This window comes from Symbiobacterium sp. (assembly GCF_040797425.1).
GTDB lineage: Bacteria > Bacillota > Sulfobacillia > Symbiobacteriales > Symbiobacteriaceae > Symbiobacterium.
This window is the reverse complement of record NZ_JBFNEH010000020.1, coordinates 1-55,064: the sequence shown is the minus strand read 5'-3', so window position 1 is coordinate 55,064 and position 55,064 is coordinate 1. Positions and strand designations below refer to the sequence as shown.

54 protein-coding genes are annotated in these 55,064 nt (G+C 68.9%); 13 read left to right on the top strand and 41 right to left on the bottom strand.

The features are described from left to right. A partial coding sequence (istA, locus tag AB2385_RS08265) for an IS21 family transposase (RefSeq protein ID WP_367654483.1) occupies window positions 1-1,876 on the bottom strand: 1,876 nt, incomplete at its 3' end. A 254-nt stretch (window positions 1,877-2,130) separates the two neighbouring features. On the opposite strand from istA, the gene AB2385_RS08260 reads away from it, so the two are divergent. The 3 genes from AB2385_RS08260 to AB2385_RS08250 all read left to right on the top strand — a co-directional run bounded on the left by AB2385_RS08260 (window position 2,131) and on the right by AB2385_RS08250 (window position 4,085). Beyond that, window positions 2,131-2,730 (top strand): hypothetical protein, encoded by a 600-nt coding sequence (locus tag AB2385_RS08260; RefSeq protein WP_367654482.1) that lies wholly within the window; start codon window positions 2,131-2,133, stop codon window positions 2,728-2,730. Further along, entirely contained in the window at window positions 2,727-3,014 is a 288-nt protein-coding gene (locus AB2385_RS08255; RefSeq protein WP_367654481.1) for a hypothetical protein, read from the top strand. The genes AB2385_RS08260 and AB2385_RS08255 overlap by 4 nt, the downstream gene beginning before the upstream one ends. Window positions 3,015-3,146: 132 nt before the next feature. Then, window positions 3,147-4,085, top strand: coding sequence for a ribose-phosphate diphosphokinase (locus AB2385_RS08250; RefSeq protein ID WP_367654480.1), 939 nt, complete (start codon window positions 3,147-3,149; stop codon window positions 4,083-4,085). A gap of 64 nt (window positions 4,086-4,149) precedes the next feature. On the opposite strand, the gene spoIVA is transcribed toward AB2385_RS08250, so the two are convergent. The 6 genes from spoIVA to AB2385_RS08220 form a co-directional block, all read right to left on the bottom strand. Next, on the bottom strand, window positions 4,150-5,631 hold the full coding sequence (gene spoIVA, locus AB2385_RS08245; RefSeq protein WP_367654479.1) for a stage IV sporulation protein A: 1,482 nt from the start codon (window positions 5,629-5,631) through the stop codon (window positions 4,150-4,152). Between the two features lie 140 nt (window positions 5,632-5,771). Continuing rightward, on the bottom strand, window positions 5,772-6,413 hold the full coding sequence (gene ytaF, locus AB2385_RS08240) for a sporulation membrane protein YtaF (protein ID WP_367654478.1): 642 nt from the start codon (window positions 6,411-6,413) through the stop codon (window positions 5,772-5,774). A gap of 76 nt (window positions 6,414-6,489) precedes the next feature. After that, complete coding sequence (locus tag AB2385_RS08235) at window positions 6,490-7,503, bottom strand: NAD(P)H-dependent glycerol-3-phosphate dehydrogenase (protein WP_367654487.1); 1,014 nt, start codon at window positions 7,501-7,503, stop codon at window positions 6,490-6,492. Window positions 7,504-7,550: 47 nt separating this feature from the next. Further along, the gene (plsY, locus tag AB2385_RS08230; RefSeq protein ID WP_367654477.1) at window positions 7,551-8,150 is read right to left on the bottom strand and encodes a glycerol-3-phosphate 1-O-acyltransferase PlsY; all 600 of its coding nucleotides are present in this window, start codon (window positions 8,148-8,150) and stop codon (window positions 7,551-7,553) included. Window positions 8,151-8,264: 114 nt separating this feature from the next. Then, the gene (der, locus tag AB2385_RS08225; protein ID WP_367654476.1) at window positions 8,265-9,680 is read right to left on the bottom strand and encodes a ribosome biogenesis GTPase Der; all 1,416 of its coding nucleotides are present in this window, start codon (window positions 9,678-9,680) and stop codon (window positions 8,265-8,267) included. Window positions 9,681-9,772: 92 nt separating this feature from the next. Further along, window positions 9,773-10,408 carry a hypothetical protein gene (locus AB2385_RS08220; protein WP_367654475.1) on the bottom strand — a complete coding sequence of 212 codons (636 nt, stop codon included), beginning with the start codon at window positions 10,406-10,408 and terminating at the stop codon, window positions 9,773-9,775. 204 nt (window positions 10,409-10,612) lie between these two features. Here AB2385_RS08220 and AB2385_RS08215 point away from each other — a divergent pair, with 204 nt between their 5' ends. Beyond that, window positions 10,613-12,598 carry a glycosyltransferase family 2 protein gene (locus tag AB2385_RS08215; protein ID WP_367654474.1) on the top strand — a complete coding sequence of 662 codons (1,986 nt, stop codon included), beginning with the start codon at window positions 10,613-10,615 and terminating at the stop codon, window positions 12,596-12,598. Between the two features lie 5 nt (window positions 12,599-12,603). Then, a complete protein-coding gene (locus AB2385_RS08210; RefSeq protein WP_367654473.1) occupies window positions 12,604-13,005 on the top strand; it encodes a hypothetical protein in 402 nt (133 codons plus the stop codon). Here the strand turns inward: AB2385_RS08210 and AB2385_RS08205 are convergent. From AB2385_RS08205 to thpR, 11 genes are all read right to left on the bottom strand, one after another. Continuing rightward, entirely contained in the window at window positions 13,002-13,655 is a 654-nt protein-coding gene (locus tag AB2385_RS08205) for a prolyl oligopeptidase family serine peptidase (RefSeq protein ID WP_367654472.1), read from the bottom strand. The two genes, AB2385_RS08210 and AB2385_RS08205, sit on opposite strands and share 4 nt — an antisense overlap. Before the next feature lie 5 nt (window positions 13,656-13,660). Beyond that, window positions 13,661-13,858, bottom strand: coding sequence for a hypothetical protein (locus AB2385_RS08200; protein WP_367654471.1), 198 nt, complete (start codon window positions 13,856-13,858; stop codon window positions 13,661-13,663). A gap of 200 nt (window positions 13,859-14,058) precedes the next feature. Beyond that, complete coding sequence (gene fni, locus AB2385_RS08195; protein WP_367654470.1) at window positions 14,059-15,150, bottom strand: type 2 isopentenyl-diphosphate Delta-isomerase; 1,092 nt, start codon at window positions 15,148-15,150, stop codon at window positions 14,059-14,061. Window positions 15,151-15,290: 140 nt separating this feature from the next. After that, window positions 15,291-17,519 carry a DNA topoisomerase 3 gene (locus AB2385_RS08190; RefSeq protein ID WP_367654469.1) on the bottom strand — a complete coding sequence of 743 codons (2,229 nt, stop codon included), beginning with the start codon at window positions 17,517-17,519 and terminating at the stop codon, window positions 15,291-15,293. 160 nt (window positions 17,520-17,679) lie between these two features. After that, window positions 17,680-18,909, bottom strand: coding sequence for a 30S ribosomal protein S1 (gene rpsA, locus AB2385_RS08185; protein ID WP_367654468.1), 1,230 nt, complete (start codon window positions 18,907-18,909; stop codon window positions 17,680-17,682). Between the two features lie 141 nt (window positions 18,910-19,050). Beyond that, window positions 19,051-19,674, bottom strand: coding sequence for a lysophospholipid acyltransferase family protein (locus AB2385_RS08180; RefSeq protein WP_367654467.1), 624 nt, complete (start codon window positions 19,672-19,674; stop codon window positions 19,051-19,053). A gap of 2 nt (window positions 19,675-19,676) precedes the next feature. Further along, window positions 19,677-20,363 (bottom strand): (d)CMP kinase, encoded by a 687-nt coding sequence (cmk, locus tag AB2385_RS08175; protein ID WP_367654466.1) that lies wholly within the window; start codon window positions 20,361-20,363, stop codon window positions 19,677-19,679. A gap of 200 nt (window positions 20,364-20,563) precedes the next feature. Beyond that, window positions 20,564-20,815, bottom strand: a complete 252-nt coding sequence (locus AB2385_RS08170; protein ID WP_367654465.1) for a hypothetical protein — start codon at window positions 20,813-20,815, stop codon at window positions 20,564-20,566. 57 nt (window positions 20,816-20,872) lie between these two features. Continuing rightward, on the bottom strand, window positions 20,873-21,658 hold the full coding sequence (locus tag AB2385_RS08165; RefSeq protein ID WP_367654464.1) for a regulatory protein RecX: 786 nt from the start codon (window positions 21,656-21,658) through the stop codon (window positions 20,873-20,875). Next, window positions 21,651-22,703 (bottom strand): recombinase RecA, encoded by a 1,053-nt coding sequence (recA, locus tag AB2385_RS08160; protein ID WP_367654463.1) that lies wholly within the window; start codon window positions 22,701-22,703, stop codon window positions 21,651-21,653. Before recA ends, AB2385_RS08165 begins: the two co-directional genes overlap by 8 nt. A 79-nt stretch (window positions 22,704-22,782) precedes the next feature. Further along, window positions 22,783-23,370 carry an RNA 2',3'-cyclic phosphodiesterase gene (gene thpR, locus AB2385_RS08155; RefSeq protein ID WP_367654462.1) on the bottom strand — a complete coding sequence of 196 codons (588 nt, stop codon included), beginning with the start codon at window positions 23,368-23,370 and terminating at the stop codon, window positions 22,783-22,785. Window positions 23,371-23,702: 332 nt separating this feature from the next. Between thpR and AB2385_RS08150 the strand changes: the two genes are divergently transcribed. Together AB2385_RS08150 and AB2385_RS08145 are read left to right on the top strand one after the other, a co-directional pair. After that, the gene (locus AB2385_RS08150; RefSeq protein ID WP_367654461.1) at window positions 23,703-24,137 is read left to right on the top strand and encodes a hypothetical protein; all 435 of its coding nucleotides are present in this window, start codon (window positions 23,703-23,705) and stop codon (window positions 24,135-24,137) included. Continuing rightward, a complete protein-coding gene (locus AB2385_RS08145; protein ID WP_367654460.1) occupies window positions 24,137-24,589 on the top strand; it encodes a hypothetical protein in 453 nt (150 codons plus the stop codon). Before AB2385_RS08150 ends, AB2385_RS08145 begins: the two co-directional genes overlap by 1 nt. A gap of 60 nt (window positions 24,590-24,649) precedes the next feature. Here AB2385_RS08145 and mnhG read toward each other — a convergent pair whose 3' ends face one another. From mnhG to AB2385_RS08055, 18 genes are all read right to left on the bottom strand, one after another. After that, on the bottom strand, window positions 24,650-25,000 hold the full coding sequence (gene mnhG / locus AB2385_RS08140) for a monovalent cation/H(+) antiporter subunit G (RefSeq protein WP_367654459.1): 351 nt from the start codon (window positions 24,998-25,000) through the stop codon (window positions 24,650-24,652). Beyond that, on the bottom strand, window positions 24,978-25,262 hold the full coding sequence (locus AB2385_RS08135; protein ID WP_367654486.1) for a monovalent cation/H+ antiporter complex subunit F: 285 nt from the start codon (window positions 25,260-25,262) through the stop codon (window positions 24,978-24,980). Before AB2385_RS08135 ends, mnhG begins: the two co-directional genes overlap by 23 nt. Further along, on the bottom strand, window positions 25,262-25,768 hold the full coding sequence (locus tag AB2385_RS08130) for a Na+/H+ antiporter subunit E (protein WP_367654458.1): 507 nt from the start codon (window positions 25,766-25,768) through the stop codon (window positions 25,262-25,264). The genes AB2385_RS08135 and AB2385_RS08130 overlap by 1 nt, the downstream gene beginning before the upstream one ends. A 5-nt stretch (window positions 25,769-25,773) precedes the next feature. Beyond that, on the bottom strand, window positions 25,774-27,258 hold the full coding sequence (locus AB2385_RS08125) for a proton-conducting transporter membrane subunit (protein ID WP_367654457.1): 1,485 nt from the start codon (window positions 27,256-27,258) through the stop codon (window positions 25,774-25,776). After that, the gene (locus AB2385_RS08120; protein WP_367654456.1) at window positions 27,251-27,634 is read right to left on the bottom strand and encodes a sodium:proton antiporter; all 384 of its coding nucleotides are present in this window, start codon (window positions 27,632-27,634) and stop codon (window positions 27,251-27,253) included. Before AB2385_RS08120 ends, AB2385_RS08125 begins: the two co-directional genes overlap by 8 nt. 3 nt (window positions 27,635-27,637) lie before the next feature. Next, window positions 27,638-28,132 (bottom strand): MnhB domain-containing protein, encoded by a 495-nt coding sequence (locus tag AB2385_RS08115; RefSeq protein ID WP_367654455.1) that lies wholly within the window; start codon window positions 28,130-28,132, stop codon window positions 27,638-27,640. Continuing rightward, entirely contained in the window at window positions 28,132-30,438 is a 2,307-nt protein-coding gene (mbhE, locus tag AB2385_RS08110; RefSeq protein ID WP_367654454.1) for a hydrogen gas-evolving membrane-bound hydrogenase subunit E, read from the bottom strand. Before mbhE ends, AB2385_RS08115 begins: the two co-directional genes overlap by 1 nt. 521 nt (window positions 30,439-30,959) lie before the next feature. Further along, window positions 30,960-32,087 carry an ABC transporter substrate-binding protein gene (locus AB2385_RS08105; protein WP_367654485.1) on the bottom strand — a complete coding sequence of 376 codons (1,128 nt, stop codon included), beginning with the start codon at window positions 32,085-32,087 and terminating at the stop codon, window positions 30,960-30,962. 16 nt (window positions 32,088-32,103) lie between these two features. Next, entirely contained in the window at window positions 32,104-32,871 is a 768-nt protein-coding gene (locus tag AB2385_RS08100) for an ABC transporter permease (protein ID WP_367654453.1), read from the bottom strand. Next, a complete protein-coding gene (locus tag AB2385_RS08095) occupies window positions 32,868-33,650 on the bottom strand; it encodes an ABC transporter ATP-binding protein (protein ID WP_367654452.1) in 783 nt (260 codons plus the stop codon). Before AB2385_RS08095 ends, AB2385_RS08100 begins: the two co-directional genes overlap by 4 nt. Before the next feature lie 30 nt (window positions 33,651-33,680). Further along, on the bottom strand, window positions 33,681-34,448 hold the full coding sequence (locus tag AB2385_RS08090; protein WP_367654451.1) for a sulfite exporter TauE/SafE family protein: 768 nt from the start codon (window positions 34,446-34,448) through the stop codon (window positions 33,681-33,683). Window positions 34,449-34,645: 197 nt separating this feature from the next. Further along, entirely contained in the window at window positions 34,646-34,951 is a 306-nt protein-coding gene (locus AB2385_RS08085; RefSeq protein ID WP_367654450.1) for a YciI family protein, read from the bottom strand. Window positions 34,952-35,063: 112 nt separating this feature from the next. Then, window positions 35,064-36,644: a DEAD/DEAH box helicase gene (locus tag AB2385_RS08080; RefSeq protein WP_367654449.1), complete on the bottom strand. Its 1,581-nt coding sequence runs from the start codon at window positions 36,642-36,644 to the stop codon at window positions 35,064-35,066. A 133-nt stretch (window positions 36,645-36,777) separates the two neighbouring features. Beyond that, window positions 36,778-37,647 carry a ketose-bisphosphate aldolase gene (locus AB2385_RS08075; protein ID WP_367654448.1) on the bottom strand — a complete coding sequence of 290 codons (870 nt, stop codon included), beginning with the start codon at window positions 37,645-37,647 and terminating at the stop codon, window positions 36,778-36,780. A 15-nt stretch (window positions 37,648-37,662) separates the two neighbouring features. Further along, a complete protein-coding gene (locus AB2385_RS08070) occupies window positions 37,663-38,043 on the bottom strand; it encodes a methylglyoxal synthase (protein WP_367654447.1) in 381 nt (126 codons plus the stop codon). A gap of 64 nt (window positions 38,044-38,107) precedes the next feature. Continuing rightward, window positions 38,108-39,118, bottom strand: a complete 1,011-nt coding sequence (gap, locus tag AB2385_RS08065) for a type I glyceraldehyde-3-phosphate dehydrogenase (protein WP_367654446.1) — start codon at window positions 39,116-39,118, stop codon at window positions 38,108-38,110. A gap of 36 nt (window positions 39,119-39,154) precedes the next feature. Then, window positions 39,155-40,366 carry an ROK family protein gene (locus tag AB2385_RS08060; protein WP_367654445.1) on the bottom strand — a complete coding sequence of 404 codons (1,212 nt, stop codon included), beginning with the start codon at window positions 40,364-40,366 and terminating at the stop codon, window positions 39,155-39,157. A 201-nt stretch (window positions 40,367-40,567) separates the two neighbouring features. Beyond that, a complete protein-coding gene (locus AB2385_RS08055; protein WP_367654444.1) occupies window positions 40,568-41,839 on the bottom strand; it encodes a competence/damage-inducible protein A in 1,272 nt (423 codons plus the stop codon). Window positions 41,840-41,957: 118 nt separating this feature from the next. Here AB2385_RS08055 and AB2385_RS08050 point away from each other — a divergent pair, with 118 nt between their 5' ends. Genes AB2385_RS08050 through AB2385_RS08035 form a run of 4 tightly spaced genes read left to right on the top strand, consistent with a single transcriptional unit; the run spans window position 41,958 to window position 46,865 of the window. Continuing rightward, window positions 41,958-43,664: a spore germination protein gene (locus AB2385_RS08050; RefSeq protein ID WP_367654443.1), complete on the top strand. Its 1,707-nt coding sequence runs from the start codon at window positions 41,958-41,960 to the stop codon at window positions 43,662-43,664. Continuing rightward, window positions 43,661-44,854, top strand: a complete 1,194-nt coding sequence (locus AB2385_RS08045; RefSeq protein WP_367654442.1) for a Ger(x)C family spore germination protein — start codon at window positions 43,661-43,663, stop codon at window positions 44,852-44,854. Before AB2385_RS08050 ends, AB2385_RS08045 begins: the two co-directional genes overlap by 4 nt. Before the next feature lie 28 nt (window positions 44,855-44,882). Then, complete coding sequence (locus AB2385_RS08040; RefSeq protein WP_367654441.1) at window positions 44,883-46,025, top strand: endospore germination permease; 1,143 nt, start codon at window positions 44,883-44,885, stop codon at window positions 46,023-46,025. A 39-nt stretch (window positions 46,026-46,064) separates the two neighbouring features. Next, window positions 46,065-46,865, top strand: a complete 801-nt coding sequence (locus AB2385_RS08035; protein WP_367654440.1) for a hypothetical protein — start codon at window positions 46,065-46,067, stop codon at window positions 46,863-46,865. Window positions 46,866-46,920: 55 nt separating this feature from the next. Here the strand turns inward: AB2385_RS08035 and AB2385_RS08030 are convergent, their stop codons facing one another. After that, a complete protein-coding gene (locus tag AB2385_RS08030) occupies window positions 46,921-48,342 on the bottom strand; it encodes an AAA family ATPase (RefSeq protein WP_367654484.1) in 1,422 nt (473 codons plus the stop codon). A 104-nt stretch (window positions 48,343-48,446) separates the two neighbouring features. Continuing rightward, entirely contained in the window at window positions 48,447-48,998 is a 552-nt protein-coding gene (locus tag AB2385_RS08025; RefSeq protein WP_367654439.1) for a hypothetical protein, read from the bottom strand. Between the two features lie 441 nt (window positions 48,999-49,439). Between AB2385_RS08025 and AB2385_RS08020 the strand changes: the two genes are divergently transcribed. Next, window positions 49,440-50,522: a GTP pyrophosphokinase family protein gene (locus AB2385_RS08020; RefSeq protein ID WP_367654438.1), complete on the top strand. Its 1,083-nt coding sequence runs from the start codon at window positions 49,440-49,442 to the stop codon at window positions 50,520-50,522. 19 nt (window positions 50,523-50,541) lie between these two features. Here AB2385_RS08020 and AB2385_RS08015 read toward each other — a convergent pair whose 3' ends face one another. Further along, window positions 50,542-51,705: a M28 family peptidase gene (locus AB2385_RS08015; protein ID WP_367654437.1), complete on the bottom strand. Its 1,164-nt coding sequence runs from the start codon at window positions 51,703-51,705 to the stop codon at window positions 50,542-50,544. A gap of 174 nt (window positions 51,706-51,879) precedes the next feature. Here AB2385_RS08015 and gtfA point away from each other — a divergent pair, with 174 nt between their 5' ends. Next, on the top strand, window positions 51,880-53,349 hold the full coding sequence (gene gtfA / locus AB2385_RS08010; protein WP_367654436.1) for a sucrose phosphorylase: 1,470 nt from the start codon (window positions 51,880-51,882) through the stop codon (window positions 53,347-53,349). A 108-nt stretch (window positions 53,350-53,457) separates the two neighbouring features. Here the strand turns inward: gtfA and ybaK are convergent, their stop codons facing one another. Both ybaK and rimO read right to left on the bottom strand, forming a co-directional pair. Further along, window positions 53,458-53,925, bottom strand: coding sequence for a Cys-tRNA(Pro) deacylase (gene ybaK, locus AB2385_RS08005; protein ID WP_367654435.1), 468 nt, complete (start codon window positions 53,923-53,925; stop codon window positions 53,458-53,460). A 68-nt stretch (window positions 53,926-53,993) separates the two neighbouring features. Further along, the coding region (gene rimO, locus AB2385_RS08000; protein ID WP_367654434.1) for a 30S ribosomal protein S12 methylthiotransferase RimO at window positions 53,994-55,064 on the bottom strand (1,071 nt) is incomplete at its 5' end.

Genomic DNA, 55,064 nt, shown 5'->3' with positions numbered 1-55,064 from the left:
AAACGGGGCTTGAGGGCCGCCACTTTGAATTTCCACGATTTCCGGGACAACGCCCTGCAACCAACTGTCCCACCCGCCAGAAGCGAACCCGGTAGCCCTGCCGGCAGGCGGCGATGCCCAGCGCCGTGGCGAGGTGGGTCTTGCCGGTGCCGCTGTTGCCCACAAAGAGCACATTCTCGCGGTCTCTCACGTACTCACCCTTGCTCAGCGCCAGGATCTTGGCCTTGTTGACACTCGGGATGGCGCTGAAGTCGAAGGACTCCAGGGTCTTGGGAACCGGGAAGCCAGCCGCCTTGAGACGGCGCTGGAGCTGGTTGTCCTCCCGATGGATCACCTCCTGTTCCAGCAGGGCCTGCAGGTACTCCTCAAAGGTCTTGTTGTGCTCGGCCGCATCCCGGGCCAGCTCCTTGTACAGCCGGCGGACCGTCGGCAGCTTGAGGCGCTTCAGGTAGTAGTCCAGCAGCATCTCCCGGCTCAATGGAGGACCCCCCCCCTTCAGGAGCCGGTTGTACACGGACAGTGGCGGCTGCTGGACCCGGATGTTGGCCAGTTCCCCCGGCCCCGTCACCGGGGTGGGCGAGCCGGTGCCAGCCTGGGCCTCCAGCCACTGCCTGACAGCCGCATAGCAGACCGTATGCTGCGCCAGGGCGTGTTCCAGGGCGGCAGTGACCTGTGACACGGGATAGCTGCGGTGCAGCATCAGGATCTGGATGAACTCCCGGTCATGGCGGTGACGCCCCTGCATCTCGGCCCGGAACCGGTGGTAGACGGCTGGAAGCTGCGCCGTCCGGAAAGGCTTGGCCTGGTCGAGCGCCCGTGGCTTCTCCTGGAGCAACTCCAGGTAGTGATCCAGATCGAAGATCTCTCGGTTGCGCTCGTAGCAGCGGGGATGGGTCGCGATCTTCTCCTGGCCGGCGTAGATGTCGATCCGGTCCCAGTAGGCCCGCAGCTGCAGCGCCTGGTTCGCATAGCGAGCCGGCACCGAGTAGCGGCAGGTCTCGAAGGTCACGCAGGCCGTCTTGCTGCTGGTGACGAGCACCACCTTGCAGCAGTCGAAGGGACGGGCGGGCAACGGGCGCAGGAACTTCTGCTCTTGCTCCCAGCGCTCCAGGATCGACTGGGTCGACCCCTGTGGGATGCGCTTGGCGTACTCCAGGCACCGCTGCCACAGGATTGCGTTGAGTTCTTCCCAGGTCTTCGCCTCCCGCCGGGGGCCGACGATGTACCGCTGTGCCAGACCGACCAGGTTCTCCACTGAGCCCTTCTTGTGGCCGGAGGCGGGGTTGCAGAAGTTGCTGTCGATGAGGTAGTGAGTGCGGAAGCTGAGGAAGGCGTCCTGCTCCTCCCGGTTGCGGCCCTCCAGAATGCGCTTCACCGCCTGTTTGAGGTTGTCCGAGGTCATGCGGCGAGGGACGCCGCCCAGCAGCTCCAGCGCCCGCCGGATCCCGTCGAACATGGCTTCCTGGCGCTGGTTCGGGTAGGCAATGACGACGGGCATGCCGCTCCAGCGCAGACGGACGCACAGGATCTGTGCCGTGAGTTCTACACCATCGAGGTAGACCACCGCCTCGCCCCAGTCGAACTCGATGCTGTCGCCCGGGTCATGGGCCAGGGGGAGGAAGGCCGCCTGCTTGCTCTTGGCCTTCCGGACCTTGGCGATGTGGCGCCGCACCGATGGCTCGCTCCCCTGGTAGCCAAGGGCCACGAGCTCTTCGTAGATCGTCCTCCCGGTCCACCGTTGCTTCCGGGGCAGTGTCTCGTTCTCTGCCAGCCGCCGCTCGATCTCGAGCTGGAACTCCGGGGTCAGGACCAGCGGCTCGGCGGGCTTCCGCCGCTGGTAACGGGGTACCTCGGTCAGGTTGGCATACTTGGCCACTGTGTGGCGGGAGATTCCGAGCGCCTTGGCAATCTGTCTTGCGATCTCCCTTCCACATGGAGCAGCCATCTGATACGCTCAACATGGGCCATCTCGATCTTCATCCTTTCACCCCTGCAAACTGGAAGTGGCGCACATCCCAGTTTACAGGTTTGGAAGTTCGAGGTGGCTCACTTTTGCGTGATCAAATGGCCCCCAAATGGCTCACTTTTAGGTTATCAAACACAGCATACTGTTACGCCAACTCGGTGGCCATGGCGCTGGGCGCGCTGGGGGAGGCGGTTGACCCCGGGTACGTCGAGTGTATGACTGCCGTCGCCATCAGCGCCGAGTGGGTCCAGGTCCCCGCTGGGCGGCTGCCTTTCTTGAGTTCCCCGTGCACGACGCCCGACCGGGGCATCAACCACACCCTGGAGGCCCTGGGCTACAGCTACCTTCACCAGTACGGCGCGGCGGATGGCCGCACAGCGCTGGCGCAGCTCAGGGACTTCCTGGCCTACGATCCCGTCGTGGTGGGCCCCCTCGACATGGGTCTCTTGCTCTACAACCCGGACTATCCTTACCTCACCGGAGCCGACCATTACGCGGTCGTCTACGCCGTGGAGGACGGCTGGGTCCGGCTGCACGACCCCGGTGGCTTCCCGCATGCCGTCATGGCCGAAGAGGACTTCCTCCGGGGGTGGAAGGCCGAGACCATCGCTTACAAGCGGGTGCTTACTCGCTCTGGGGCCGGTTCGAGCGACGACCGCACCCCACTCCCGATGAGCTCTTCCGTGCCACCGACGCCCGCATCGCTGGCCAGCTGCGGCTGGAGCAAGAGCGTTTCCCTGCGGGAACCACCGGCCCGGCGGTGATCCGGGAACTGGCCGGCCAGGCGGGGAGCGGGCTGGATGGGGGCGTGCGCATTCATCTCGCCCGCTTCGCCTTCCCGGTGAGTGCCCGCCGCTGCGAGGACTTCGCCCGGTTCTACGCGCCTTACGACGCGGAGCGCTCCGCCCTCAAGAAGGCGCAGGCCGAGTGCTTGGGCGAGGCGCAGTCGCGCCTCTTGTCCGGGGACGGTGCCGGCCTCTCCCGCACCCTCCACCGCCTGGCCGATCTGGAGGAACAGTTCCAGGCACTTACCCTGGCGCGGGCCTGATGGCTCGCGGCCACGGCCGGCCAGCCGATGCCCTGCCGCGCGGAACGAGAGGATTGCCGGTACAGTTCTCGAATTCGGTTTTCTCAGGTTATCCTAACAAGCCCACCGGGCGGCAAGGGAGGCTTCGCAGACGTGATTGCCGGCCGCAAGATCTTCTCGGGCCGGGCCACCCGCAAGCTGGCGCTGGAAATCTGCCGGCACCTGGGCGTGGAACTGGCCAGGGCCGACGTGATGAAGTTCAAGAACGACAACCTGTTCGTCCAGATCCAGGAGAACGTGCGCCAGTGCGAGGCCTTCGTGGTGCAGACCTCCTGCCCGCCCGTGGACGAAAACCTCATGGAGACGCTCATCATGATCGACGCCCTCCGACGCGCCTCTGCGCGGCGCATCACGGCTGTGCTCCCCTACTACCCCTACGGCCGGTCCGACAAGAAGGACCAGCCCCGGGTGCCCATCACGGCGCGCCTGGTAGCCGACCTGCTCACCACGGCGGGGGCCGACCGCGTGATGACCGTCGACCTCCACTCGCCGCAGATCCAGGGCTTCTTCTCCATCCCCTGCGACCACCTGACGGCGACCACCCTGTTCGCCCAGTACATGCGCACCAAGGGCCTGATCGCCCCGGTGGCCGTGGCCACAGACGCCGGCGCCGCCAAGCGGGCCCTGGGCTTCGCACAGGCTCTCGACATCCCACTGGCGATCATGGAGAAGCACCGCCGGGGCAATACCGACACCGTGGCCATCACCGCCTTCATCGGCGACGTGCGGGGGCGGGAGGCCATCGTCTTCGAGGACGAGATCGCCACCGGGTCGACCCTGCTGGCCGCGGCAGAGGTGCTCCACCAGCAGGGGGCCGCCGCCATCTACGTCTGCGCCATCCACGCCGTCTTCGCCGGGGACGCCCTGGAGCGCCTGCACGAGAGCGTGATCGACGAGGTGGTGGTCACCAACACCATCCCCCACGAGGATCTTCCGTCCAAGGTGACCGAACTCTCCGTGGCCCCGCTCCTGGCGGCCGCGATCGAGCGGGTCACCACCGGTGAGTCGATCTCCAGCCTCTTCGAGATCTGAGCCACGAACCGGTCCTGTTGCACGTCTGCGCGCATCGGGAGGGGGACCCTGCCCCCTCCCGCTTCTAGATGATGATGCAGATCAGCCCGCCCGAACCCTCGTTGATGATGCGGCTGAGCGTCTCCTGCAGCTTCGTCTGGGCGTCCTGCGGCATCCGCTGCAGCTTCGCCCGGATGCCTTCCTGCACCAGTTCGTGCAGCGACTTGCCGAAGATGTCGAACTCCCACAGCTGCTGCGGGTCGTCCTCGAACCGGTCCAGCAGGTACTGCACCAGCTCCTCGCCCTGCTTCGCCGTGCCGATGATCGGCGTGACCTCGGCGGAGATGTCCGCCCGGATGAAGTGGAGGCTCGGTGCGGTGGCCTGCAGCTTCACCCCGTACATGATGCCCTGCCGCACCAGTTCGGGCTCCTCGAAGGTCATGTCGGAGAGGTCCGGCACCACCACGCCGTAGCCGGTGGCCTTCACGTCGGCCAGGGCGTCCTTGATCTTGTCATACTCCCGCTTGGCTTCGGCGTACTCCCGCAGCAGGCGCACCATCGTGTGCTTGCCCTCCAGCGGCACGCCGGTGATCTCTTCCAGCACCTGGTAGTAGAGGTCGTCGCGCGCCTCGGTCTCCACGTGGGCCACGCCGGCACCCATGTCGATGGACTTCAGGTTGACCGAGGCCATGAACTCGTAGGAACTCAGCCGCTCGACGGCCGCGTCCACGTCGCGGATCTTCTGGATGCCCTGCAGCGCCTCGGCGATGGCCTCCTCGAACTGCGTCCGCACCGGGTGCGACCGGTCCAGCTCCTCCACCCACCGGGGCAGGGCGATGTGAGCCTCCCGCACCGGGAACTCGAAAAGCGCCTGCTCCAGGATGAGGTAGACGTCGTCCTGGGAGAGCTCGCTCGCGTCCACCGGGATGACCGGGGCGTTGTACTTGACCTCGAGTTCGCCGGCCAGTTCCATCGTCTCCTGGGCGTACGGCCGTGTGGTGTTCAGCACGATCACGAAGGGCTTGCCCAGGGCCTGCAGCTCGCTGACGACCCTTTCTTCGGCCTCGATGTACTTCCCGCGGGCGAGGTCGGTGATCGTGCCGTCGGTGGTCACGAGCACGCCGATGGTGGAGTGCTCGGTGATCACCTTGCGGGTGCCGATCTCCGCCGCGTCGTGGAAGGGGATATCCCCCTCGAACCAGGGCGTGCGGACCATGCGGGGGGTCCCGTCGTCGTTCTGGTAGCCCAGCGCGCCCTCCACGGCATAGCCCACCGAGTCCACCAGGCGTACCCGCACCGTCAGCCCCTCGCCGATGGTGAGCTCGATGGCCTCGTCGGGCACGAACTTGGGCTCGACGGTCATGATGGTCCTGCCGTTGCCGGACTGCGGCAGCTCGTCGCGGATGCGGGCCTGCTCGTACTCGTCCTGAATGTTCGGCAGGATCACTTGCTCGGCCAGGCGGCGGATGAAGGTGGACTTTCCCGTCCGGACCGGGCCCACCACGCCGATGTAGATGTCCCCTCCGGTCCGCCTCGCAACGTCCTCAAAGATGTCGATCCTCTCCACTCCGTTACCCTCCCCAGATCGCCGCGACGCCGGGCGGCCGCACTCTCGCCGCGGCATTCGTACTCAGAATGTGGCCCGGGTCCCGTGTCCTACGCCTAATGCTATGAGGGGGCCGGGGAGGGTATGTCTACCGGGGACCATCAGCCGAGCATCCGGTAGAGGCCGAGCAGGGTGAGCAGCACGCCGTGTACCGCCGCCCACCGGCCGCCGAGGCGGAGGGGAAGCCGGCGGGCCACGCGGGAGCCCGCCGTGAGCAGGGCGAACGTCGCCAGCGCGGCGGCCACCGGCAGGCCGACGGGCGAGTACCCGGTCATGGCCGCGCCCAGGCCGGCCGCCGCCGAGTCGAGGGCCAGGGCCACCCCCAGGAGCAGCGCCTCGACGGGGTTGATATGCCCGGACCGGTCCAGGTCGGCGGCGGCGGGCTCCCGCAGGATTTCCACCACGATGCCCACGGAGCCCAACCGCAGCCGCCAGACCCGGTGCAGCGGCGGGCTTGCCTCCCGGGCGGCGCCACGCCGGGACCGCAGCGTCTGCCGGGTGATCCAGAGGCCGGTGCCGGCCAGGACGGCGGCGCCCAGCCGGTCGGCCAGGAGCGGTGAGAGCCCCGCGGCCAGAGCCCGGCCCGCGCCCATGGCCGCGGCCAGCAGGAGCGCGGTGGCCAGGCTGACGATGGCGGCAGCGCCCCAGGGAAGCCGGATGCCCCGCAGCCCGTAGAGCAGCCCCACCATCAGGGAGTCGAGGCTGACCGCGACGGCCAGCAACACCAAGGAAACGGTATGCAACCACCCACCCCCCGGAACGCACTCACCGGCATCCTACGCCGGGTCCGGGGGGTGGGTGAAAACGTGTCGGCGGCGTCTAGACCCCCTCTGCCTCCGCCACCTCTTCCAGCTCATGTGCGCGGGGCCGGGCCATCAGCCGCTCCATCGCCGCCAGGGGCGACAGGCCCTCGTAGAGCACCCGGTAAATCGCCTCGGTGATGGGCATCCGTACGCCCAGTCGCTGCGCCAGCTGCCACGCCGCCCGGGTGGTGGCGATGCCCTCCACGGTGAGACCGGTCTTCGCCACGAACTGATCGGCGCTCTGCCCCCGCCCGAGCGCGAGGCCGGCCCGGCGGTTGCGGGAGCGGTCGCCCGTACAGGTGAGCACCAGGTCGCCCACGCCGGCCAGGCCCGCAAAGGTGAGCGGGCTCGCCCCCATCCTCCGGCCGAGGCGGGCCATCTCCACCAGGCCGCGGCTGATCAGGGCCGCCCGGGCGTTGTCGCCCATGCCCAGCCCGTCCGAGATGCCCACCCCAAGGGCGATCACGTTTTTCAGGGCACCGGCCAGCGCCACCCCCGTCAGGTCGGGGTTGGTGTAAATGCGGAACCGGTCCGTCATCAGGCTCTCCTGCACCCGGTCGGCCAGGGCCAGGTCGCGGCAGGCGGCCACCGACCCCGTCGGGAGCCCGGCCGCCACCTCCTCCGCAAAGTTCGGGCCCGACAGCACGACGATCCGCCCCCGGTGCTCCGGCAGCTCGGCCGCCACCACCTCCGGGGCCAGCATGTGCGTCCCGGGCTCGATGAACTTGGTCACCGTCACCATCACAGCGTCGCGCCGCAGGTGCGGCCGCACGAGCCGGCACGTCTCCCGCAGCCCCGCCCCTGCCGGGCTGAGGATGACCAGGTCGGCCCCTTCCACCGCCTCCTGCGGGCTTGCGCACGCGACCACGTTCTCCGGCAGCCGCAGCCCGGGAAGGGCCGGGTGACCCCTGTCCCACGCCTCGGCCCAGCCCGGCTGTCGCCGCCAGAGCCGCACAAGGTGTCCGCCGGCAGCCGCGGGTACGGCGAGGGCCGTGCCCCACGCGCCGGCGGGCAGGATGGCAATCTCCACTGGCAACCGCCACGCCCCCCACGAATCCCGCCGCTACACCCGAAGCGCTACGGCCGGGGCTGGGCACGCACCCCCAGTCGGTTCTCGGTGCCCGCGGCGATGCGCTTCATGTTCTCCCAGTGCCGCACGTAGATGACCACCGCCATGCCCACCATCACGAGGCGGTGCGGCAGAGGCGCCCCTGCGAGGAACACCTGGGTCACCACCGCCAGCGTGGCCACCAGGGAGCCCAGCGAGACCCACCGGGTGGGCAACACCGCCAGCGCACCGCAGAGGATGCCGATCGCCACTGCCAGCGGGTAGTGCAGCAAGGCCACGCCGCCGCTGGTGGCCACGCTCTTGCCCCCGCGGAAGCGGAGCCACAGCGGGAAAGAGTGGCCCACCGAGGCCAGGAACCCCGCGACGGCGTAGCCCCAGTCGCCCGCGACCCGTTGCCCCACGTAGGCCGCCAGGAGCCCCTTGCCGATATCGCACAGCACCGTGAACAGCGCCGCCCACGGGCCGATGGTGCGCAGCACGTTGGTGCCGCCGGTGGCGCCGCTGCCGTACTTGCGGACGTCAATCCCCCGCAGCCGGCCCACCAGGAACCCCACCGGAATGGCCCCCAAGAGATAGCCAATAATGCCTACCAGAACCAGACCCGCCACGGCTCACGTCCCCTCCCATGGGCAGATTGGGCCAGCGTTGACTGATTCGCCGTTCGCACGGTTATTCCTGGTCCTAGGAGGAGGTTCTAAATTCGTATCGAGTACGACCCCACCCTACTCGGTGGAGCGCTTCTGCGCCGCGCGCCGGATGGGCCGAACCTCGCCCTGGCCCACTACCCGCCGAACCTTGAGCGGACGCTCTTCCAGGTTCGCCTTTGCGCGGGTCCGGAAGTAGAGGTTGATGGGCGTGCCCTCAAAGCGGTAGGTCTCGCGCAGCCGGTTCTCCAGGTACCGCTGGTACGAGAAATGGACGAGTTCGGCGTCATTGACGAAGAAGACGAACCCGGGCGGGCTTACGTGGGGCTGGGTGGCGAAGTAGATCTTCAGCCGGCGCCCCTTGTCGGAGGGCGGCGGATTGAGGGCGTAGGCCTCCCGCACCACGTCGTTCAGTTCCCGGGTGGGAATGCGCCGGGCGTGGTTGGCCGCGGCCTCCTTGATGAGCGGCAGCAGCTTGTGCACCCGGGCGCGGGTCTTGGCGGAGACGAAGTGGATCAGCGCGTAATCCATGAAGGAGAGGCGGGCCCGAACCTCCTCGGTCATCCTGGCCATGGTGCGGTCGTCCTTCTCCACCAGGTCCCACTTGTTGACCACCACGATGCACGCCTTGCCGTTCTCGTGGGCGTAGCCGGCAATGCGCTGGTCCTGCTCCGTCACGCCGTCCATGGCGTCGATCACCAGCAGCACGACCTGTGCGCGCTCCACGGCCCGCAGGGCGCGCATCACCGAGTAACGCTCCACCGGCTGGTCCACCTTCGCCCGGCGGCGCATGCCGGCGGTGTCCACCAGCAGGAAGCGGTCCTCGCCCCGCTCCACCAGCACGTCGATGGCGTCACGGGTCGTGCCGGGCACGTCGGACACGATCACCCGCTCCTCGCCCAGGATGGCGTTCACCAGCGACGACTTGCCCACGTTGGGCCGGCCGATGACCGCGACGCGGATCGGCCCGCCCTCCTCCGGCTCGGGCTCCTCCGCAGCCGGCAGCGCGGCCACCACCGCGTCCAGGAGGTCGCCCGTGCCCATGCCGTGCTCGGCGGAGATCGTGATCAGCGGGTCGAGCCCCAGCGACCAGAACTCCAGCGCCTCGTCCTCCCGCTTCAGGTTCTCCACCTTGTTCACCGCGACGATCACCGGCTTGCGCGTGCGGCGCAGCCGGTCCGCCACCTCCTGGTCCTGGGCCGTCACCCCCTGGGTGACGTCGACCACAAGGATAATCACATCGGCCTCCCGGATGGCCAGCTCGGCCTGCCGGGTCACGTGGGCCTCGATGGTGTCGCCTTCCTTGTCCAGCTGAATGCCGCCGGTGTCCACCAGCGTCATCACACGGCCGTTCCACTCCGCGTCGGCGTACAGGCGGTCGCGGGTCACGCCCGGCTGGTTCTCCACAATCGCGTGCCGGCTCTGGGTCAACCGGTTGAACAGGGTCGACTTGCCCACGTTGGGTCGACCCACGATGGCTACGATCGGCTTCATAAGGCCTTCCCCCGATGCCTGCCAGATGGTGCGGGGAAGCGGCCCGGCCGTCATCCCCGCCCAGCACATTATCCAGGAATGGCCAATCGCGGTCAAGAGACCGGCAGGTCGGGAGAGACGGGCCGGTCCGCCGCTGGGCCCTGCATCAGCTCCACCAGGGTGAGCGCGAGGATGCCCGCCACCAGCGCCGTGCCGTGAAAGCCCCCGCCGGACATCCGGAACACCAGGTCGGGCTGGTCCGCGGCCACGTAGCGGAGGTAATGGTAGAGATCGGCGCCCAGCGAGCCGAGCACCGCGGCGGCGAAGGCCGCCGGACGGGTGTGACCGATGGCGTAGCCCAGCGTGCCGGCCACCACGGCATAGAGGTACTGCGCATCCAGGTAGTACAGGTTGAGTTCCGTGGGCTGGCCAGGCGGGAAGTACAGGCTGATCAGGGCCAGCGCGGCGGCGCCGGTGGCTGCGCCCCCCACCGCGGCCAGGGGCTCCCACCACCGGCGCATCTGTCGCGCCAGGTAGAGGGCGAAGCAGAGGGGCAGGAGCCCGGTGCCCAGGTTGAGCGTGAGGCGCGGCGTCAGGGGCAGTTCCACCAGGCTGCCCAGGAGCAGCGCGCCCAGGAGGGCGATCCCCTGCCTCTCGCTGAGGCTGAGCCGCCGCAAGGGCCCGGCCAGAAAGCCGCTGGAAGCGAGCACGATCAGCACCAGCAGCAGAATCGGACTCACCGGCATCACGACGCGGAGTCCCTCCAGAGGGCTTGATGCGGGGTGCCAGGTCGCAGAAACCCGGCAGGACCTGGCAACCCATTAGGTTAGCTTTTCCCGCCTGCCGCAGGCTATACCCGGCCCATGCGCCGTCAACCGGCACGAGCGGAGCATAATCGCCACGGGGTCACGCCAACCTATGGCTGTCAAAACCCTGTGGGAGGATCCCGCCAGATGCAACTCGACACAGCAGGATGGGTCTACCTGGTGGCCGTGGGACTCCACCTCTCTTTCTTCGCGCTCTTCCTGCGCCTCCTCTGGTGGAAGCGTTACTCCGAAAGGAAGTACTGGAAGCGGCGGCCCGAACTCTCGCTCCAGCGCCTCGCCGCTCGGGCGCACACCCTGGGGGTTGCCCTGCCCCGGTTCTCCATCATCGTACCCGCCCGCAACGAGGCCGACGTCATCGAGCGGACGGTGGACCACCTCGCCGGTCTCACGTACCCGACGGACCTCTACGAGGTCGTGGTGGTGACAGACGCCAAGGAAGAGGAAGCGGCGGAGCGGAGCCGCACCGAGACGGTGTTGGCGGCGGCCGAGGCCGTTCGCGCGGGCCGGGACCTGCCCGCACCCGACACCCCCACCGGCGGCCTTGTGATGGCCCTCGTCGCCGGCATGGCCCTGGAGGGCGTCGGGACGGTGGCCCGCCGCCTCGGGCCCAACGAGGGGCTCCAGCACCTCCGGCGCATTCCCGCGCCCCTGCTCCGGCCGCTGGTCTGGGAAGCGGCGCTGCGCCTGCTGCGCAAGGATGCGCGGGGGGCCGAACACCGTCTGCTCCGCACGCTCCGGTCCCGCCTGCCGGGCCTGGGGCAGGAGGAGTTGCAGCGGGCCTACGCCGCGCTGCTCTCGCTGGCGATCCCCTGTGCGGTCGCCTTCGCGTCGCTGCGGGGCGAGGACGGGGCCGCCCTGGGGCGGCGGCTGGCCGCCGTGGCGGCCCAGGCCCACCACTCCCTCACGCGGGAGTTGATCCAGTCGCTCTGCTCGGCGCTGGCGGCAGACCTGACGGCGCGCCTCGAGGGGATCGCCGCGGACCCCCATCTCGAGGTGCGGCTCGCGACCGCCTACCGGGAGGTCTACCCCACCACCCAGGACATCATGGACCGGAAGGTGGCCGAGTACGCCGCACGGCCGGGCAGCCCGGTGGTCAAGCACGTGGTGGTTCCCGTGGACTTCGACGGCCAGCTGGGCGGGCGCTGCCTGGGCGTGCCCGTCCCGTCCACAAAAGGCCGCGCCCTGAACTGGGCCCTGGGGTACATCGACGGCCGCTCCACCTGGTGCGGCTTCTACGACGCCGAGAGCCGGCCTGACCCGCGGGTGATGCTCTACCTGGCCCACCGGGTGCTGGAGGCCCACAGCAGCGGCACCCCGCTGCCCCGCATCTTCCAGGGCCCGGTGTTCCAGGTGCGCAACTGGTACGACATGGGCGCCTTCTGCAAGCTGGCGTCGCTCTTCACGGCGATCAGCCACGAGTGGCACCTGCCGGTGGTCTACCGCTCAATCCCCTTCGTGGGCGGCACCAACGTCTTCGTGGAGACCCGGCTGCTCCGGGAGATCGGCGGGTTCGACTCCTCCACCCTCACGGAGGACCTGGAACTCGGCACCCGCGCCTGGCTGAAGGCCCGGGCCTGGCCGGAGTACCTGCCGTACCCCTCCAGCGAACAGACTCCGCCCACGTTCGCCGGTTTCTTCCGCCAGCGGCTGCGCTGGGCCAGCGGTCACATCCAGGTGATGAAGAAGATCCGCACCGAGGGGCTGGGCACCCACGAGCAGCGCCGCCGTCTTCTGCGGTCGCTCTGGTTCAAGGGGCAGGGCCAGTGGCTCTTCTACCAGGCGGCCACCCTGGTGCCGCTGGTGGTGCTGCTCCTCTGGGCGATGGGGCTGGTGGACCCCACCGTGCTGCCCCCAGCCTGGCGCTACGGGCTGCACCTGATCTCTACCATCTACATCGGCTTTGCGCTCTACATATTCCTGCACTATCTCCAGTACGTGGACCCGGCCAGCCGCCCGCTGATGTGGCTGGGGCAGCTGGGGGCGGTGGCGCAGATTCTCATCCTGCCGCTGGCCGGCTTCCTCTTCCCCGTGCCCTACTTCAGCGCCCTCGTGCTGGCGGCGGCGGGCAAGGGACCCAGCCACTGGGTGAAGACGCCCCGCACGAAGGAGTGAGGCCGGTGACCTTCCGTACGCCCAGGAGACACGGTGCGCCCTCCCGGCACAGCCTCGCGGCGCCCCTCTTGCTCTGCGGACTGCTGCTGGCGGGCTGCAGCGCCCGCCCCCTGCCCGTGCGCCCGGCCGACGCCATCGTGGCCGCCCTGGCCCACCCGGAGGTGGCGGAGTGGTACGAACAGCACTCGGCCCCTCGGGTGCTGGAAGGACTGAGCCCCGCCGCCGCCCGGGGGCTCCAGCGGTTCGAGCCGGACGCGCTGGTCGACCTGGGGGCAGAGGGGCTCGTGGTGCGGTTCACGTCAGCGCTGGGGCCGCGTCCCCGCCGGGTGGACGTACTGGTGGATCAGAACGACGGCCGGGTGCTGGACGTGCGCATGGGAGGGGTGAGCTGGCGCGGCTGGAACTAGGCGCGCCGGTGCTGCAGGAACCACTGGTAGAGCTCGGGGTTGGCGTACGTCTGCGTCCACGAGTCGTGCCCAACCCCCGGGTAGAGGGTGAAGCGGACCGGCGCGCCCACGGCCTGCAGCGCCTGCACCATCTGTGCCGAAAGCGCCGCCGGCACCACGTCGTCCGCCTCGCCGTGGAAGACCCAGAAGGGCAGGCGGGCGTGCTCCGGGCGCACCTGCAGGGGGTTGCCCGCACCGCAGATGGGGGCAACCGCCGCAAACCGCTGGGGTGCGGCCAGCGCCAGAGCAAACGAGCCCATGCCGCCCATCGAGAGGCCGGTGAGGTAGACGCGGTCCTCATCCACGGCGTACTGGTCGCAGACCTCGTCGAGCAGCGCCAGCAGCGTGTCCACGTCCCAGGTCTGCCCCTCGGGGCACTGGGGCGAGACGATGATGAACGGGAAATCGCCGGGCCGTTCCTCCGCCAGACGGGGCGGCCCGTGCCGCTTCACGAGGCTGAGGTCGCTGCCCCGCTCGCCGGCGCCGTGCAGGAAGAGGATGAGCGGCCAGCGGCGGGCCGGGTCCTCGCCGTAACCCTGGGGCAGGAAAAGCAGGTAGTTGGCGGAAACTTGCTTCTGGATCACGCGTGCGAACGATCTGGATTGCTGCATGGATCTCATCCTTTCTCGCCGTAATCTCTTTCGCGCCACCCCTCGATGGTGAGGATGTCGATCTCCACCAACGGGTCCGGTTCACCCCAGCGCAGCGGCACGCTAGTCAGTCGGCGCTGATGGCCAGGGCGATCCGTCACCACCGCAACCTCGTCGGGGGCCGGGACGCCGGCCACCTCCACGGACGTCCGGAGCCCCTCCACTGGCTTGACCCCATGACCGTGAGGGGCGGGTGCCAGTACGCCCACCCGATCGCTTCGGCGTAGGCCAGCAGCGGCACCAGCAGGGCCAGCCAACCGCAGCGCAGGTACCGCCGCCACTCCCGTTTCACCGGACCGTTGCGGCCCGCTTCCCACTGTTCCATCTGAATTTTCCCTCCCGCGGTGCGACAGCTCCGGGAGGATTACGGTTCCCAGCGGTTGGCGAGTGCGGCCACGTCCACCCCCCGCAGGCGGCACCACTCGCCCACGAAGCCCGTAATCACCACCGGCCGGCGCTGCAGATCGGCCAGGGTGCGGGCCCCGCAAAGCAGGACCGCGGCCCTGAGGTCTGCCAGCAGCCCTTCCAGGTAGGCCCGGGCGCCGGTGCGCCCCTCGCACTGGTGGCGCACCAGCACCGGGCCCGCCACGGCCACGGCCCGGGCGCCCAGGGCCAGCGCCTTCGCTGCCTCGGAGCCGTGCCGGATGCCGCCGCTGGCCACCAGCTCCAGCCCCGGCAGGCCCAGCGCCGCCACCTCCGCCAGGGAGCAGGCGGTGGGGATGCCCCAGTGCTCCAGCCCCGGATCGGGGTCGGTCAGCCCGGCCCGGCGGTTCTCGATCCAGGCGAAGTTGGTGCCTCCCCGGCCGGAGACGTCGATCACCCGCACGCCGGCGTCGTACAGCTTGCGGGCGGTCTCGCGCGCCACGCCGAAGCCGCACTCCTTCACCACCACCGGCACGGGCAGTTCCTGCACGATGCGGGCGATGCGCTCGAGGCGCCCCCGGAAGTCCCGGTCGCCCTCCGGCATGCGCAGCTCCTGCGGAACGTTCAGGTGGAGCTGCAGGAGGTCTGCGCCCACCATCTCCACCGCGGCCCGGGCCTCCTCCAGGGTGGCGTCGCTGCTCAGGTTGGCCAGGATGACCCCCCGGGGGTTCGCCTGCCGCACCACGCGGTAAGTTTCGCGCACCTCCGGCTCCCGCAGGCCGGCGGTCTGCGACCCCACGGCCATGGCGAGGCCGAGTTCGGCTGCGACGGCGGCCAGGTCGCGGTTGATCGCCGCCACGCCGTGGGCGCCCCCGGTCATGGCGTTGATCAACACCGGCTGGGGCAGCGCCACCCCGCCGATGGAGGTGCTCAGGTCGACCTCGTCCAGGCTGAGTTCGGGCAGGCTCTGGTGGACCAGGTGGACGTCCGCCCACCCCGCGTCGCCCGGGCCCCCGGCCGCCCCTGCGGACGCCGCGGGCTGCTGCGTGGCCAGCCGTACGTGGTCGAGCTTGCGCCGCTGCCGGTGACTCATTCTCGCTCCTCCCTCCATGCTCCGATCCGTGCCCGGACCGTAAAGGTACCCCGCAGAGCCCGCCCGGCATCTCGCTGCACAAGGCGACTGCGGTCAGCACTTCCCGTCAGCACCCGTCGCCGGTGAGTGGTCCCCACCGCTCACCCCTTTCCGGCAGTTCTCCCACCGGCACCGACCGGCCGGGCGCCCCTGCCGCGCGCAGACGCACGCCGCCGGGGCCGGTCGGGCGGGAACTCGAACCCCACCTGGCCGTCCTCCCTGAGCACCAGGTATGCGGAGAAGCTGCGCCCGTTCCGGGGCGACGTGAAGCCCCTGATCAGCTCCGTCCGGCCGCGGGCGAGCAGCGCCTCCGCCACACTCCGGTCCAGCACCTTGCCGCACAGGAAGGTGGGCACGCGCAGCGCGCACCCCTCGGTGGCGCAAGTCCATCCCCGGCTCCCCTTCCGCACCGTACCCCCGCAGCGGGGACAGGGGGTAGCCAGCACCTCGGCAGGCTGCTCCGCGCCGGGTGTGGCGGCGTCTACGTCCGGTGCGCCCCCTTCCGCCGACCGCACCAGGGTCACCACCTGCGACGTGAGCTCGCGGATCTCCGCCATGAACCGCTCCGGGTCGTACTCGCCGGCCTGGACTGCGGCGATGCGGTGCTCCCACTCCCCGGTAAGCTCCGGGCTGAGCAGCACCGTCGCCCCCACCTGCTCGACCAGCTCCACAAAGCGCCGCCCCTTCGGGGTGGGCACCAGCGTCCGCCGCTCGGCCCGCACGTACCCGACCTGCTTCAGCCGCTCGATGATGGCCGCCCGGGTAGCCGGGGTACCCAGCCCGTGGCCCTTCATCGCCTCCTTGAGCGCCTCGTCCTCGATCTCGCGGCCCGCGTACTCCATGGCGCTGAGCAGCGTGGCCTCCGTGTACCGCCGGGGCGGGCGTGTGCTCTTCTCCCGGCTCTCCACCGCCGCCACGGCCACGGGCTGGCCCGCCCCGAGGCTCGGCAGCAGCTGCGGCGCTTCCTCCTCCTCATCGCCCTCCTGCGCCCTGCGCCGCGCCTTCTGCGGCTCCGGCTCCACCTTTCGCCAGCCCGGCTCCAGCACCTGGCGCCCGCGGCTCATGAACCGGTCGGGCAGCGCGCCCACCCGGGTGACCACCTCCTGCTCCAGGAACCGGGCGTCGGGGTAGAACTGGGCGAGGAAGCGGCGGGCGATCAGGTCGTAGATCTTGGCCTCCGCCCCGGCGAGGCTGTGCGGCACCTCGGTGGTGGGGATGATGGCGTGATGGTCGGTGACCTTGGCGTCGTCCACCACCCGCCGGTTGGAGCGGGTCACCCGCCCCGGGTCGGCCCCGGTCACCAGCGGGTGCAGGTCGGGTAGGCCGGCCAGCGCCCGCAGCACCTGGGGCAGTTCGGGCACCAGGGCGACGGAGAGGTACCGGGAGTCGGTGCGGGGGTAGGTGATGTGCTTCGCCTCGTAGAGCGACTGCGCCGCCTTCAGCGTGGCGGCGGCCGTGAGCCCGTAGCGCTTGTTGGCCTCCCGCTGCAGGCTGGTGAGGTCAAACAGCTGCGGCGGTCGCTCGGTAACCGGCTTCTGCTGGCACGACTCCACCTGGCCCCGCTGTCCCCGCACGCGCTCCACCACGGCCCGGGCGGACTCGGCGTCAGGCAGCCGGTCGCCCTCGGGCCCGAACCACTTCCCGCGGTACCGCTCTCCAGCGGCGGTGACGAACTCCGCCGTCACCTCCCAGTATGGTTCGGGGCGGAAGGCCTCAATCTCCCGCTCCCGCTTCACGAGCATGGCCAGGGTGGGGGTCTGCACCCTTCCGGCGGAGAGCAGGTCGCCCCACTTCACCGAGAAAGCCCGGGTCGCGTTGATGCCCACCAGCCAGTCGCCCTCGGCCCGGCAGCGGGCGGACTGGTAGAGGCGGTCGTACTCCGACTGCGGGCGCAGCTCCGCAAACGCCGTGCGGATGGCCGCAGGCGTGAGCGCCGAGACCCAGAGCCGCATCACGGGGGCGCTGAAGCCGGCGGCCTGGTAGATGTAGCGGAAAATCAGCTCGCCCTCCCGGCCGGCGTCGCAGGCGTTGATCAGGCTGGGGGCCTGCCGGCCGAGCCTGGCCAGCGTCTGGAACTGCGCCCGGGTCTCGGGGAGCACGGTGAGGCGAAACTCCGCAGGCATGATGGGCAGCGTGCCCAGGGACCAGCGCTTCCACCGCTGGTCGTACTCCTCCGGGGCCTGCAGCTCCACCAGGTGACCGATCGCCCACGAGAGCAGGTAGGTGGGCGACTCGAGGTACCCCTCCCGCCGGCGGAAGCCCCCAAGGGCCTCCGCTATGGCCCGTGCGGCGGAGGGCTTCTCGGCGATGATCAACGGCTTGCCGGACATGGCGACCCCCCTCAGAAAAGATGTTCGCCCACCGCTTGTTCCTCTCCTGCCTGCCTGTTCCCACAATCTGGATTTCGCTTCGGCCGTGCCCGCCGCTCGCTTTCCAAGAACAAGAGAAGGCCCGGCCCCCCAAAACGGGGACCGGGCCGAATCTGACCTCCTACTCCTCGGGCTTCTCCTCGGCGGGAGCCTCCGCCGGAGCCTCGCCCGCATCGGGGGCGTCGGGCTCACCGCCCTCCTCGGTCACCTGGTCGATCGGGCCCACCTCGGCTGCGATGGCCTGCGCCGCCAACTCCTCCTCAGCCGCACGCAGCGAGAGGCTGATCCGGCGGTTCCGCACGTCGAGGCCGATGACCTTCACCTTCACCTGCTGACCGACCGAAACCACCTCGCCGGGGTTGTTGATGCGCCGGTCGGCCATCTGGCTGATGTGGATCAGGCCGTCCACGCCGGGCTCCAGTTCGACGAAGGCGCCGAAGGTGGCCAGGCGGGCCACGGTGCCCTCGACGATGGCACCCTCGGGATACTTCTCCGCGACGCTGTCCCACGGATCAGGCAGCACCTGCTTCAGGCCCAGCGAGACCTTGCCCTTTTCCCGGTCGAGCCGGAGGACCTTCACCTTGATGGTCTCGCCCTCCTTCAGGACCTGCGAGGGGTGCTTGATGCGGCCGTAGGACATCTCGGAGATGTGCAGCAGGCCGTCCACCCCACCCAGGTCGATGAAGGCGCCGAAGTCCGTGAGGGACTTGACGGTGCCCTCGAGCACCGCACCCTCCTCAACGGTCTCCCAGAAGGCCTTCCGCCGGGCCTCGCGCTCGGCCTCGATCACCTGCTTGCGGGAGAGGATGACGCGGCCCCGGTGCGGACCCAGTTCAATGACCTTCACGCGGATCTTCTGACCCACGAACTTGGACAGGTCGGCCACGTAGCCCCGGTCCACCTGCGAAGCGGGTAGGAAGGCGCGCAGACCCAGGTCGACCACCAGACCGCCCTTGACGGCCTCGGTCACCTCGGCCTCGACGACCTCGTTGTTGCGGAACATCTCCTCGATGCGCTCCCACGCGAGGCGCTCGTCCGCGCGGCGCTTGCTGATGCGCAGTCCTCCCTCGCCCTTGGCGTCCACGCTGAGGACCATGACCTGCACCGTGTCGCCAACCTTGAGGCCGGCCTCCTCAGCGCTGCGGAGCGGGCGGTGGGACAACTCGTTCAGCGGAATGATGCCCTCGGACTTGTAGCCGACGTCCACCATGATCGAATCCTCGCTCACGCGCACGACCTGGCCGGTGACGATCTCACCCGGCTTGGGTACCCGCAGGGCAGCCTCCAGTTGGGCGCGGGCGGCCTCCTCCATGGTTTCGTTCTCCCTACCCTGGTTGTCAAACTCCTGCACGATCGTTGACCTCCTCGATGGCTCGGACACGGGTGCGGCACCGGCGCGACCGACTCGAACCACACATTACCTTCCTGATTTCATATTTCTTATAATAAAACCAGCCCCGGGCGGCGGGTTGTGAAACCAAGCCCTACTCCCTCACACCGGCCTCATCTCCGTGGCCTCCGGCAGACTCGGAGGCGAGTCTAACAGGCGTGCAATGGCCTCCATGATGGCCTCGCTGGCCTGCTCCAGCGTCTCGCTGTTCAGCCTGGCGGACCGGAACCGGTCCAGGTCCACCGGCGGACCGAACCGGATGCGGATGCGGCCGAACAGCCGGTAGTGGCCGCTGATCGCGGCGGGAATCACCGGCACGCCGGACTTCAGGGCGATGTACGCCGTACCCGGCTCCAGCTTTCCCATCTGACCCGTACGGGACCGGGTCCCTTCCGGGAAGATGCCAAAGCACTTGCCCTCCGCCAGCAGCGCCAGCGCGTGCCTGAGCGACGTGCGGTCCGCGGTGTTCCGCTTGACCGGGAAGGCGCCCAGGCCCGTGATGAGGAAGCGCAGGAAGGGGTTGTGAAACAGCTCCTCCTTCGCCATGAAGCAGACCGGCCGAGGGCTGGCGAGGCCGATGATCAGCGGGTCCTGTGCGTTGATGTGGTTGGAGCAGAGGATCGCGCCTCCGCTGCGCGGGATGTGCTCGGCTCCTTCCACCTCAATGCGGTAGATCAGATGGTAGACAATCCCCACCACCACCTTGCCGAAGCCGTACAGCCACATCGCTACGCCCTCCGGCAATAAGCCAAGATTTCTTCGACAACCGCTGCGATAGTCCTGCCCGTCGTGTCGACGACGATCGACTCGGGCAGCATCACCAGTGAGTTGGGGCCCTTGTTCATGTCCTGTTCGTCGCGCAGGGCGATCTCTTTTTCGACGGCAGCGAGATCCACCTTGTGGCCCTCGGCCTGGAGCTGGGCCTGCCGGCGGCGGGCCCGCTCCTTCAGCGAGGCGGTGATGAAGAACTTGAGGTCGGCGTCGGGCAACACGTACGAGCCGATGTCGCGCCCGTCCATCACCACGCCGCCGCCCCGGGCCATGGCCCGCTGGGCTTCGACCATGAGCGCCCTCAGCTCGGGCACGGCCGACACCCGGGAGACCACGGCCGAAACCGTGGGCGTGCGGATCGCATCGGTGACGTCCTCGCCGTCGAGCATCACCCGGTTACCGCCGTCCGGGGTGCTCTCGAGGCGCACCTCCGTGTCCCGGGCCATGGCGGCGAGAGCCTCACGGTCCGTCTCGGCGATGCCCAGCCTGAGCGCCTTCAGCGCCAGCGCCCGGTACATGGCGCCTGTATCCACATATAGATACCCGAGCCGTTTCGCGACGATCTTCGCCACAGTGCTCTTCCCGGCGCCAGCCGGACCGTCCATGGCGATGACCAGCTCTCGGGTCCCGTTCTCCGCTGTCAAGGTACCCTATCACTCCATTTGCCAACTCCCCGCGGGCCACAGCGGACATGGCGGGGGCGAAAGACCTTGCTGTATGCATTTGTACATGGTACCCGAGACTTCCTTCCCTAGATTAGCAGACTGGAAATGCCCCGTCAAACTAACATTGATACACAGATGTGAAAAAGAGAGCGCCAACCCCGCGCTCCCCTTCTCCTCCCTTATGGGCCCGAAGAACCCGTCCTGCGGCTCCAGTCATCCACCTCGTGGACGGGCACCCCCTCCAGGGCCGAGAGCAGGCCGAACCGACCGAGGCCCAGCGACTGCGCCAGCCCCAGCGCCACGAGGCCCAGCACGATCAGCCGCAGGAGGACCCGCTCCACCCGGTCGGCGAAGCTGCGGTGCCGGTCCTGAAAATGCTGCAGGACCTCCGCCTCTGCCGGCCAGTCGCGCGGCGGCTCCGGTCGCTCCATCGGGGGTCACCTCCACAGATGCTGTCCCCACCTAGTGTTATGTGGAGGTGACCTTCTTTATACATCGTCGTCGGGCCCGTCGTCGGCATCCGAGTTCCGCCGGCGGCCGAACCGGCCCTTGCCTGCGGGGGCAGGCAGGTCGGCCAGAAGCGGCTGCAGCGCCATCCGCACCGTCTCCGGCCCGAAGCCGCGCCGGCTGAGGAACCCTGCCAGGCGGCGCCAGGCGGTGAGGCGGTCCACCCGGCCCATCCGGGCGAGGCGGGCCGCCGCCACGGCCCGGGCCTGTTCCACCGCCTCGGCCTCCCCCCGCTCCTCCTGAACCACGGCTGCGGCCAGGCCGGGTTCGACGCCCTTGCGCACCAGGTCAGCCAGCAGCCTCCGGGCGCCGTAGTCCGAATGTGCGCGCACGTAATTGACCGCGTAGGCGTGGTCGTCCAGCCAGCCCATGTCCGCCAGCCGCTCGGCCACTCGCTCTGCCGTCTCGGCGGGAAAGAGCCTGGCCAGCCGCCGGGTGAGCTCGCACCGGGTGCGGGGCGCCGCCGCCAGAAGCCGCAGCCCGGCGTCCCACGCCTGCTTCTCCACCTCGAGGGCGTAGGCTTTCAGCAGTGTATCGCCATCCACCGCCTGCCCCACCCGAAGCTGGCAGCGGACGACGGTCTCCAGGTGCAGCCCGAGCACGAACTCGCCGTCAACATAGACCGACCGGCGCTCCGGGTCGCGCTGTTCCTCCAGGGCGGTGATGCGGCCCGAAACGGCCCGCAGGGCTTCCGGGTCCACCGGTCTGCGGCGCGCCCTCTTGCGGCGCCGGGGACCCGCCGCACCGGCGTCTTCCCACTCAGCCATCGACCTCTGCGGAGTCGTCGCTGGCCGGCTTCGCCACCGCCTGGCCGCCGATCAGCCGGTCCCGGATCTTCTGCTCGATCTCGGCCGCCACGTCCGGGTGCTGGCGCAGCCACTCCCGGGCGTTCTCCTTGCCCTGTCCGATGCGCTGGTCGCCGTAGGAGAACCAGGCGCCCGACTTGACGATGATCGGCGGGTTCAGCTCGATGCCGATGTCGATCAGGCTGCCTTCCCGGGAGATGCCCTGCCCGTAGAGAATGTCGAACTCCGCCTGCTTGAACGGGGGCGCCACCTTGTTCTTGACCACCTTCACCCGCGTGCGGGATCCGATGACCTCCTGGCCGTTCTTGAGGGTCTCGACCTTCCGCACCTCCAGGCGCACCGAGGCGTAGAACTTGAGCGCCCGCCCGCCCGGCGTGGTCTCGGGGTTGCCGAACATCACGCCGACCTTCTCACGGATCTGGTTGATGAAGATGCACACGCACTTCGACTTGGAAATCGCGCCGGTCAGCTTCCGCAAGGCCTGCGACATCAGACGGGCCTGAAGGCCAACGAACGAGTCGCCCATCTCACCCTCGATTTCGGCCTTCGGCACCAGCGCCGCCACCGAGTCGATGACCACCACGTCGATCGCCCCGGAGCGCACCAGCGTCTCGGTGATCTCGAGGGCTTGTTCGCCGGTATCGGGCTGGGAGATCAGCAGGTTGTCGATGTCGACCCCGAGCGCCTTGGCGTACACCGGGTCGAGGGCGTGCTCGGCGTCGACGAACGCAGCGACGCCGCCCATCTTCTGTGCCTCGGCGATCACGTGCAGCGCAACGGTGGTCTTGCCGGAAGACTCCGGGCCGTAGATCTCCACCACCCGCCCCCGGGGCAGACCGCCGACGCCCAGGGCCAGGTCGAGCGCCACCGAACCGGTGGGGATCACCTCGATGTTCAGCCTGGACATCTGCTCGCCGAGGCGCATGATGGAACCCTTGCCGAACTGCTTCTCAATCTGGGCCAGGGCCATTTCGATGGCCTTCTGCTTCCCCGCATCCAGCGCCATACCGCTTGAATCCTCCCAGCCAATATTTGCCATTCCGCGTCACCAGTATAGAGCACCCGCCGCCGCCTGACAAGCCCGCTCAGCCGCCCACGGCGCCCGTGAGTGCGGCAGCCGCCAGCACGCTGTACCGCGGCCCCGCCGGCAGCAGGACGCTCTGCATCAGCACGATGCGGTCCACCTGCCAGGTGCCGTAGGTCTCTGGCGGGCGCGTGAGGTGCTCCCGGAGGAGCGGGCCGAGGTCCGCGCCCTGCCGGACCCGCCCGAGAGTCAGGTGCGGCTTGAAGGGCCGCGCCTCCCGCTCGAAGCCGGCCTCGGCCAGCGCGTCCTCCAGGCGGCGGGCCAGGGCGACGAGCCGCGCCTGCCCCGCGCCGGTGCCCGCCCAGATCACGTTCGGGCGGGAAGGGTTCGGAAAGGCCCCCAGGCCGGCCACGGTGAGCGAAAACGGCGGGGTCTCGGCCGCCGCCCGTTGCAGGGCCGCCGCGGCCGCCTCCACCTGAGCCGGGTCCAACTCACCGAAGAAACGCAGGGTGAAGTGAAACTGGTGGGACGGCACCCACTTGACCTGGCTGGCACTTCCCCCCAGCGCCCGCCTCAGGTGGTCGCAGGCCGCAGCCAGCGCCTGGCGCACCGCCGGCGACGCCACCTCCACCGCCGCAAAACATCGCATACGCTTCACCTACCGGGTGCCAAGTTCGACGCCCCGCACCCCATTTCCTTCAGGCCGGGGGGCGAAATCCGGAACATCCGTTCGAATGGGTTCTCACCGGTCTATTCCGCCCGCAAGGCGACGCGCAGCGCCGTCACCCGGGGGCAGTGCGTCACCGTGCGGCTACCCGGTGGCGGTGGCAGCGGAAGGACACGCGGCTGCCGGACAAGTCCGACCGGCCTGCGTGCTGCGCACCTGCGTCAGTTATTCCTGTGTACAGTAGACCGTTGAACTTCCTTGCCCGTTTCCCCGTGTTCATCTGTGAAGCCCCTTCGCACGGGAGGAATCGCCGAATGCACACGCCCCTCAGGCCACTGGGCGTGAGCCCCGCCGACCTGGAAGCAGAACTGGAGGCGCGGCGCACCAGCCACCGGGCCCAGGTGGACGTGCTGAAAGCGCGGCTGTCGGAGGTGACCGCCCGCAACGCCCAGTTCAGGCGACGGCTGGCGGAACTGACGGCAGAGCGGGACCGGCTGGAGCAGGAGATCCAGCAGGCCCTGGAGGAGCTGGACCGGCCCGAAAGCCAGCTGGAGCTGCGGCTTCGCGAGGTCACCGAGCGGCACCGGCGGGAGCAGGCGGACCGCCAGGCGGAGCTCGAGGCGGTGCGCCACGAGCTTGACACGTGGATCGCCCTGGAGCGCCAGATCGCCGAGGGCGTGCTGGCCGCGGTGCAGCCGTTCCTGGAAGTGCAGGCGTACCTGCGGGAACAGGAAGGAGGTAAGGCGTGATGGGCCAGCCGGAGGGCCGCCGGCTGCGGCGGCAGCTCTGGGGGGTGCCCTGGCCGGAGGCCGAACGGCGGCTCCGGGAGCAGGCCGGCCAGTTCGAGCAGGAGCTGCGCCTCCTGCGAGAGGCCCTCGACCAGGCCCGCGCCGAGGAGAAGAGCCTGGCGACCCAGTGCGAGTCTCTCGAGGCCGACGTGCAGGCGGCGGCCCGCAAGCTCGACCGGCTGCGCAAGGGGCTGCAGCGGACCCAGGCCATGGCCCCGATTCAGGAGCTGGTGCTGGCCCGCCAGATCGCCGACCTGGAGGCGGAGCACGCCGGCCGGATGGCGGCTCTCCAGGCCGAGGTGGACCGACTGCGGGAGGAGATCGCCCGGCGCCGCGCTTCCCTGCAGCAGTGGGTGACCAGCCTGCTGCAGTCGGTGGCCGGGCGGGGTGACACGGAACAGAGGAAGTCGTGAGGGAGGCGCCCACACAGCACAGAAAGGCCACCGCTTCGCTGCGGTGGCCTTTCGTAGCAGTTACTCCTGCTGGCTGGCGGTGCCCGCGTCCTCCTGCAGGTCGTCCCGTACCGATACCGACGCCAGCGGCACGCCGATGCGGTGGGCGCCCCGGGCAACGACCAGCGAGCCGGTGGAGGCGGTGAAGAACAAGAACGGGATGATCAAAAGCAGTTTCAACGTCAGGCCGTGCGTCACCGAGAAGTAGACCGTACCGGCGAGCACGACCAGGGCCGTGCCCAGGGTGGTCGCCAGCGTCGACGCCTGCATCATGTTGTACACGTCAGGCATGCGGATGAGGCCCAGGCTGCCCAACAGCACCATCGCCGTGCCCGTGAGCAGGCAGAGGCTAACGAAGATCTCCGCGACCAATCACCCCACCCCCCTGGACGTACTTCCCCAGCACCATGGTCGAGCAGTAGTTGAGCGCCGAGAGCACGATGGCGTAGGCCAGATACTGCTGGTCATTCAGCAGCATGGCGCCCACGATCAGGAGGTTGATGAGCACCGTGCCGCCGGCGTCCATCCCCACGATCCGTGCGGGCATGGTGGGCCCCGAAAGGGTCCGATACCCGGCCATGCACAGGGCGAGAACCAGCCCGACCAGGCAGGTCCACAAGACCACCTGCAGCATCACTGCAACACCTCCATGACCAGGTCCTCAATGCGCCGACAGGACTCCAGGGCCGCTTCCGGGTCGGAGGCATCGACCACGTGGATGTACAGCGCACCGTAGTCATCTGCGACGTCCAGCGTCAAGGTACCGGGCGTCAGGGTGATCAGGCTGGCCAGGAGGGCCACTTGCGCGGGCTGGCGTGCACGCAACGGGAACTTCAGGATGCCGGGGGCAATCTCCAGCTTCGGCCTCAGCAGCAGGCGGGCCATCTGGAGATTGCCCAGGATCCACTGCCAGCCGTAGTAGAGCAGGAGATGTGCAGCGTGGTAGAGCCAGCGCAGGAAACCACCAGGGCGCCTCACGTACGGTCGGATCAGCCCGTGGACCGGTGCGGGGAAGGCCCACAGGATCAACGCGCCCACCAGCACACCGGTCAGGAAAGTGCCCAGTCCGTAGGCGTCCTGCAGCACCATCCAGCCCACGGCAAGGAGCACGGCGAGCGTGACATTGCGCGCAGCTGTCACGGCCTTCACCTCCCGGCGACGGTCTCAATATAGATTATCGGGTGCATCAACTGATCGGCTGCCGCCAGCGAGAACTCCATCATGAACCGGCCGCCCAGGCCCATGCCTGCGGAAAGTGCCAGGAGCAGCACGGCCGGGACCAGCGCCGTCACGTAATCCCGTCGGCCGCGCTGCACCCGCTCCCCGGACGGGCGGCCCCAGTAGGCCTTGCGGAAGATCTTGACCATCGAGAAGAGGGTGAAGAACGAGACCAACACCGAGACGACGGCGATCCCCCACGCCCCCTTCTCCACGGCCGCCGTGAGGAGCGCAAGCTTGGCGAAGAAGCCGGAGAAGGGCGGCACCCCGGCCAGGGACATGGCCAGTGCGAAGAAGGTGAAGGCCAGTCCCGGATAAGCCCCCAGGAGGCCCGAGTAGTCCTTGAAGTCCGTACTGCCGGTAATCCGGCTGGTGGCTCCCGACACCAGGAAGAGTCCGGACTTGACGATAATGTGGTGGGCGATGTAGAACACCGCACCCGCCAGGCCGAGGGTCGTGTAGAGACCGAGGCCCATGATCATGTAGCCGATCTGGCTGATAATGTGATAGCTGAGGATCGCCTTGAAGTCGTACTGCGAGATCGCCCCGATCACGCCGAGCAGCATGGTGAGGCCGCCCACCACCAGCAGCAGGGAATGCGTGAAGCCGGCGTCGTGGATGAAGATCAGCGTGAACACCCGGACCAGGGAGTAGACGCCCACCTTGGTCAACATGGCGGCGAACAGCGGTGCGATGGCGTTGGGCACATAGTAGTAGGAGCGCGGCAGCCACCAGTAGAACGGGAACAGGGCGCCCTTGGCGGCGAAGACGACCATGAACAGGATGCCGGCCAGGGTGATGTACGGGTTGCCGGGCTCAGCTGCCGCCTTGGCGGCGATGTCGGCCATGTTCAGCGAGGAGACTACCCCGTACAGCAGGGTCACCGCCAGCAGGAATACCGTCGAGGCGGCCAGGTTCAGCAGCAGGTACTTGAGGCCTTCCCGCAACTGCGGGCCTGTGCTGCCCAGCGTCATCAGAAAGTACGAGGAAATCAGCATCACCTCGAAGGCGACGTACAGGTTGAAGATGTCGCCCGTGGTGAAGCTCAGGTTCACGCCCGCCATCATGAAGAACAGGACGGGGTAGAAGAAGGTCTGCTCGCTGGCGCGGTCCATGTCCCTGAACATGAACAGCACCGAGGTGAAGAGGACGATGGCCGCAAGCACCGTCATCATGCCGCCGAACAGGTCCACGGCCAGCGTGATCCCGAACGGCACCGGCCACCCGCCGGCGGTCCGCACCTGGATCCCTTCGGTCCAGACCGTATAGGTCAGCAAGACGGAAACGCCGATGGCGGCCAGCGCGGAGAGCAGGGCGACCATGCGCTGCAGCGCCACACGCTTGTGCAGCAAGAGCTGCAAAATCCCGGTACCGAAGCAGAGCAGGGCCGGCGCGGCGACGAGGTTACTCATGCTCTCCCCCCCGCAGCGACAGCAGGTCGTCCGTTCCGTTCTCCTGCACCGTCCGGTAGGCGAGCACGAAGGCGAAGGCGGTCGTCGCCAGGCTGATCACGATGGAGGTGAGAATCAGCGCCTGCGGGATGGGATCCACGTAGGAGATTCCGTCCACGATGATGCCACCGCCCCCCTCGGCCGGAACCGCCGTCTCGCTGCCCCCGAGAATGGGGGCGCGCCCCGTCTTGAGCCGGCCTGACGTGAGGAGCATGAGGTTGGTGCCGTAAGTGATCAGCATGGTTCCCAGTATGATGCGGATCATGTTCCGTTCCAGCAGCAGGTAGGTGCCCACGCCAAACAGCACACCGATCAGCAGTGCAGCGGCAAGTTCCACGGCTTACGACACCCTCTTTGCAGATGTGCTCGACCCCGGGCCGTTCCCTGCGGACCGGGCCGCGGGGCGGTCGGAGGCGATGGTGAGAAGAACAGACTTCATCGTACCGACGACCACGAAGAAGACACCCAAGTCGAACAGCATGGCGGTGGTCCACTCCAGGTCGCCCAACAGCGGCAGGTGAACCACGCCCAACCGGTGCTGCATGAAAGCGTCGCCCACCAGTGCGGGCCCCACCACCGTCGCGAACGAGATCGCCAGACCGCCTCCCAGCAGGTACGGGATGGGAACCGGGAAGAACCGGTCGGCCGCGTCCAGTCCGAAGGCCACGCCCTGCAGGGCGATTGCCGCGGCAACGATGAGGCCCGCGATGAAGCCGCCACCAGGCTCCTGGTGCCCTCGGAGCAGTATCCAGACCGCCAGGAGTTTCAACACGTACAGTGAAGTACAGACCACTACCCGTACAACCGGGTTTTCCTCCACAGGCGCACGCGCCATCAGCTCCGCCCCCTCCGCTCGCGCTGCCTCCGGAGCTGGACCAGCATGGAGACGGCCAGGCCCGCCACCGTGAGGACGGTGATCTCGCCCATCGTATCGAAGCCACGGAAGTCGACCAGCGTCACGTTCACCACGTTGTTACCGCCGCCCAGGTCGTGACTGTGCTGCAGGTACCACGCGGCCACTTCGGGCGGGAAGAGACGGGCGCCATTCGCCAGCAGGGTGACCACCGCTGCCAGTGCGCCCACGCCGACGGCCACCAGCACGTTGAGGCTCGGTCGGCGGGCCGCCCGCGGGTAGAGCTTCACCTGCCCCAGATGCGGAAAGACCAGCAGGAGGAGCACCACGGTGACGACCTCCACCACCACCTGCGTCAGGGCAAGGTCGGGCGCCCGCATCAGCGCGAAGAGCAGGGACATCGGCATGCCCACCAGCGACAGTGCGGCCACCGCCGTCAGCCGGGTGGTGGACCGTGCGGCGAACACCGCACCCACGGCGATGATGCAGACCAGGAGAATCTCCCAGGGCGTGACGGGGGAGAGCTGCAAGGCAGGGATCCGGACGCGCCGCACGAGCATGGTGCCGAAGAAGAGCACGACCGTGGCGCCCAGGGTGTAGGCGAGATAGTCCCGCAGATACCCCGTCATCTGGCGGTCGGTGATCCAGCGCGCCGCCCTCTCCACCGCCTGCTCCTTCCACCAGAGGAAGTCGAAGAGGCTGTTCAGGTTGCGCCGCGGGGTGATCCGGTCGCAGGCAGCGAGGACCCGGGGCAGGGCCTGATAGGCCAGGAGGCCGCCTCCCAGTGCCGTCGCCGTCATCAGCAGGGCAGGGCTGAGCCCGTGCCAGAGGGCGATGTGCGGCAACTCCACCGGCACCTGCAGCACCGCCGCGACCGCCGGCGTGACAACCAGGGAGTCGGCCGATGCGGGGAAGACGCCCACCGCGACGATGACCAGGGCCAGGCAGAGCGGCGAGAGGAGCATGGCCCACGGCGCCTCCCGCGGCGGTTTCGGCGTGTTGCCAAGGGGGCCGTACCAGATCTTGTGCCCCAGCATGAGACAGTAGAGCGTGGTGAACACCGAGGCGGCTGTAGCCACGGCGGCCCCCGGCAGCCCCATGGGGGAGCCGTGCACCGCCGTCAGGAACATCTCCTTCGACAGAAACCCGTTGAACAGGGGTACACCCGCCATCGCAGCCGCGCCCACGGCGGCCAGCGCCGCCGAGACCGGCATCGCCCGGCTCAGGCCGGAGAGGAGGCCGATGTCGCGCGTTCCGGTCTGGTGGTCGATGATCCCGACCACCATGAACAGGAGTGCCTTGAAGGTCGAATGGTTAAGCAGATGGAAGGTGCCTGCCTGGACGGCCTCAGGAGTGCCGAGGCCGAAGAGCCAGGTGACGAGCCCCAGCTGCGACACGGTGGAAAAGGCCAGCACCGCCTTGAGGTCCGTCCGCTGGACAGCCAGGAAAGAGCCCACCGCCATCGTCACCATTCCCACCGTGGCCACCACCGGAAGCCAGAGGGGGTGCTGGTGGAACAGGGGCCAGAGCCGGCCGAGGAGGAAGATGCCGGCCTTCACCATGGTGGCTGAGTGCAGGTAGGCGGAGACGGGAGTCGGTGCCGCCATGGCGTCCGGCAGCCAGATGTGGAAGGGAAACTGTGCAGACTTGGTGAAGGCGCCGATCAGAAGCAGCACCAGCGCCCAGGTGACGAGCGGGTTCGCCAGCAGTTCGGTCTGCTTCGCCAGCAGGTCCGGCAATTCGAAGGTGCCACTCACGCTGCCCAGGATGACGAGGCCGAACAGCATCGCCAGCCCGCCCCCGACCGTGATCAAGACCGCCTTCAAGGCGCCGTACTGCGCCTCGGTGCGGTCGTTCCAGAACCCGATCAGCAGGAAGGAGCTGATCGACGTGAGTTCCCAGAAGACATAGAGCAGCGCCAGGTTGCCGGCGTAGACGACGCCGAGCATGGCTCCCATGAAAAGCAAGAGGTAGGCATAGAACTTCCCCAGGTCTTCCCGGGCACCCAGGTAGGGAATGCTGTACAGTACTACCAGCACGCCGATTCCGGCGATCAGCAGGGCGAAAAGCCGGGTCCATCCGTCGACCAGAATGGACAGGCTGATGCCCAGCTGGGGCACCCACGGGACGGTCCACGACCCGTCCGGGGTGACCAGGGCGAAGAGCAGAGCCGCCGCAGCCAGGACCAGCGCCGCGGGGCCCGTCCTCCGGCCGAGCCACTGGTGGAGCATGGGCATGAACAGTGCTCCGACGAGTGGAATGCCAATCGAGATCAGCGCTTGCTCCAAGGAATTCCCTCCTTGTGGTGCGGGGCGGGCGCCCGTCCGCAGACGCCCCGCCAACGGTTTTGGCGCAATGCGCGAGAACGGGACGAGCGTCATGAGGCGGTCCTTCCCCCCAACGCCGTCCCTGCCCCAACTTCCTCCCTCTCCGAGCAACAGATGAGTTTCAGCGCGCCCACGGGCCCGCAGCTCATGGCCGGACGCCCGGTGGCCCACCCATTTCGCGGAAAACGGTGTGGTCTTTATAGTTCATGTGGCAAAGATACCAGAAAGGTTTCCGTTCCGTCCAGTTGAACCGACCTGACCATTTGTCCCGATTTTCCATCCGCCAAGGGGACTATCCGCCGTGATTCCGATCTAATCGGGAGATGGCCCTTTCGAGGGGGCCCCGGCTGGTTCTCGCGCAGTGCAGCCAGGGAGGGGTCCCCGGCACCTCCGCACGGTGCGGCATAGCCCGAAAGTGGCACTCAAGCCCCCGCCCGTAGGCGGGGGCTTGCGCTCTCCAGCAGCGGCCGCGTGACAGCCCGTCAGTTGCCGTTCAGGTGATGCAGGTTCTCCCAGGTGACTTCCTTCCAGTCGGCGGGGGCCCGCTCCACGAAGCCGGCCTCCTTCATGAAAGTGGCGAACTTCACGAGGCCGTGCGGCTCGATGGTCCAGACGACGTCCGGATCGGTGATCTGTGCGATCAGCTCGTCCCGGTCGGTCTTGTCACCCAGCCGGATCATCAGGTCAGCCGCCGCCTCGGGGTTTTCCCGCACCCACTCGGTGGCCTCGGCGTACGCCTCCACCAGCGCCTGGTACACCTCCGGGTGCTCTTCCTTGAACCGGGCGGGCACCACCATCACGTTGAAGGTGTGCGGCTGCCCCATGGTCTCATAGGAGTCCACGATCTTCGTGATGCCCGGCTGCTGCCGCTCCCGCTGCAGATACGGCGGCGCGGTGTAGTGGAAGGTGACCTCGCTGCCGGCCAGCAGCGCCCGCTCGCCCTCCGGGTGCGGCATGGCCACCAGCCGCCCGTCCAGAGCCCGGGGATCGCCGAGCTGCTTCTGCGCTTCCATGGCCAGCAGCACGTGCTGCATGGAGTTGATGCCGGGCACCGCGATGCGGTCCTCCGGCCCGATGTCCTTCAGGCTCGTGGCGCCGGGCTTTGCGCTGTTCAGACCGATGGGCATATCCTGCATGGCTGCGCCGATCTTCCAGTCAATCCCCTTGGACCACCCGACGAAGAACGGCCCCAGGCCCATGAAGACCACGTCGGTGGAACCCGCCAGGACCGCCTCGGTGAGGGTCCCGCCGCCGCCCAGCTGCTGCTTGGTCACCTTCACGTTGATGCGCTTCTCGATCAGCTTGTGCTCGACCATCACCTCCACCGGCAGGTAGCTGGTGCCGAACTGGTAGCCGAGGCGGATCTCGCCGTAGTCCTTTCCGGCCGCAGCCGATCCGCCCTCCACCGGGTCGGCCGCCGGAGCGGCACCGGGGTCCGTCCCGGCCGCGGACCCCGCCCCGCTCGCTGCGTCGGGCGGCGAACCGCCGGACAGCGTCCCGCTGCCGGGGGACGCGCCGCCGGCCCCGCAGGCGGCCAGGAGCAGACCAGTCAGCAACAGGCCCAGCGCCCGCCGCACGGGCCCGGGCCTCCGTGATTTCCGCACAATCATCCGTTCCACGCCCTCCTCAACCCGCAGACATCCCCCATCTGCGGATGGTGCGATTCTCCAGGGCCGCAAACAGGAACTCGGCCAGCAGGCCCATCACGATGATGGTGACCAGGCCGCAGAAGACCCCGGTGGTGTTCAGGTTGTAGCGCTCGACATTGATCATCCAGCCCAGCCCGCCCGCCTGGCCGCTGGCGCCGAAGACCAGCTCGGCGGCGATCACCGTGCGCCAGCCGAACGACCAGGCGATCTTCAGCCCGGTCAGTATGTAGGGCAGGGCAGCGGGCAGGTAGACGTGTCGGATCAGCCCCCACCCCTGCAGCCCCAGGTTCTGCCCCGCCCGTTTCCAGGCGACGGGCACCGTCTCGAACCCGGTGTGCATGTTGAGCGCCACCGCCCACACCACCGAGTTGGCGATGACGAAGAGCAGCGACCGGGTACCGATGCCCAGCCAGAGCAGGGCCAGGGGCAGGAGGGCGATGGCAGGAAGCGGGTTCATGATGGCCGTGAGTGTAAGCAGGAGGTCGCGCCCCCAGCGGCTGGCAGTGGCCAGGGCCGTCAGCCCGAAGGCGACGAGGAGGCCGATGCCCATGCCCCCCAGCACGATTCGCAGCGTCTGGCCGGCGTAGCGCAGCAGACTGCCGTCGCGGAGGTATTCGCCGAAGCCCTGCAGCACCCGGCTGGGGGCGGGCACCAGCAGCGGGCTCACGCCGGCAGCCCGGACATACCCCTCCCACAGGGCCAGAAGCAGGGCCAGGATGAGCAGCCGGTTCAGCCCGCTTCTCATGAGGCCTTTTCCTCCGCCGTCTTCTCCTGCTCCAGGAGCTGGCGGATCAGGCGCCGGAGCTCGGCACCCTCCGAACGCTCCAGCAGCGTGAGGCCGGTGGTCGTGGGCTGGAAGATCTGCTTCACCCGGCCCGGCCCGGCGGTGAGGACCACGATGCGGTCGCCGATCACCAGGGCCTCCTCGATGGAGTGGGTGACGAAGAGCAGGGTCTGCTGCGTCTCGGCCTGCATGCGGTTGACCTCAGCCTGGAGCGCGGAGCGGCTCTGCGCGTCCAGCGCCGCGAAAGGCTCATCCATGAGGAGCACCTCCGGCTGCAGCACCAGGGCCCGTGCGATGGCGACGCGCATCTTCATGCCACCGGAGAGCTGGTGCGGGTAGAAGTCGCCCCACCGGCTCAGGCCCACCAGCGCCAGCACCTCCCCAATCTGCCGCCTCGCCTCGGCGCCGGTCACCCCCCGGGCCACGCGCAGGGCGAAGGCCAGGTTCCCGGCCACGGTGTACCACGGGAAAAGCTGGTCGAACTCCTGGAAGACGAAGGCCCGGTCAGGTCCGGGCCGGGCGACGGGGCAGCCGTCCAGGCGAACCGAGCCACCGGCCGCCGGCTCAAAGCCAGCGATGATCTTCAGCAAGGTCGACTTGCCGCACCCCGAAGGCCCCAGGATGACCACCTTCTCGCCCTGGTAGACGTCGAGGTTGATTCCTTCCAGGGCCGTCACGGTTCCCTGTCCCGTGCGGTAGGTGGCCGTCAGGTCGCGGATCTGAAGCTTCACGGGCCGCATCTCATCACCTCACAGGCGGGCGGGGTGGCCTCAACGCACCAGCAGGGCGACCCCCGTCCCCGCGATCATCAGGATCAGGGCGCGTGCGAATCCCCGGTCGGAGAGCCGACCGCCCAGCGCCTTGCCCAGCCGGCCGCCCAGCAGCATGAGCGGGAGGCACGGCAGGCTCAGGGCCAGGTGCCGCGACTCGAGCACGTCCAGGTACCAGTACGAAACCAGCCGGAACGTGTCGACCACGAAGAGCGTCAGCGTCAGCGAGGCCACGAAGGCGGCCTTGCCCAGCCGGGGCAGTAAGTACATCGAGAAGAAGAGGCCGCCCGAGTGGGCGATGCCACTCACGATACCGCCGCCGAACCCGAGGAGGGCCGCCACGGCCGCCTGCTGGAGGGCCGGGCGCTCCCGTGCCGCCCGCACGGGCCCATCGGGCGGGTCCGGCGCTTCCCCGTCCTGCCGCTGCAGCCGTACCGTCTGTGCGGCGGCGAAGGCGAGCGCGGCCAGGCCGATGGCGCGGCGCACGCTGGTGGCGGGGGTCCAGGCCAGAAAGTAGCTGCCCAGAGCCAGGCCGAAGAGGGCGGTGGGCAGGAGCCGTCGGAGCAGCGGCCAGTCCCAGCGCCGCCAGTGGGCCCCGAGGGCGGCGACGCTGCTGAGAAACATGATCGGCGCCGTCATGCCCATGGCCAGCCGGGGCTCCAGGAACAGGGCCAGCACCGGGCCGAAGAGAACGCCGGCACCGAGGCCGAAGGCGCTCTTCACGAAGCTGGCACCGAGGCCGACGAGGGCGAGAATCAGGAGCTCCAACCGGGATCGCGCTCCCTTCCTCCCCACCTGTATGCCGGGGCCGCTCCGGGCGGCCCCTGCCGCTTTCTGCCAGAGGGGAGCGGGCGCGCGAAAAGGGGACGGCCCGTCCGGCGCCGTCCCCCTCACGCGTCCTCTCTGTTCGTCCCTCAGCGCTAGCACCGCCTGCACGTCGGCCGGCCGCCCCGCCTCCCTTCCCCTCAACCCGCCGGCGAGGGTCTCTCCAGCGGCCGCCCCTCGCCGCCCGTAATCACCCAGGGGCGCACTTCCCAGTCCTCCGCCCCCGACGTGACCAGCGGGTCGGCCTGGGCCACGGCCTCCGCCTCGGCCAGCGACCCGGCCCGGATGATCGTCATGCCGCCGCTCTTGTCGGCGAACGGCCCGCACAGCACCAGCTGGCCCCGGGCCTGGAGGCGCCCGAGGTGTTCGTAATGGGCGGCCATCAGCTCGGCCGTGATCGCACGCCCCGGCCGGCGGGTGAGGCGGATCATGTACACGGTCTCCATCCCCATCCCTCCCCTGCCATGGTACATGGCTTGTCAGGCGGCCGGACAGAGCCAAAGCGGCCGCTGACCGTCCGAAAACGGTCAGCGGCCACCCCCCTCTGTGTGTATCTCTTTACCGCGGCTTGGCGGGCTCGATGTTCACCTGGTACCCGCGGATGGTAGCGCCCTGCATGGCCTGCATCACCTGCGGGGCCACCTCCTTCGGCACCTCGACGAAGGTGAACCGGTCGTAGATGTTGATGAGGCCGATAATCGAGCCCGGGATGTTGGCCTCCGTCGCGATGGTGCGCACGATGTCGGCCGGCTGGATCATCTGGGCCCGACCCACGTTGAGGAAGAAGCGCACCATCCCGGCCTCGGCCCCGGTGTCGCCGAAGTCCACCTGCGGCGGCTGGGCGGGCTTGCTCTCGCCGGAGACCAGCTTCAGCGCCGCCGCCACCAGGTCGGTGGGATCGTACTCGGAGAGCAGTTCCTCGGCCATCTCCTTGTACGGACCGAGCTGGTTCTCCTCCACCACCTTGATCAGTCGCTCCCGGAGCTGCTCCCGCTGCTTCTCGGCCACGTCGCTGAGCGACGGCACCGGCCGGCGCTGCAGACGGGTCTTGATCACCCGCTCGATCAGGCGCAGCTGGGGAAACTCGCGGGGCGTCACCAGCGTGATGGCGGTGCCGGTACGCCCCGCCCGGCCCGTGCGGCCGATGCGGTGGACGTAGCTCTCGGGGTCCTGGGGAATGTCGTAGTTGAACACGTGGGTGACGTCGGGGATATCCAGGCCGCGGGCCGCCACGTCGGTGGCGACCAGCAGCTCGATGTTCCCCTCCCGGAACCGGCTCATCACGCGGTTGCGCTGGGCCTGGTTCATGTCGCCGTGGATGCCCTCGGCCTGATAGCCGCGGGCCTGCAGCGCCTCCACCAGCTCGTCGACGCCCTTCTTCGTGCGGCAGAAGCAGATGCCGCGCTCGACGTTCTCGATGTCGAGGATGCGGGTGAGCGCCTCGGTCTTGAACGAGGGCCGCACCTCGTAGAAGTACTGGTCAATCTGCGGCACGGTGAGCTGCTGCGGCGTCACCGAGATCGTGATGGGGTCGCGCATGTAGCGCATGGCGAGCTGGCGGATTTCGGGCGGCATCGTGGCCGAGAAGAGCAGGGTCTGGCGCTCTGTGGGCGTCGACTGCAGGATCTTCTCGATGTCCTCGATGAAGCCCATGTCGAGCATCTCGTCGGCCTCGTCCAGCACCACGATGCGCACCTGGGAGAGGTCCAGCGTGCCGCGGCCCAGGTGGTCCAGGATGCGGCCCGGAGTGCCGATGACCACGTCGACCCCGAACCGGAGCGATCGGATCTGCCGCTCGATGGACTGGCCCCCGTAGATGGCGATCGTCTTCACGCGCGCGTATTTGCCGATTTTGGTAATCTCCTCGGCCACCTGAATCGCCAGCTCGCGGGTGGGCGTGAGCACGAGCGCCTGCACCGCCCGCAGCCTGGGATCGATGCGCTCAACGATCGGCACGCCGAAGGCCGCCGTCTTGCCCGTGCCTGTCTGCGCCTGGCCGATCACGTCCTTGCCCTGGAGCAGCGATGGGATTGCCTGCTCCTGAATGGGCGAGGGCTCCTCGAAGCCCATGTCGTCCAGTGCCTTGAGCACCTTGTCCGAAAGTTCCAGGTCTCGGAACGTCAACTTGGTCTCAGCCATCTCATCTCTCCTCAATTCCGGGCCCCTTCACCCATGTTCTATATATTCTAGCGCACTCTTTCCCAGCCGTGAAGAGCCATGTGCGCTTGCTCACAATTCCCGGGTCTCTCTTCGCGACGCCGGCCTGCTGCGCCTACACGCGCCCCGAGGAGCCGAACAGGCGCATCTTGGCCTTCGTCACTTCCTTGACCTTCTGGCGGGCCGGACCCACCAGGTGGCGCGGATCGTCGACCCCCGGCTTCTTCTCCAGGGTCTCGCGGATGCCCTCGACGAAGGCCAGCTTCAGTTCGGTGCCGATGTTGATCTTGGAGACCCCGGCCGCGATGGCATCCTTGATCATGTGGTCGGGGGTGCCGGAGCCGCCGTGCAGCACCAGGAAGCAGTCTGGCGCCACGCGCTTCACGGCCTCGTAGATGCGCCCCATGCGCGGGATGTCGAGCTTCGGCTCGCCCTTGTAGAGGCCATGGGCGTTGCCGATGGCCACCGCCACCGCGTCGACGCCGGTGTCCTGAACGAAGCGGGCCGCCTCCTCGGGTTCCGTCATGGCAGCCTCGGCCTCGCTGACTACAATGTTCTCCTCCACACCGCCGATTCGGCCGATCTCGCCCTCCACCGTGGCGCCCACGGCGTGGGCCATGGCGACCACCTGCCGGGTGATGGCCACGTTCTTATCGTAGTCGTAGTGGGAGGCGTCGACCATCACCGACTTGAAGCCGGCCATGATGCACTGCGTGGCCACCTCGAAGGACGGCCCGTGGTCCAGGTGGGCTACGATGGGCACGGGCGCCTGCTCCGCCAGGGCCTCGATGATCTCGGCCAGGGGCCGGAGTCCCCCGTACTTGATGGCGCCCTCCGAGACGAGCAGGATGGCCGGGGAGCGCTCCTCGATGGCAGCCTCGATGACGCCCTGGATGGTCTCCAGGTTCTGCACGCCAAAGGCCCCCACGGCGTAGCGGCCCTTCTCGGCGGCAGCGCAGACCTCACGCAAGGATACGAGCGGCACAGCGGTTCCCTCCACTCACTTCGTGTTCTTGAGGCGGATCAGATCGTCGGCGAACATACGGGCGGAGCCCAGGTTGGTGGCCACCGGGATATCGCGCACGTCACACAGGCGCAGGAGGCCCTGCACGTCAGGTTCGTGGGGCATGGCCGTCAGCGGGTCCCGCAGGAAGATGACCATGTCCAGCTGGCCCGTGGCCACCAGCGAGCCGATCTGCTGGTCGCCGCCCAGAGGGCCCGAGAGGAAGCAGTGGACCGGCAGGCCGGTGTGCTCCTTGACCAACTTGCCCGTGGTGCCCGTCGCGAAGAGTTCGTGCCCCTCGAAGGCGGACCGGTTCTCCGCCACGTACTTCAGCATGGCCTGCTTGCGATTATCGTGTGCAATCAGGGCGATGCGCATCGGCGACCCTCCTCAAACTAGATTCCGCCCCCCACCGGGGCGATGGGGGGCGGCATCGTGCAGGCTACAGGCCCTTGGCCGCGATGTAGGCCGCCAGGTCGACCATGCGGTTGGAGTAACCCCACTCGTTGTCGTACCAGGCGAGGACCTTCACCAGGTTGCCCTCCAGCACCATGGTCGACGGGGCGTCGACGATGGAGGAGTGCGGGTTGCCCTTGAAGTCAACCGAGACCAGCGGCTTCTCCTCGAAGGCCAGGATGCCCTTCATCGGCCCCTCGGCGGCCGCCTTCAGCGCCGCATTGACCTCCTCCGCCGTGGTGGAGGTAGCCAGTTCGGCGGTGAAGTCCACCACGGAGACGGTCGGGGTGGGCACACGCAGCGCGAAGCCGGTGAGCTTGCCCTTCAGCTCGGGGATGACCAGGGCGACGGCCTTGGCGGCGCCGGTGCTGGTGGGGATGATGGAGAGCGCAGCGGCGCGGGCCCGGCGCAGGTCCTTGTGCGGGAAGTCGAGGATGACCTGGTCGTTGGTGTAGGAGTGGACCGTGTTCATCATGCCCTTGACCACGCCGAACTTGTCGTGCAGCACCTTCACCACGGGAGCGAGACAGTTGGTGGTGCAGGAGGCGTTGGAGATGACGTGGTGCTTGGCCGGGTCGTACTTGTCCTGGTTGACGCCCATGACGATGGTGATGTCCTCGTTCTTGGCCGGGGCCGAGATGATCACCTTCTTGGCGCCGCCGTGGGTGATGTGCACCTGCGCCTGCTCCTTGTCGCGGAAGCGGCCCGTGCACTCCATCACGATGTCAACGCCGTGGTCCTTCCAGGGGATCTGGGCAGGATCCTTCTGGGCGTAGACCCGGATCTCCTTGCCGTTCACGATGATCGAGTTCTCGGTGGCGGAGACGTCCGCGTCCAGGATGCCGAAGTTCGAGTCATACTTCAGCAGGTGCGCCGAGGTCTCCGGCGGCGTGAGGTCGTTGATGGCGACGACCTCCACGTCCGGCCGCTGCAGAGCAATGCGGAGCACACGCCGACCAATCGAGCCGAAGCCGTTGATACCAATGCGGACCGTCATGGCGACTCCTCCTTCTTCTGCGTGTACCTGTGGTTGCTATTTCAAGTTGGGGGAGCGGAAAAGCTCTTCGATGACCAGTGCGGCCCCGCCCAGGGGCCCCGCGTCCTCACCCAGGGAGGTCCGGATGATCTGCACCCGTTCCCGCAGGGTGGGCAACGCCCGCCCGAGAGCGGCCTTGCGCAGCGGCTCCATCAGGTGGTCGCCGGCGCGGCTCGTGCCGCCGCCCACGATCACCATCATCGGGTTGAGCAGGTTGATCATGGAGCCGATGCCGAGCCCCAGGTAGTAGCCGGCCTCGGATAGTATCTCCAGCGCCACCCGGTCGCCCGCGTTGGCCGCCTCGATCACGGTGGTGGCGATGATGCGCGACGGATCGCCGCCGCACAGATCGCGGATCAACGTCTTCTCGCCGGCCGCCATGCGCTCGGCCGCCCGGCGGGCGATGGCCAGGGCGCTGCCCATCGTCTCGAGGCAACCGTCGCTGCCGCACCGGCAGCGGGGGCCGCGCTCCACCACGATCGTGTGGCCGATCTCGCCCGCACCCTGGTGGGCGCCACCGTACAGGTGCCCGTCGATGATGATGCCGGCCCCGAGGCTCACGCCGACCCGGATGAACGCCAGGTTATCCACGCCCCTGGCGGCGCCGAAAGAGCGCTCGCCCCACGCCATTGCCCGGGCGTCGTTCTCGATCCGGACAGGCAGCAGGAGCCGCTCTTCCAGGATCTGGGCCACCGGCAGGTCGTGCACGTCGTAGTGGGGCGAGTAGCGCCAGATGCCCTTCTCTGCGTCCACCACGCCCGTGATCCCCACGCCGACCCCCGCCACCGGGACATGGCGTGCGCTCTTCGGCACGCAGGCGAGCAGGTCCTCCACCGCCCGCTGAACCCGGCCGATCTCGACCAGCGGGTCAGCCGACTCGACCCGCTGCTTCCAGCGCTGGACCACCGTGCCGTTCAGGTCAGCCAGCACGGCCCGCACGTGGCCGGCGCCGAGTTCGGCGCCGATCACCCATCGGGCCCTGGGGTTGAAGCGCAGGAGAATTGGAGGGCGGCCGCCGGAAGACTCGCCGGTGCCGATCTCCTCCACCCAGCCCTCCGCCAGCAGTTCGGCCACCACCGCTGAAACGGTCGGGCGGGTCAGCCCGGTCTGTTCGGCCAGGTCTGCCCGCGAGATGGAGCCGGCCGAGCGGACCAGACGCAATACCCGCTGCTTGTTGATCGCCCGGATGAGTTCCGGCCCGACCGGCACAGCGTTCACCTCCAGCTTACGTAAAGCTGCTTAACGAAGTGGCCTAACGGAGAGCCGCTTTACCAGCGGCTTCCGATTCTATCTTGCCGTATCGTGGGTGGTGTGTCAAGACGCTCCGTAAACGAGATTAACAAAGAGTTGAACCCCCCTGTCGCAGGGGCGAGACAGGCGGGCGCCGTCCCCCGGCGCCCGCCGCGCGGTCTACGGCACCAGCCCCAGCAGATACCGCCGCACCAGGGCGAGGGCGTGCACCGCCGCCCGCTCCCGCACCTCCTCCCGGTCGCCGTACAGCCGCACGGTCTCCGCCCAGACCCCGGGGGAAAGCGCCCCGGCGCCCCGCGCCGCCAGGCCGAAGCAGACGGTGCCCACGGGCGTCTCCGGCGTGCCGCCCCCGGGCCCGGCCACGCCGGTGGTGGCCACCGCCACGTCGACGCCCGCCCGCTCCAGCGCTCCCTGCGCCATCGCACGGGCCACCGGCTCGCTCACCACCCCGTGGGCGGCGATAAGGGCCTCAGGCACCCCGAGGAACTGCACCTTGGCCTCGGCGGCGTAGGTGACGAAGGCCATCCGGAAGTATGCCGAGGAGCCGGCCACGTCGGTGATGCGCTTGGCCACAAGCCCGCCCGTGCACGACTCCGCGGTGGCCACCGTGAGTCCCCGCTCGGTGAGCAGCCGGCCCACCACCGCCGCCAGGTCCTCGTCGTCCACGCCGTAGAGGTAGCGGCCCAGCCGCGCCCGGATCTCCGCCTCCACCGGGGCGATTCGGGCGAGCCCCTCCTCCTGCCCGGCCGCCCGCGTGGCGAGACGCAGGTGGACCTCGCCGGTCTTGGAGTAGGTGGCGAGGGTCGGGTCGCTCTGGCCGGCCAGCAGGTCCTTCAGCCTGTCGGCCAGGGCCGACTCGCCGATGCCCACGAACCGGAGAGTCCGGGTGACCAGTCGCAGCGGCCGACCCCCGTTCCGCGCGGTGAGATAGGGAACCACATGGTGGGCGAACATGGGCTGCAGTTCCCCGGGCGGCCCCGGCAGGAGCACGACGGCCTTGCCGCCCTCCGCCGGGATGATCAGCCCCGGAGCGGTGCCCCGGTCGTTGGGCAGCACCGTCGCCCCGGCCGGCACCATGCACTGCCGCCGGTTGTTCTCGGTCATCCGCCGGCCGCGGACGGCGAACCAGGCCTCGAGATCCCGCAGCAGCCCCTGGTCGAGCTGCAACGGGCGCCCCGTCACCGCCGCGGCCACCTCGCGGGTGAGGTCATCGTCGGTGGGGCCGAGACCCCCGCAGGCGATCACCACGTCCGCCCGCCCGAGGGCCTGCTGCAGCACGGCCCGCAGCCGCTCGGCGTTGTCGCCCACCACCACCTGGTGGTGCACGTCCACGCCCAGTTGAGCCAGTTGCTGGCTCAGGTACTGGGCGTTGGTGTTCAGGATCTCACCGAGCAACAGTTCGGTGCCCACGAAAACCAGTTCAGCGTTCACGGAAACACCATCCCCTTCCGCTCGAAGGTTCGCCGGTTGCCTGCCCCAGTCCTGCGCCGCAGCATGACCCGCCGCGGAGGGCGCATACTAACCGAAGCGGTACCGGGGGTGGTGAAGGTTGCGGTATCGTGCCTCAGCACGCGGTGGCGCCCCTTGCACCCTGCGGCAACGGCGGGAAATCGAGCAGTCCCGGCAGCTCACGGCCTACCTGAGCGCACTGGGGCTTCACGGCGAAGCCCGCCTGGCTTTCCGGGCGGCCAGCTCCGCGCACGCCCGCACCAAGCTCCTGGAACTGCTGCGACGGCAGGCTGACCTGCCCGTGCCCTCCTCCCTGGACCAGGTGCGGGCGTTGATCGGCCTCTACTTTGGCCAGGCCGAGGACCTGATCTACCGGGACTTGCAGCTGGGCGGCGGCCCGATGGCCGTGGCGGTCTTCCTGAACAGCCTGGTGGACGAGAAGCTTCTGGAGCGGAACCTGAAGGTGCTCATCGCCCCTCCGCCCCAGGGGCAGGGTCCGGAGTCGTGGACCAACGTGGCCACGTACGTCCGGCTCCGTCTGGCCACCTCCCCCGAGACGAACGAGACCCGGAACCTCGACCAGGCGGTGCAGTGGATCGCCGAGGGGCGGACGCTGCTCTTCATCGCCGGCTCGGACCGGGCCATCGCCATCAACGTCACGGGCGGGCCGCACCGGGCCGTGGAGGAGTCCAAGAGTGAGCGGATCATCCGGGGGCCGCGGGAGGGCTTCGTGGAGTCGCTCCAGGTGAACACCACCCTGATCCGGCGGCGCATCCGGGACCCGCGTCTCAGGATGACCATGCTCACGGTCGGGGAGATCACTCACACCCGGGTGGTCGTCGCGCACATCGCCACGGTGTGCAAGCAGTCGCTGGTGGACGAGGTGCTGCACCGCCTCAGGCGCATCCGGATCGACGGAATTCTGGACAGCGGCCAGGTGGCGGAGTTCATCGAGGATACCCCGTGGACGCTCTTCCCGCTCATCCGTTCCACCGAGCGGCCGGACGTGGTGGTCGGGTGCCTGTTGGAGGGCCGCTGCGCCATCATCGTGGACGGCAGCCCGTATGCCCTGGTCGTCCCCGGCTCCTTCGTGGACCTCGTGCAATCCGCCGAGGACCACTACGAGCGCTTCCCGGCGGCTTTCCTGATCCGCATCGTGCGGCTCCTGTTCGCCCTGGTCGCCCTCTTCGGCCCCTCCCTCTACGTGGCCATGACCACCTTTCACCGCGAGATGATCCCCACCAACCTCTTGTTCTCGATCATGGCATCACGGGAGGGAGTGCCCTTCCCGGCCGTGCTGGAGGCGCTGATCATGGAACTGGGCTTCGAGATCATCCGGGAGGCCGGTGTGCGGATGCCGACCCAGCTGGGGCAGTCGGTGTCGATCGTGGGTGCGCTCATCCTGGGCGAGTCGGCCATCCAGGCTGGCATCGTGTCGGCTCCCATGATCATCACCGTGGCGGTCACGGGCCTGGCGTCGCTGATGCTGCCCGACGTCACCACGTCGCTCGCCCTCCGGGTGCTGCGGTTCCCCATGCTCCTGCTGGCGGGCACCTTGGGCGCCTACGGCCTCACCCTGGGCGGCGCCGCCCTCCTCATCCACCTGCTCAGCCTGCGCTCCTTCGGCGTCCCCTACATGGCCCCCTTCGGGCCTTTCCTGCCCTCGGACTTCGATGACACACTCGTCCGCATGCCCACGTGGGCCCTGGTCAGGCGCCCGGCCAGCATCGAGCAGACCGACACCCGCCGCGCGCAGCGGAAGAAAAAGCCCCGGCCGCCACGTCAGGGCGGGGGGAGTTCCGCATGAGGCGGGCCGTCGCCCTCCTGCTCCTCCTGCCGCTGCTGACGGGCTGCTGGAGCCGCCGCGAGCTCAACGATCTCGCCCTGGTGGTCTCGGTGGGCATCGACCTGGTCGAGCCCGCCGTTTACGAGGTCACCCTCGGCGTGGCCGGTCCGGGTGCGGCGGGGTCCGGTGCGGCCGGGGCCGGCGGGGGCCAGCAGGGCGGGGAGCGACAGCCCGTGAAGATCGTGGTCACCGAGCGCGGCCGCAGCTTCGCCGGCATCCTGCGGGCTGTGGAGTTGCGCCTGCCCCGGCGCATCAACCTGACCCACGCCCTGTGGGTGGTGGTCGGAGAGCGTCTGGCGGAGCACGGCATCGGCGACAGCCTGGACTTCATCCTGCGCGCACCAGAGTTCCGACTGCAGGGGATGATCATGATGATACGCGGCCGATCGGTGCGGGAGCTCCTGGAAGCTCACCCGCTGATGGAGGCCCTGGAGAGCAAGGCCCTGACGGAGATCGCGCAGGCGCGCATCGGCCTGGAGATGCGGCTGTGGGAGTTCTTCTCTGCCCGGGCGACCGAATACCGGGCCGCGATGCTCCCCATCGTGGAGCTGGTCGATACCCCCGACGCCGGTCCGATCGGGCAGCGGTACGTCGCGAAGCTGGGCGGGGCCGCCATCATGCGAGAGGACCGGGTCGTGCTGTACCTGGATGCGCAGGAGGTGCGGGCGATCAAGTGGCTGCGAGGCCACGGCCGGGAGGGCGTGATCACCGTGCCGTGCGGCGAGGAGCCCGGCGCTCAGGACATCTCGTTTCGCATCACGCGGGCGTCGGTGCGGACGCGCACGGCCGTAAAGGGCAACCGGCCGCATTTTGACCTGATCCTCCAGGGGCGTCTTCGGGTCTCTGAGATGCAGTGCCCGCGCCCGCTCACCGATCAGCAGGTGCAGGCAGAGTTGGTGGCCCGGGCCGAGCAAGAGCTGCAAGATCTGGTCATGCAGGTCATCCGCAAGCTCCAGGAGGCCGAGGTCGACCCGCTCTTCTTCGGCGAGCGCATCCGGGCGCTGTACCCCGGCGTGTGGCGGCAGGTGGGCGGGAAGAACTGGGGGAAGACGTGGCGGGAGAGCCCGGTCCATCTCACTGTTGACCTCCGGCTGGACACCACCGGCCTGATGAGCGACCCGCTGCGGGCCAAGTCCGGGCCGGAGGGATAGCGGCAGCGCAACGAAGGAGGAGGTGCGCGTGTCACAGCGATTCCGAGCGGCTGGATCCACGGGCGGTATCGCCCGGATCAGCCACCAGCAGCTCCTGTGCCTGGTCTACACGCTGCACTTCACCGCAGCGGTGCTGGTGCTACCCGCAACCCTGGCCCGGTACGGGCACAGCGGCGGCTGGCTGGCCCCTCTGCTGGCTTTCGCCGTGTCCGCCCTGCCGGTCTCGCTGCTGCTCGCCTTGGTGGTACGCCAGCACCCGCAGCGGGGGTTCGCAGACCTGGCATGCCACCTGCTGGGACCCTTCCTCGGGCGCCTGCTCGGCCTGCTGACCGGGGTGTTCAACCTTCTGATCGCGGCGCTCTGCGTGCGGGACGTGGTGGAGGTCACACCGGTGGCCATCCTTCCGGCCACGCCGACGTGGGCGGTGGCCGTGCCCTTCATCCTCGTGGCGGTGTACGGGGCCTACTCGGGGGTGGAGGTCATGGCGCGCCTCTCCTTCTTCTGCGTGGTCGCGACACTGGTGGTCGTCGTGCTCTCCGTCGGCACCCTGACCGGCCTGATCCACCCTCTGCGGCTCCTCCCCTTCTTCGACCGGCACCCGCTGCAGCTGGTCATGGCCAGCTGGTCCTCCATCGGCTGGTTCGCCGAGTGCTGGTCGTTCCTGGGCCTGGCGGTGCTGGTGGACCGGCGGGAAAAGGTCGGGCGGGCGCTCGTGCTGGGCGCCGCCTTTGCGGCCGTCATGCTGATGACCTTCACCGCGCTGGCCATCACGGTCTTCGGGCATCAGCTCGTCGCCGAGTTTACCTTCCCCGTCTACTCGCTGGTCCAGCAGGTCACCATCGGCGAGTTCGTGGAGCGGCTGGACGTGTTCATGTTCTCGATCTGGCTGGTGGGCATGGTGGTGAAGACATCCACGCACTTCTGGCTGGCGGCCGACGGTGCCGGGTTCGCCCTTGGCCTGAAGAATGAGTCCACGCTCTACCCGGCGCTGGGGCTGATCGCCTTTGTTGTGACGACCCTGATTCCAAGCCTGTCGTGGCTATTCCTTTTCTCCACTGAGACGTGGACCCCCCTGTCGGTCAGCCTCGGGCTGGGCGTACCAGGCATCCTATTGGTGGCTTCCTGGGTGCGCCAGAGGCAGCAGCGGCAGCAGCGGGAAATGGGCGCCTGAGCGCCGGTTCCACGCAGAGCGCAGTGAGGAGGCGGTGACGTGCAGCGAGAGCAGAGGCAGCGGCCCGTGCGCAGGACGGTCCGGCAGCAACCGGAAGATCCCCGGGACGGCGGCAGGGAGCGGCTGTCTGGGGGTCCGCCGGAAGGCAGCGAGCAAGGCGCCGCCGCGGGCCCGCCAGGGGGCGAGGGGCGGCAGCGACCGGAAGGCCCGCCGGAAGGCGGTCGGCGCCAGCAGCCGCCCGCGGGTCCGCCGAGGGGCGACGGGGCATGGGCCGGGCCTGGCGGGCAGCAGGGCGGAGCCAGACGCCAGGAACCGCCCGCCGACGCGCCGCCCAACCCGTACGGTGATCTGGCGGCGCAGATGCTGACGGCCCTGCACGAGGCGAAGCAGGAGCTGGCCAAAGAACTGGAGGCCAACCTGAAACAGCTCAAGGCGGTGCTGGAGGAAACCCAGCGCATCCAGCGGCAGATGGAGGCGGTGCTGCGGGAGGCGAAGGCCGAAGCCGGCCTGCGGGAGCTATCCGATCAGGGGGCCCCCCAGTCTGCACGCGGCGGAGCGCGCCCACCGGAGTCGGGGGCCCGGCCACAGAGGCGCGCCGACCGGCCTCCCCGGGCGGAGGCCGGGCCACACGGAGGCGGCCAGCCGCAGACGGGACCCGGGGCTGGCCCACCGGAACACGGCGAGCCCCGTCCGCAGCCCGGCGCCGGTCCGGCGGGCCAGCCCGGCCCGTGGGGCCAGGGCGCCTCCGGTCCGCAGTCGGACAAGGTACCCCAATGGCAGCCCCCCGACGCGGGCGGGGCGCAGGAGCCGTCGTCGTGGCAACCCCCCGTGGTCCACTAGAACGCCAGAGCGCGCAGAAGCGGCACCCGCGGGTGCCGCTTCCTTTGTCGCTCTGCTACGCTTCCACGGGCACGGCCGGTCCCTGGACCGGCGGCAGGGGCGGGGCGTCCGCCAGCAGCCGCCGGATCTGGTCGCCATCCGCGACCTCGGCGTCTACCAGGATTTCGGCCACCTGCTCCAGCACCGGGCGCCGCTCGGCCAGGAACCAGGCGACCATCTCCCGCTGGTCGGCGATGATCTGCTGCACGACGGCGCCCTCCAAATCCCGGTTGAGGGTTTCCGGATCCACGATGCCCAGCTGGCTCAGGCCGGCGTGGACGATGTGCCGGGCCAGCCGCACCGCCTGGTCGAAGTCGTTGGCGGCCCCGGTGGAGGCCTCACCGAAGACGAGTTCCTCCGCGAGGAAGCCTGCCAGGGCCACGCGGATGCGCCCCTCGAGCGCCGTCCGGGTGTGGAGGTACCGGTCGTCCGCAGGGTGGGTGCGCACATAGCCCAGCGCCTGGCCGCGCGGGGTAATGGTGACCGTGGCCACCGAGCCGGCCTCCACCCACTCGCCGACGAGGGCGTGACCGGCCTCGTGGACGGCCACCCGTCGCTTCTCCTCCGGCGTGGGCTTGCGGTCGAGCTTCTCGCCCAGCATCACCTTGTCCACGGCCTCCACGAAGTGGCGCTGGTGGACCTGCCCGAGGCCCTCCCGCAGGGCCAGGATGGCCGCCTCATTGGCCAGCGACTCCAGGTGGGCCCCGGAGAAGCCGAAGGTCTGCCGGGCGATCGCCTCCAGGTCGACGTCGTCGGCGAGGGGCTTCTGCCGGGTGTGCAGCTGCAGGATGGCGAGGCGCGCCTCCTTGTCGGGCAGGTCCACGCTGACGGTGCGGTCGAAACGCCCGGGCCGCAGCAGGGCCGGATCCATCATGTCCACCCGGTTGGTGGCGGCCATCACCAGCACCTGGACCTCCTCATCTACGGCGATGCCGTCCATCTGGGTGAGGAGCTCGTTCAGGGTCTGGTCGTACTCCATGTGGCTGGTGTGCGAGCCGCGCCGGGCGCCCAGCACCTCCACCTCGTCGATGAAGATGATGGCCGAGTTCTTCCGCTCCTTCCGGGCGGTCTCCCGGGCCCGGCGGAAGAGGTCGCGCACCCGCTGGGCGCCGACGCCGGCGTACATCTCCACGAAGCTCGAGCCACTGGCGGCCAGGAAGACGGAGTCCGTGTGGTGGGCTGCCGCCTTGGCCAGGAGGGTCTTGCCCGTGCCGGGCGGTCCGGTGAGCAGGATCCCCTTGAGAGGCCGGATGCCCATGCGGGCGATCTGGTCCCGCCGGGTGATGAACTCGATGGCCTCCATGAGTTCCTTCTTCGCCGCGGCCTGCCCGCCGATGTCGTCGAACCGAACGTCGGGCACCGAGACGGCGCCCGAGGCCGCCACCTTCGTGGTCGAGGCCCCCCGCAGCGCCCCGGTCTGGTACAGGGCCAGGACCATGGCGCCCAGGAAGAACACGGGCAGCACGTTATACCCGCTCACACCCAGAAAGATCAGCAGCGCCACCGAAACGCCCAGTGCGATCTCCCATCCGGGAAAGCTCTTCACTGACCGGCACCCCCCGTCACCGGAACTGCCACGGGCCAGCCGGGGCGGTCGACCACGCTGTACAGATACTCGTCGCCCTTGCGCACGGTTACGTAGACGCGCTCGCCGTCCACAGCCACGTCGGCCTCGGCGCCGAGGGCCTCCACCTCCGCGGCGATGCGGTCGGCCATGGCCACAAACGCGCCCGTCGCCACGCCTTCCTGCACGTAGAGGTCCAGCCGGGTGGCCACCGCTGCGAGGGCGGCCCCGCGCCGGTCCGCCACGGCAATCGTGTACGGAGCACCGGCCAGGATCTGGCGGGCCTGCCGGTCCACCGCCGTGTAGGTCGCCCTGAGACTGGCCCCGGGGCCGGGGGCAATCCGGATCTCCTGAATGTCGCCCACCCGCTCCACCTGGTACGAGTCGAGCCCGTCCACGCTTGCGAGCGCAGCGGCCAGGGGCTGGTCCACTGTGCGGCTCTTCACCAGCTGGCTGCCACCGAACAGCCCGCCCAGAGTCACCGCCAGGGCCGCCAGCACCACCGGCCAGCGCAACTGCCGCAGATTCACGCCGCGTCCCCCCTGATGCGCCACGCAGAAAGCGCAGCCACGAAGACGCGCTTCGTGGCCGTTCTCTTCTTTAACGCGAAAGTTATCATCGAACATAAACAGTGTAGCATGACGGCGATGGCGCAGCGACCGGTACTTTCTGTGCCCGTACGCAGTTCCGTGCCTGGGCTGCTGGTGGATGCTGCCCAGTCTCCCAGTGCGGCGACTGTGCGGCGCACACGTCCCCGGGGGCGGCGCGGGCAAAATACTCTCGTCACGATTCTGTTACGAGATTGTAACACTCATGCGGTATGGTAGAGGTGTGTTGAACCCCCTCTGTGTGTTTCTCTCCTGGCGGTCCGCGTCGGACCGCCCCTTTTTTTGCGCGCAGGAGTTTCAGCAACATTGTTGAAGCTATTGATCAGGGCCCGATCTCGGTGGCGCAGAGGAGGTATGCAGTCCATGAACGGCAAGCAGCGCGAGTGGGTGGAAGCCTTTCGGTCGCAGCAAGACCTCTACCGGTCGTTCGGGGAGTGCATGCTGCAGGTGCTGACCGAGCTCTTGAGCAACCGCAACATCCCCATCAACTCCATCACGTACCGCGTCAAGGATGTGGACGCGCTGGCCGAGAAGCTGACCCGGCCCGGAAAGGATTATGAGAGCCTCACCGATGTCACCGACCTGCTGGGCCTGCGGGTGGTCACCAACTTCGCGGACGACGTGGACCGCGTGGTGCGCATCATCGACCGGCACCTGGACGTGGACCCGGACCACTCCGAGGACAAGCGGCCCTACGACCCGCACTGGTTCGGGTACGCGTCGGTCCACCGGGTCTGTTCCCTGCCCAAGGCGATGCTGGAGCGGCCCGAGTACGCCCGGTTCGCCGGTCTGCGCTGCGAGATTCAGGTGCGCTCCATCCTGCAACACGCCTGGGCCGAGATCGAGCACGACCTGGGGTACAAGGTGGCCGGCGGCATCCCCAACAGCCTGCGCCGCCGCTTCTCCATGCTGGCCGGCCTTCTCGAACTGGCCGACGACCAGTTCATGCTCCTCCGGGACGAGCTGACGCTCTACTCCACCCGGGTGGTCGCCCAACTCCAGCGCAACCCGGAGGCCGTGGCGCTCGACACCATCTCGCTCGAGACGTTCATCCGGAACAGCCCCGTCGTCCAGAAGCTGGACGAGGAGATCTCCGAAATGCGCGGCCGGCCGCTCATGGGGCCGACCAAGGCGGTGCTGGAAGCCCGGGTCGAGGAGCTCACGTACCTGGGTGTGAAAAACATCAAGGACCTGGCCACCGCCCTGGAGGCGTCGCAGGAGCTGGTGCGGTCCCTGGCACACAAGATCTACCGCGACGACCGCCGCCGCGGCCTGCCCATGTCCCGGGGCAGCTGCCTCAGCCTGCTGGTGCAGGTGCTGATCGGCCGGCTCGACAGCCTGGAGGAGGTCCGTACGCTGCTCGACCGGTTCAACATCGGCGCCCCGGCCGCCCGGGACGAGCGTGCGATCCTCCTGAAAGAGATGGCGCAGGGCCTGATGGTATAGCGGGCGCCGCCACCGGGAATCAGGCGGCGCCCCGCTGGGCGGCAAGTCTCCGGATATACTCCTTCAGGAACTCCTCGGTGAAGCTCACGAGATCCTTGTCCACGTGCTCGATAGTGTCGCTGTACCAGTGGTAGTTGGGCAGCGACCCGTCGGGCAGGAACGCCAGGAAGCTGATCGCCTGGTAGCCCTGGGCAGCGGGGATCATGGCGTCGGTGGGCAGGAGCAGGTTGGGCTTCGCCTTCACCTTGCCCGCGTGCTCCTCCGCCATCCGGCGGGCCAGGTCGACCAGGTCGGCACCGAAGCGGTGGTAGAGGGTCATGCCCTCGCCTTCCAGATAGGTCAGGGTGCCCCCGCCCAGGTTGTCGAGGTTGATGAAGTACGTGGTCGACGGATCATACCGGTACTGGCGCAGGAAGGCCTTCATGCCCCGGGTGCCCACCTCCTCGGCCCCGGTGAGCACGAAGTGGAAGCGCACCCCGGGCAGCGGGTGAGCGGCGAAGTACTCCGCCAGGGCGAGGGTGAGGGCGGCCCCGGTGGTGTTGTCGTTGGCCCCGTTGATGTAGCCGCCGCTGAAGGCACAGGCGAGCAGGAAGGCGATGTGCAGCGCCAGCAGGACGGCACCCACGGCCAGCAGGACCGCCGTCAGGCGCGCCCCGGGCAGCAGGGCCTGCAGCAGGAGCCCCACCAGCATCACGCCCAGCGAGCCGTAGGCCACGTTAAGGTAGGTCTGCACGTGTCGCGCGAACCGCGGATGGAAGAGCCAGGTGGCGTGCTGGGTGTCGAGGTGTCCCGACACGACCACCGTCAGCCGCTGGCCCTCCCCCTCCGGGGCCCGGGCGATCACATTCTGGGAGTTCACCCTCGGCGTGTAGGCGTCGAGGTCGAGCCCCTTGCCGGACATCTCGCCTGCCAGGGGAATCAGGAGCAGCAGGGCGAAGACCAGCCCCACCCACGGCTGCCACCAGTACGCGATGGCCGCCGCCCCCAGGTAGCCGGCCATGATCACGGCGGGGCCGATGTAGAGCGTGTCGCGCGGGGCCCGGAACCGCTGCACTTCCACGTCGTAGCCCATGTCGCGCAGCCACCCGGCCGCCTCCTCCGCCGCGGCGGCCTCCTCCCGGCTGCCCACGGCGCGGTGCGGATACCGGGTGAGCCGCTCCAGGTACGTCCAAGCGCTGTTCATCGCAGCCACTCCTTTCAGCGCGGTTCCACCGCCCAGGCCTGGCCTGGGCGCCTCTGCGCGAGAGTTTCGCCGCCGGGCCCTGGCACTCCTCTCCCATTCGCCGGGGCTCCTCACCCCCGAAATATCCGCTATACTAAATCTCACGTGTAGCAACTGGAAAGGAAGAGGCTCACGATGCCCGTCAGAAACCAAGTGCAACTGATCACCTATCCGGACTCACTGGGCGGCAACCTGAAGGCGCTGAACCAGCTGCTCCAGACCCACTTCGCCGGCCTTTTCGGGGGCGGGGTGCACATCCTGCCGCCCTTCCCCTCCTCGGGCGACCGGGGGTTCGCCCCGCTCACCTACAGCGAGATTGAGCCGGCCTTCGGCACCTGGGACGACATCCGGGCCATCGGCCGGCACCACGACATCCTCGTAGACGTCATGATCAACCACATCTCCCAGCGCTCGCCTTACTTCCAGGACTTCCTGCGCCACGGCCGCGCCTCGCGGTGGGCCGACCTGTTCCTCACCCTGGACAAGGTCTGGCCCGACGGGCAGCCGCGGCAGGAGGACATCGACCGGATGTTTCTCCGGCGGCCCCGGCCGTACTCCACCTTCACAATTGCGGCTACGGGTGAGCAGATCTCGGTCTGGACCACGTTCGGGCGCGAGGACCCGTCGGAGCAGATCGACCTCGACCTGCGCTCCCCGCTCACATGGCAGCTGCTGCGGGAGTGGTTCGGCCGGTTTGCGGAAAACGGCGTGAAGATCGTGCGGCTGGACGCCGTGGGCTACGTGGTGAAGAAGCCGGGCACCTCCTGCTTCTTCGTGGAGCCCGAGATCTGGGAGGTGCTGGGCGAGATCAAGGGCCTGGCCGACTCCCTGGGCATCGCGCTCCTCCCCGAGGTGCACGCGCCCCTCCCGCTGCAGAAGAAGCTGGAGGAGCGGGGCTTCTGGGTCTACGATTTCGTCCTGCCCTTCACGGTGCTCTCGGCCCTGCACACCGGCTCCGGGGAGCGGCTGGCGGGTTACCTCCGGGTCTGCCCGCGGCATCAGTTCACGATGCTGGACTGCCACGACGGCATCCCCGTGCTGCCGGACCTGGAGGGGTGGATCGACGTGGCGGAGGCCAGGCGGGTGGTGGACACCTGCATCGCCCGGGGCTCCCGGGTAAGCCGCATCCTGGGTGAGCAGCACAAGGGCGAGGGCGGCCTCGACGTGCACCAGATCGGCGGCACGTACTACGAGGTGCTGGGCCGGGACGACGACGCGTACATCGCCGCCCGGGCCATCCAGCTCTTCGCCCCCGGGGTCCCGCAGGTCTACTACGTGGGCCTGCTGGCCGGGGAGAACGACGAGGAGGCCTACCGGGCCACCGGCGACTACCGGGCGGCCAACCGGCACAACTACACGATGGCCGAGGTGGAACAGGCCCTGCAGCGGAACGTGGTGCAGCGGCTCTTCCGGCTGATCCGCTTCCGCAACGCGTACCCGGCCTTCGGCGGCGAGTTTCGGGTGCTGGACGGTCCGCCCCACCAGGTTCGGCTCGAGTGGACCAGGGGCGACCGGCGCTGCCGGCTGACGGTCGACCTGCAGGCCCGCACGGCGGATATCGACTACGTGGACGAGGCCGGCCGGGAGGTGCGCTGGCGCGCCTGATGGCCCCGGCGCCAAGGCCGTGCCCGGGCGCCATCGGGTCGGCTGGCCCATGGGATACAGCGAGGCCACGGCGGTGCCGCCGTGGCCTCTTCCCTGTTGGCACTCCGGTTAACGGGTCAGGGCGGCCAGCTTTGCCCCCGTCGCCCGGATCAGGTCCGGGCCGCTGAGCACCAGCTGGAGCCCCCGCTGGCCGGCGCTCACGGCCAGCCGGTCGATGATCTCGGCCGTCTCGTCCAGATAGTACGGGTAGTGCTTCTTCATTCCCAGGGGCGAGACGCCGCCCCGAACGTAGCCCGTAAGCCCCTGGATCTCCCGCACGTGGACCATCTCGACCTTCTTGTTCCCGCTTATGGCTGCCAGCTTCTTCAGGTCCAGCTCGGCGTTGCCGGGGATGGACGCGACCATGACCCCGGTCCTGTCGCCCCGCACCACCAGGGTCTTGAACACCTGCTCCGGCGGCAGGCCGATCTTGCGGGCGACGGAGACCGCGTCCAGCTCCTCCTCGCTCCACTCGTACTCCCGGAGTTCGTAAGAAACCCCCAGCTGATCGAGGATACGTGCGGCAATGCTCTTCATGGGTCCCGGCTCCTTTCACAGATCACGACGGCCCGACACGCAGGCGGCGTGCCGGGCCTTTCTGCGCCTTACTGGTGGCGCGTCGGGGTGAAAACGGGAAGCGAGAGGTCCTCCTCCAGGGCCACCCCGTCCACGGTGAGCGGTTCGGTGGTCCGGCCCAGCAGGTCGTAATCCTGCACGCCGGTGATGCGCACCTGCACCATGTCGCCCGGCCTGAGCTGCGCGTGCGCCGGCGCCTGGAGGAGCACCACGCCGTCGATGCCCGGCGACTGGCGGTAGCAGCGGCCCACGTACCAGCCGCGCCCTTTGGGCGAGCGGCCCTCCACCAGCACCTCCAGCTCCCGGCCCACCTGCAGTTGGTTCCGCTTCCGGGCGATCTCCTGCTGTACGGCCATCGCCTGATCCCGCCGGGCAGCCCGCACCTCCTCCGGGATCTGCTCCATCTTCCCCGACTTGGTATCTTCCTCCTGGGAGTAGGCGAAGACCCCCACGTGGTCGAACTCGCAGGCCCGCAGGAAGTCGAGGAGCATCTCGAAGTCTTCCTCGGTCTCCCCGGGGTGGCCGGCGATGAAGGTGGAGCGCAGGCAGATGTCGGGCACCCGCTCCCGCAGCTTGCGCACCAGGCGCAGGTACCCTTCCGCGTCCGCGGGCCGGTTCATGATGCGCAGCACCCGGTTGGAACCGTGCTGCAGCGGCAGGTCGAGGTAGTGGAGCACCTTGGGCTCGGTGGCGATCACGTCGATCAGCTCGTCCGTGATGCGGGTGGGGTACGAGTAATGGATGCGGATCCACCGGATGCCGTCGACCTGCGCCAGTTCCCTGAGCAGCGTAGCCAGCATGGGCTTCCGGTACAGATCCATGCCGTAATAGGTGGTGTCCTGCGAGATTACCACCAGCTCCCGCACGCCCATCTGGCCCAGCCGCCGGGCCTCGTCCACGATGGACTCCATGGGCCGCGACCGGTGGCGCCCCCGCATGAGCGGGATGGAGCAGAAGGCGCAGGCGCAGTCGCAGCCCTCGGCGATTTTGATGTAGGCGGTATAGCCGGGGGTGGCCAGCACCCGGTCGAAATTCCAGTCGGCGATGGCGTCGGGGTCCGAGATCTGCTGCACCCGCTGGCCGGCCAGCACGCCCGCCAC

Coding starts and splice junctions, on each gene's coding strand:
- ybaK (WP_367654435.1), bottom strand. CDS start 53,925: ATGAAGAGCATTGCCGCACGTATCCTCGATCAGCTGGGGGTTTCTTAC.
- AB2385_RS08260 (WP_367654482.1), top strand. CDS start 2,131: ATGGCGCTGGGCGCGCTGGGGGAGGCGGTTGACCCCGGGTACGTCGAG.
- AB2385_RS08145 (WP_367654460.1), top strand. CDS start 24,137: ATGGGCCAGCCGGAGGGCCGCCGGCTGCGGCGGCAGCTCTGGGGGGTG.
- AB2385_RS08015 (WP_367654437.1), bottom strand. CDS start 51,705: ATGAACAGCGCTTGGACGTACCTGGAGCGGCTCACCCGGTATCCGCAC.
- AB2385_RS08190 (WP_367654469.1), bottom strand. CDS start 17,519: ATGTCCGGCAAGCCGTTGATCATCGCCGAGAAGCCCTCCGCCGCACGG.
- AB2385_RS08100 (WP_367654453.1), bottom strand. CDS start 32,871: ATGAGAAGCGGGCTGAACCGGCTGCTCATCCTGGCCCTGCTTCTGGCC.
- AB2385_RS08115 (WP_367654455.1), bottom strand. CDS start 28,132: ATGGCGCGTGCGCCTGTGGAGGAAAACCCGGTTGTACGGGTAGTGGTC.
- AB2385_RS08135 (WP_367654486.1), bottom strand. CDS start 25,262: ATGCTGCAGGTGGTCTTGTGGACCTGCCTGGTCGGGCTGGTTCTCGCC.
- AB2385_RS08030 (WP_367654484.1), bottom strand. CDS start 48,342: ATGGTCCTGGCCCTGTACCAGACCGGGGCGCTGCGGGGGGCCTCGACC.
- AB2385_RS08070 (WP_367654447.1), bottom strand. CDS start 38,043: ATGCGCATCGCCCTGATTGCACACGATAATCGCAAGCAGGCCATGCTG.
- fni (WP_367654470.1), bottom strand. CDS start 15,150: ATGAGTCACCGGCAGCGGCGCAAGCTCGACCACGTACGGCTGGCCACG.
- recA (WP_367654463.1), bottom strand. CDS start 22,703: ATGGCGCTGGATGCGGGGAAGCAGAAGGCCATCGAAATGGCCCTGGCC.
- AB2385_RS08080 (WP_367654449.1), bottom strand. CDS start 36,644: ATGGCTGAGACCAAGTTGACGTTCCGAGACCTGGAACTTTCGGACAAG.
- thpR (WP_367654462.1), bottom strand. CDS start 23,370: ATGCGATGTTTTGCGGCGGTGGAGGTGGCGTCGCCGGCGGTGCGCCAG.
- der (WP_367654476.1), bottom strand. CDS start 9,680: ATGAAGCCGATCGTAGCCATCGTGGGTCGACCCAACGTGGGCAAGTCG.
- AB2385_RS08045 (WP_367654442.1), top strand. CDS start 43,661: ATGAGGCGGGCCGTCGCCCTCCTGCTCCTCCTGCCGCTGCTGACGGGC.
- AB2385_RS08165 (WP_367654464.1), bottom strand. CDS start 21,658: ATGGCTGAGTGGGAAGACGCCGGTGCGGCGGGTCCCCGGCGCCGCAAG.
- AB2385_RS08170 (WP_367654465.1), bottom strand. CDS start 20,815: ATGGAGCGACCGGAGCCGCCGCGCGACTGGCCGGCAGAGGCGGAGGTC.
- AB2385_RS08180 (WP_367654467.1), bottom strand. CDS start 19,674: ATGTGGCTGTACGGCTTCGGCAAGGTGGTGGTGGGGATTGTCTACCAT.
- AB2385_RS08085 (WP_367654450.1), bottom strand. CDS start 34,951: ATGGAGACCGTGTACATGATCCGCCTCACCCGCCGGCCGGGGCGTGCG.
- gap (WP_367654446.1), bottom strand. CDS start 39,118: ATGACGGTCCGCATTGGTATCAACGGCTTCGGCTCGATTGGTCGGCGT.
- AB2385_RS08150 (WP_367654461.1), top strand. CDS start 23,703: ATGCACACGCCCCTCAGGCCACTGGGCGTGAGCCCCGCCGACCTGGAA.
- AB2385_RS08105 (WP_367654485.1), bottom strand. CDS start 32,087: ATGATTGTGCGGAAATCACGGAGGCCCGGGCCCGTGCGGCGGGCGCTG.
- gtfA (WP_367654436.1), top strand. CDS start 51,880: ATGCCCGTCAGAAACCAAGTGCAACTGATCACCTATCCGGACTCACTG.
- AB2385_RS08215 (WP_367654474.1), top strand. CDS start 10,613: ATGCAACTCGACACAGCAGGATGGGTCTACCTGGTGGCCGTGGGACTC.
- AB2385_RS08095 (WP_367654452.1), bottom strand. CDS start 33,650: ATGCGGCCCGTGAAGCTTCAGATCCGCGACCTGACGGCCACCTACCGC.
- AB2385_RS08125 (WP_367654457.1), bottom strand. CDS start 27,258: ATGAGTAACCTCGTCGCCGCGCCGGCCCTGCTCTGCTTCGGTACCGGG.
- AB2385_RS08205 (WP_367654472.1), bottom strand. CDS start 13,655: ATGCAGCAATCCAGATCGTTCGCACGCGTGATCCAGAAGCAAGTTTCC.
- AB2385_RS08020 (WP_367654438.1), top strand. CDS start 49,440: ATGAACGGCAAGCAGCGCGAGTGGGTGGAAGCCTTTCGGTCGCAGCAA.